The organism is Trinickia sp., from assembly GCF_051953955.1.
Lineage (GTDB): Bacteria > Pseudomonadota > Gammaproteobacteria > Burkholderiales > Burkholderiaceae > Trinickia.
The window spans coordinates 1-55,709 of record NZ_JBQCIF010000026.1 but is presented as its reverse complement, the minus strand read 5'-3'; the positions used below and the strand labels follow the sequence as shown (position 1 = coordinate 55,709).

The window sequence follows — 55,709 nt, the reverse complement described above, 5'->3', positions numbered from 1 at the left end:
AGGTGGGCGGCCTCGCTCAGTACGGGCTCGACTACGCGAGCCTCAAGGCCGTCAATCCGCGGCTCGTCTATTGCTCGATCACCGGGTTCGGTCAAACGGGACCGTATGCGTCGCGTGCCGGCTACGACTTCCTGATTCAAGGCATGGGCGGTTTGATGAGCTTGACGGGCCGCCCCGACGGCACGGAAGGCGGCGGCCCATTGAAAGTCGGCGTCGCGCTCACGGACATCATGACGGGGCTCTATGCGACGGTTGCCGTGCTGGCCGCGTTGAAGCGGCGCGAGCAATCGGGCGAAGGGCAGCATATCGATCTCGCACTGCTGGACGTGCAAATCGCGTGTCTCGCGAACCAGGCGGCGAATTACTTAGTGGGGGGCGTCGTGCCGCGGCGCATGGGCAATGCGCATCCGAACATCGTTCCGTACCAGGAGTTTCCGACGGCTGACGGGTACATGATCGTGGCCGTGGGCAACGACAGCCAGTTCGCGAGTTTGTGTAACACGCTCGGTAAGCCGGAGTGGTCGAGCGATGAACGCTTCGCGACCAATCCGCAGCGCGTGAAGCATCGGAGCGAGTTGATCGCACTCATTCACGGCATGACGGTGCGCCGCACGACCGACGAATGGGTGGCCGCGATGGAAGCGGCGGGGGTGCCGTGCGGCCCGATCAACACGCTCGATCGCGTGTTCGCCGATCCGCACGTGCAAGCTCGCGGCGCGCGCATCGAGATGCCGCATCCGTTGGCGAAGGAGGTGCCGCTCGTCGCGAATCCGATTCGGTTGTCCGAATCGCCCGTGCAATATCGGCATGCGCCGCCGACGTTGGGGCAGCATACCGAAGAGGTGCTGTCGGATTGGCTCGGAGCAACTGCTGAAGAGATCGATGCCTTGCGGGCGAAACGCGCGATATGAATGCGATGCAACGCACGCGGCTTGATGCCGCCGCCGCGGCCAATGCGGAGGACGCATCGGTTTGGCGCTGGTTTTCCGCGTTTCTCGAAGAGCGCCGCATTCGCTGGCGCTACATGTTCGGTCGATGGGTCGTGCACGTCGACCGGACGCACGTCGCGACGGAAGCGACGTTTTACGACGCCATCCGGGCGGCGAAAAACGAAGTCGAGCTCTGCGGCGCCGGAGCGTTCGATGAATGCACACATCGGCGGCGATCGCGTTCCGTGTCGTCCGAGCGCAGGCTCAAGACCCAACAGGGCCACCATCCGCACTAGTTGCCGTCCGCTTCCCTTTCAGGGCTGAGCGCATCCGCGTCTGCTGTTCCATTTCTCCCTCTCCCTTTTCGTCTCTTGTCGTTCGAGGCCACGATCGCTTGGCGGCGATCGCGCGCCCTGAGGCCGCTCGTCTCGCACACGATGAATGTGATTGACGCACGCGCGTAAACACTACCCTCGGTGCGCGCCGCAGGGCATTGACCGTCGTCGACGTTTGGTAGAATATGCATAAAAACATGAAATGTGTTTTTAGCGTATTTTTATGCGTCAATAATCGGCGCGATCGATCCGGAGGAGACGAAAGTGAAAAAGCGCATCATGGTTGCGGCGGCAGTCGCAGTGGGAACGTGTGCCGGTGTGGTACCGAGCGCGCAGGCCCAAAGCAGCGTGACGCTGTGGGGCTTGCTCGACGCCGGGGTGTCTTACGTCAGCAATATCGGAGGGAGTTCGGCCTTGCGGCTGGATGACGGTATCGCGTTACCGAACCTGCTGGGGTTCAAGGGAAGCGAGGACCTCGGCAACGGCACGCATGCGGTTTTCGAACTGGTGACGCAGTTCACGCTGCAGGGCAATCTCGTTGCGCAGACGACGAACGGCGGCGGGACGGGGGCGGGATTGTTCGCGCGTAATGCGTGGGTCGGCCTCGATAACGATCGATACGGGAAGCTTACGCTCGGCCGCCAGTACGACTTCATGGTCGACACGCTGTTTCGCGACGTCGGCGCGGACATGGCGATGTACGGCGGCGGCTTTTACCAATTCCGCGATGGTCCGTTCGCCAAGCTGGGCATTCCCGATTCGCCGCCCAACGAAGCGTTCGACTTCGATCGCATGAACGGCGATACGCCGCTGAACAACGCAGTCAAATACACGAGCCCGCTCTTCGAAGGTGTACGGTTCGGTGGCATGTATGCCTTTGGGGGCGCGGCAGGGGATTTCCGCCAGAACAGCGCGGAGAGTTTCGGCGCGAGCTATAGCGTGGGGCCGTTCGCGTTCGGCGCGGCCTATACGGACGTGCGTTACGCGGTCCTGCTCGGCGACAGCATCCGCAACTTCGGCTTCGGCGCGAAATACAAGGGCGACAAGATTTTGTTGACGGCGCTGTTCACTAATACGCGCAACACCCGAAACGGTGCCGCAGTCGACGCGGCGGAACTGGGTGCGCTGTATAGCTTCACGCCGGCATTCTCGACGAGTCTTGCCTACACCTACATGTGGGGCAACGCAGGCGTCGATCACAACCACGCCCATCAGCTCGGCGTCGTTGCCAAGTATTTCCTGTCGAAGCGCACGGCAGTCTACGCTCAGGCCGCTTATCAGTTGACCAACGCGGGTGCGAACGCTGTCATCAACGGGACGTTCGGTCCTTCGAGCGGACGCTCGCAGTTCGTCGGCCGGATCGGCATGCAAACGGTGTTCTAATTCGGAGGGAAGCGGCGAGGCGATCGATGGCGATCCCTCGCCGATCTGGCTGTAAATGCGGCACTGCGTGATTTCGGACCGTGCGGCGCTTGCTTATTGGATGGTGGCCAGTTGCCGTTCGAGGGCTCCGGCAACGCGGGCGAGCGTGCCTTCGATATGCTTGCGCAGCAGCCGCGTGGCCTTTTCCGCGTCTCGATCGATCGTCGCCTTCATCAGGGCCTCATGCTCGCTGTTCTTGTGGCGCTCCTGGGTTCGATGCATGGCGGAATAGCGGCGGTAGCGCTCAGCCCGATCGAAGAGCGAGCCCACCATGTTCGAGAGCAGGGCACTGGGCGTCGCCGATAGCAGTGCCATGTGATAGGCGCGATGTCGCTCGGACCAATCGTCGTCGAGCGCGACGGGACCCGAGCCGAGACGTTTTTCCGCGAGGCTCAGCCGATGAAAGGCCGTCAGCACGGCCACTTCCCATTCTTCGTCCCCGTGGACGATCGAATCACTGAGTGCCTCGAGCTCGAGCAACACGCGCAGCCGGGTGATGTCCTTGAAGTCATCGATGCTGATAGGGGCCACCCAGAACCCGCGATTTTCCGTCGCTTGGACGATGCCGTCTTGCGCGAGCCGGTTCAACGCTTCGCGGATCGGGGAACTGCTGAGCCCGTACGCTTTCGAGAGGCTCTCCACCTTGAGCCGGCTACCTGGGGCGAGCTCGCAGCGAATGATGGACGTCTTCATCCGGGCGAAGGCGACGTCGATCAGGGGTGCACCGTTCGATGCGGAGGTCGAGTCCATGGGCGTGAGTTGACTAGGATAGGTCGATGAGCGGAATTTTATGCGCAAAGTACGACCATGTGCAAGATTGAAATGTCTTGCGGCCAAAACGAGAAGAGCGCGAGGATCGCGGATCGCTCGCGCTCTGCGATTTCGTAGCCCTTCAAGCGCAGGTCGCGGCGGCCGGATTCTCGAGTGCCTTCCCTGTCCTCAGTGCCGCCGCCAGCTCGCGAATCATCTCGCATGCATCGGCCGCTTGGCGACAAGCGCCGTAGACGTAGTGGTCGGGCCGTGCAATCACGGCGCCACACTGCAGCCTCCGCATCCAACCGACGAGTACGCCATCGGCATCCTGAAAGCGGTGCGGCGGCGTTGTCGTGGTAAGCGGTTCGGTTCCGATCGCGACTAGCTCGGCCGGAACACCCTCGTCGCGCAACGCCTTGCACTGCGCAGCGATGCGCGCGACGACGGCAGGATCGGTGTCGTCCTCGACGACAATGCGGAACGCCATGCCGGTTCGTTCATCGAGAAGACATCTGCGGCCGTCCGGCGCGGTGACGAGCGGCTGGGGAAACAACAGGCCACGCGGGCCGTAGGCCGATGCCGAGAGCAGGCCCGCGCCGAGCCCCGGAATCAACGATTGCCTCACGGTGCCGCGCGGATTGGCCGCCATTTCTTCGAGCAGGCGTTCGTCTCGTTCGCGCGCGGCGACGGGATCGCGTTCGCATATCAGCTTGCCGAGCGCTTTGGTTACCAGCGTTGTCTGCTTCACGTGTGGAAGCCGTTCGGCTTGATAGGTATCGAGGAGCAGCGGGCTTGCGGCGCCGCGGTTGACGAGCGCGAGCTTCCAGACGAGATTGGCCGCATCGCGTATCCCTTGACACATCCCTTGAGCTAGGAACGGCGGCGTCATGTGAGCGGCATCGCCAAGGAAGAACACGCGGCCCGAGCGCCATTGACGCAGGACGAGTGCATGGAAGCGATAAGACGATGCGCGCCAGATGTCGTATTCGTTTTCGTTCAGCCAGCGCGAGATGAGCCGGCGAACGAACGCCGGCTCCATCGCTTGGGCGGGCGTTTCGTCGGCATTGATCATGAATTCCCAGCGTCGGACTTGGCCGGGCCCCACTACGAACGTGCAAGGGCGCGCCACTTCGCAGTACTGGACGTTCGTTGCCGGCAAGTTCGCGCCGCAGCCCTCTTTGAGTACGACGTCGACCACGAGCCATGGCTCGTCGAAGTCGAGGTCTTCCATGTCCAAGCGGAGCGCCGTGCGGATCGGGCTGGCTCCTCCGTCGCATGCGAGCACATAGTGCGATCGGTACGTTTGCGGCCCGTTCGACCCGCCGGGCGATGCGCCGACAGCGACCGAGGCCCCGTCGTTTCCGGATGACACGGCGTCGACTTGCGCGCCGAGCTTGACCGTGACGGACGGGAACCGAGCCAGGTTCTCGCGCAGCGCACTTTCGATCTGAGGCTGCATGAACACGTAGTTAGGTGCCCAGCCCAGTTGGAATGGAGGTTCGGCCGCCTCGATGCGTCGAATGACGCCCGAATCCGTCGTGAGATATTCGGACGGCCGATAGGGCATCACGTAAGGGGCGATTTTATCGGCGAGCCCGAGGTTTCCCAAGATTCGCATGATTTCCTGATCGAAGCCCATTGCGCGCGGCTTGTCGAAGACGGTCAGGGACTTTTCGAGCACGAGCGTGCGCAGGCCGGCTTCGCCAGCCAAATTGGCGGCGATGGCGCCCACCGGCCCCAAGCCGACGATGATCAAATCGAAATCCACGTCTCCTCCGTATCGAATCTGCGACGCAAGCGCACCCGCGGTGGCGCTTGCGAGGCACCGGCCGCGTGTGCCGGTGCGGGGGTTAATCGAAGTATGCCTTCGTGTAGGCCGTTTTGACGGTCGTGAAGAAATCGACTGCATAGGTGCCCTGCTCGCGCGGCCCGTAGCTCGACGCCTTCGTTCCGCCGAACGGTACGTGGTAGTCGACACCGGCCGTCGGCACGTTCACCATCGTCATGCCGCTCCTCACGTGCCGCTTGAAATGCGTCGCATATTTGAGCGAAGTCGTGCAGATGCCCGATGAGAGCCCGAAAGGACTGTCGTTCGCTACCGCGAGCGCTTCCTCGTAGTTGTCCACGGCCATGGCACAGGCGATCGGGCCGAAGATCTCTTCACGGGCGATGCGCATCTTCGGCGTCGCATCGACGAACAGCGCAGGCGATAAGAAGTGGCCGCGGGTGTCTCGCACGGCGCGCTGACCGCCGCAGGCGAGCTTGGCACCCTCGCTTTTGCCGATCGCCAGGTATCCTTCGTCATCCCGCAACTGAGACTCGTCCACCACCGGACCGATTTGCGTCCGCGGATCCAGGGCATGGCCGACACGCAAGTGCTCGAGCGCTTCCGTCAGGCGAGCGACGAAGCGGGGATAAATACCTTTTTGCACGATGAAGCGCGACGATGCGGTGCATCGTTGCCCCGTCGAAAAGTAAGCGCCCTGAACCGCGCAATCGATCGCTACGTCGAGATCAGCGTCGTCGAGTACGACGAGCGGGTTCTTGCCGCCCATCTCGAGCTGCATGCGCTTGAGCTGCTGCGCGCCGCGCTGCAATAGCGCATGTCCGGTTTCCACTGATCCCGTAAACGAGATCGCATGGACGTCGGGCGACGAGACGATCGCATGGCCGACGACGCTGCCGCGTCCCATGACTAGGTTGAATACGCCCGGCGGGATCCCGCTGCGCGAAATGATCTCGGCGAGTGCCCATGCCGACGCGGGCACGAGATCGGCCGGCTTGAATACGACGCAATTGCCGTAGGCCAGCGCAGGTGCGATTTTCCAAGCGGGAATGGCGATCGGAAAATTCCACGGCGTAATGATGCCGACGACGCCGATGGGTTCACGCGTGACTTCGACTTCGACGAACGGGCGGACGGACGGTAGTTTGTCCCCTGCGGTTCGTAAGACTTCTCCGGCGAAGAATTTGAATATCTGACCGGCGCGTGCGACTTCCGCGATGCCCTCGGCGAGGGTTTTTCCTTCCTCGCGGGAAAGGAGCGTGCCGAGCTCGATTTGCCGTGCGAGCAGCTCCGAACCAACGAAGTCCAGCGCGTTCGACCGTGCCTGAATGCCCCCGTGCGCCCATCCGGCGCGGGCGGCGAGCGCGGCCGCGATGGCAGCTCGCACGTCGTCGGCGTCGGCTTGAGCGTATTCCCCGACGATCTCGTCGAGGTCCGAAGGGTTGATATTGCTGCGCGATGCGGTGCTTTCACGCCACTGCCCGTCAATGAAATTGCACTTCATGGAAAGTATCCGTCCTCGCTCACGCGTCGAATGCCGTGCGCTGGGCGGCGATCCGCTCCCGCATCTCGGTCATCCAAGCCTCGCGCGACGAGAATCCCGGGCGGCGCCGGCACATGGCTTCCGTCCGCCTCAGGATTTCATCCACGGAAAGCTCGAGGTCGAGCGGCTCGCGGCACGGCTGAGCCGTGAAGAACGGACTATCGACGTATAGCTCGAGCGGATTGCCTTCGGGATCTTTGAAATAGATCGACCATGCGTTGCCATGGTCGACTTGTTCGATGCCTTGCACCCCGGCGCGTACGGCCCGCTGGTAGTAGGACCGTAGATCGTCGAGCGAGCCGAGCAGCAGCGACAACTGGTTGACCGGGTTGAACGGCAGGTCGACCGGCTTGCCGTCGAAGAGGACGAGCTGATGATGGATCTGCGGGTCCTGCGTCATGAAGTACAGACGATGGCCCGTCGAGGCGACGCCTTTGTCGCTGACGACGAAGCCAAGATACTTGCGGTAGTAGTCGACCATCAACTCGAGGTCGCTGCAAAAGATCCCGCAATGCGTGAACTGAATTTTCGGCAATGCCGCCATGGCTGTCTCCGGATGTTTCGTTTGCGCGTTTCTTCAGGGGTTCACGCGTTCATGCTTCGTCCGCAACGGGGTTCGTCAGCGTGCCGACGCCGGGGATCACGACGTCGAACGTATCTCCGGGCTTCAAAAAAATCGGCGGCTGGCGCTTGAAGCCGATCCCGCTCGGGGTGCCCGTCGCCAAGATATCGCCCGGCTGCCAGTCCAGCGCCTGCGATACGTAAGCGATCAAGGCCGGAATGTCGAACGCCAGTTCGGAAAGCTGACCGATTTGCATTCGTTCGCCGTTGAGCAATCCCTCGATCGACAATTCTCGATAGTCGCGGATTTCGTCGGCTGTGACGAGCCACGGGCCGAGCGCGCCCGTGCCGCGGAAATTTTTACCCATCCCGTATTGGTGGGTATGGAATTGCCAATCGCGCACGCTGGCGTCGTTGAAGCAGGTATAGCCGGCGACGTGCTGCATGGCATCTTCGGGCTGGATGTGCGAACCGCCTTTGCCGAGGACGACGGCGAGCTCCGCTTCGAAGTCGAAGTGATCCGACACGCGCGGCCGAATGATCGGAGCGCCATGCGCAACGAGCGTTTGCGCGAAGCGATGAAAGATGACCGGATATTGGCCAACCGTACGTCCGGCCTCGGCTGCATGCGCGACATAGTTGATTCCAACGCAGATGATTTTGCTCGGACGCGGAATGACCGGCTCGAGCTCGACGGCGGAGAGCGCCAAATCGGCCGCTGCCGTATCGGCGAGACGACGCGCCTCGTCGAGCGCGGCCGAATCAGATATGAGCGCTGCGAGATCGGCAACGGCCGGCAGCCGCTTCGCTAGATCGATGATGTCTTGATCCTTGATTGCGCCGAATCCCGATCGGCCTTGATGTCGGTACGAGACCAGTTTCATACGTTTGCTCCTTGCGGGCATAAAAGATGTTTTTGTGCATATTACACAGAGATGGATATAATGCAAGCGTCGGTGTGCGAGATATCGACCGGGCAGCAGGCAGCAGGCGGTATTAGATGTGGTCGATGTGAACCATTTTTCCGGAGCAGCGGATGTCGCTAGTCAATGTAAGAAAGGTCAAGTTGGACGTCGAAGAAGTCTGGCACGAAGGCGGTGAGCGGCTGTCCGACCCGCTTGTGGTCGGCGTGGCGACGGCGGTCGTCGCAAATCCTTACGCGGGACGGTACGAGCCGGATTTATTGCCGTTCATGAGCGAGCTGCGCCGGCTAGGGGCGGATCTATCGTTGCGCCTCGTGGCGCGGCTGGGCGGTGCGGCGAAAGTCCAAGCCTACGGGAAGGGTGCCATCGTCGGCGAAGACGGAGAGCTGGAACACGGTGCGCTCTGGCACGAGGCGGGCGGTTGGGCCATGCGAGAAGCGCTGGGCGCACCGAAGGCGATCGTACCGTCCGCGAAGACGATCGGCGGCGTAGGCACACGTCTGATGGTTCCGCTGGGCCACATTCAAGCAGCCTACGTGCGCAGTCATTTCGGAACGTGCGAAGTCACGGTGTGGGACGGTCCGCGCCGCAGCGAGATCGCCTTTGCGCTGGCCATGGCAACGGGCGGGCGCGTTCACGCGCGGCTGGGCGGACTGCAGGCTTCCGAAGTCACGGGACTCGATGGCCTGCGATGACGCCTTCAGGTAAACGATGATTCTATTTGTGCACAAAAATCAATATCGTGCACTAACCGATAAACAGGAGACAAACGATGACGACGAAGATGATGCGAGCGGCACGCATGCACAACGTAGGCGAGCCGATGGTCGTGGAGGATATCCCGGTTCCGTCGCCGCGCCCGACCGACGTGCTCGTGAAAGTGAAGGCATGCGGCATCGTGCCCAATCTCGGTAATGTCCTGAGCAATTGGCAGAAGTGGTTTCCTCATCTCCCGTTGCCGAAGCTGCCGGCCATCTTCGGTCTCGATGCGACCGGCGTCATCGAAGAGGTGGGTAGTCAGGTCCATGCCTTCGTGCCAGGCGATCGCGTCTACGTCAACCCGGCCCGCCATTGCGGCGGCTGCCGTGCCTGCCGTTCCGGCGATACGACGGCATGCCCGTACTACACGTTCAACGGCTACTTCGGTTTCAGCGAACGCTCGCAGTCGATCTTCGACGATTATCCGTACGGAGGCCTGTGCGAGTACATGACGGCTCCGCAATACAGCCTCGTCAAGATTCCGGATAACCTCAGTCACGAAACCGCGGCGCGCTTCGGCTATTTGGGCACGGCCTACCGGGCATTGAAGAAGGCGGAGGTCGGGCCGAGCAGCACGATCCTCGTGAGCGGCATCAGCGGGACGCTGGGCCTCGGTGTCGCCTTGTTCGGGCTGGCGATGGGAGCCAAAAAGATCCTCGGCACGGCGCGCAACCGCGATCTGCTCGCGCGCGTCAAAGCGCTGGCGCCGGAGCGGATCGAAGTGATGTCGCTCGATGACGGCTCGGTCAGCGAATGGGCCGCGCGCGTCACGCATGGTGCGGGTGTTGATGCGGTTATCGATGCATTGGGACCGGGTGCGCCGCAAGAGACGCTGCGCGAGACGTTGAAGACACTGCGGCGCGGCGGCCATCTCGTCAACATCGGCGCCGTGGCAGGGGAGGTCCCGGTCAATCTGCACTACATGATGGACAACGACCAGCGTTTCAGCGGCTCGGCTTGGTTTACGGCTGGCCAGGGGCAGGAGATGGCGGATATGGTGGAGTCGGGTGTGGTCGATTTGTCCGTCTTCGAGCACTGCACGTTCAAGCTCGAGGACATCAACGTCGCCCTGGGGGGCATTGAGAATCGCAACGGCGGCTTCAGCAACTACGTGATTTGCCCTTGAGCCTGATGCCGGCGCATGGCACGGCCGCTGTTCCATGCGCCTCGTTTCTTTCTCTTCCTGCATCGCACGCAATCATGCTTATTCGACGCGTAGTAACCGGTCATGACGGCAATGGCCGCTCTGTTTTGCTGTCCGACGGCCCGGCGCCGCATGCCGTTGCATTCGAATCGATCCCCGGGCATGCGTTCGCACGCGTATGGGCGACAGGGTGCTGCCCTGTCTTGCCGGCGGGCGGCACCGACCCAACCGAAGGGCAGACGAAACTCCTGCCCGCGCCTGGCGGAACGAGCTTTTTGATCGTCACCTTTCCGCCGGACAGCACGATGAACGCACCGGGCTTCGACTCCGTCGCCGCGGCCAGGGAGTGCGCGGGCCGCATGCCCGATCTCGCGTGCACGTTCGAGCCTGCGTGCCCGGGTATGCATACGACCGACACCGTCGATTACGCAATCGTGCTGTCGGGAGAGGTTTGGCTCGAGGTCGATGATGGAAGCGAGACCTTGCTGCGGCCGATGGACGTCGTCGTGCAACAGGGCACGCGGCACGCGTGGCGCAACAAGAGCGATGCGCCTGCCGTCGTGGCGTTCTTCATGATCGGGGCAAGTAGGCAGAGCGAGGCGGCGCGATGAGCGGAGTCGAACTGGAGTCCGCGTCGATGACCGAGCCGCTCGGCAGTCGCGCTGCTCGGCAGTTGTTTACCCACGCTCGCAGTCAGAATGCCTGGTTGGACCGTCCGGTACCCGACGCGTTGCTGCGCCGGCTATACGAGTTCGTCAAGTGGGGGCCGACGAGCATGAATTGCTCGCCGATGCGCGTGACGTTCGTGCGCTCGATGGATGCGCGTACGCGGCTGATATCAGCCGTATCGCCCGGCAACGTCGAGAAAGTTCGAGCCGCGCCGATCGTCGCGATCGTTGCGCACGACACTGCCTTTTACGAGTGGCTTCCCAAGTTGTTTCCACATCGTCCGAATGCAGGCGATCTTTTTCGCGATCGGCCCGCGCTTGCTGCGGAGACGTGCTTGCGCAACAGTTCTTTGCAGGGTGGCTACTTCATTCTCGCGGCCCGAATGCTGGGGCTCGACTGCGGGCCGCTATCGGGCTTCGATGCGGGCCTCGTCGATTCGCTGTTCTTCGACGGCACGACCGTGCGCGTGAATTTTCTTTGCTGCCTCGGCTATGGCGATCGGGCCGGACTGTTCCCGCGTAGTCCGCGGCTCGAATTCGACGAGGCTTGCAGGTTGATCTAGTGTCCTGCCCCGTAAGTTCTTTCATATCAAAGGAACGTGCGGGACAGGACACTAGGTGGCCGCACGACGCGTTGATCGTCGTGCGGCGCCGGGAGATACCCCCGGCTGTCGATTCATGCGCTCCCGTCAGCGCCGACGAAATCCCTGCGCTGGCCTGGCTGCCGGGGCACGCTCGTCCTTGTGCCGATAGTTGATGCGACCTTTCGTCAGGTCGTAAAGCGAGAGTTCGAGGCGCACTCGATCGCCGGCCAAGATGCGAATGTGATTCTTTTTCAGCCGCCCCGCCGCGTAAGCCGCGATGGTCGCCCCGTTCTCGAGCGTGACGCGATAACGGCTGTCGGGCAGCACTTCGTCGACGACGCCGTCCAGTTCCAGCAATTCTTCCTTTGCCAAATCGATGTCCCCAGGTGAGTGAGGCCACGCGGCGAGTTGCCGGGGAGGCAACGAACACGCGCAAAGGGCCCCGATATGCGTCGGCGGCGAAGAATCGTTCGATCCCCCACCCGCCGGCAATGCGTTCGAAGGGGCGGCATGCAGCCGGAACGCGCTGGCGGCACCCTGTCGAACGCGCACTGTGGAATCAGAGCGGCTTGATGTTGGCTGCTTGCAGACCCTTCGGGCCCTGCTTCGTTTCGAAGCTGACGCGTTGGCCTTCGACGAGCGTGCGGAAGCCGTCCGCGCGAATTTCGGAGAAATGCGCAAACAGGTCATCCTTGCCGTTGTCCGGCGAGATGAAGCCAAAACCCTTGCTGTCATTGAACCACTTGACGATACCGGTATCCATGAAAATCCTTTGAAGAAAATAGACGAACGAATATACGCACCACGAATCGGGCACGAAAAAAAGAATCAAGGAGGGAGAGGGCAACGAATACCGCAGTGTCGCGGTCAATGATGAACAGCAATCACGCTTCTTGAAGACTTCAACCTGTGACCATACGCGGTATCGGCGTGGCGGTCAAGCTATTTCGGTCGGGCGCTGCGGTCGGCATCCGTTGCGGAGCATGCGCTCGAACGAAGGAGACAGGGTTCCGACACGGGCCCGGCGGCTGGCGAAGGCGAGGAGCCACGCGGGCAAGCGACGACCGGCCGCGTTCCACGTCGAACATAAATCCTAGGCACGTTGGGTGACTAGCGTATGATGGTTCGCACGTCGAGACGAATACCCTCGCTGACGACAGGCCGTTTTTTCGCCGCACTCCATGCGGGCCTCTCCCACCGTCGATAGTTCGACTCCCTTTTCCCTGCGCCCGCCATACACATGAGGTATGCCCGCGGTTCCTCATTCTCAACGGCATCACTCTCATCGAAATCGCTAGGAGTCACAAATGAGCATGCACATCTATCACGGCTTCGAGATTTACCCTCTCGTCTATCCCCGTTCGCAAAGAAAGGAAGGCTCGGGCCACAACTATGAAGACGGTTTCGATGCGGCCGTGAAGATTTGTCTGCGCGGCACCGATGCGACGTCGACACACAGCGACACCTTCAAGCTGAACGAGGAGCGGCCGTTCGCCAGCGCCGGTGCCGCGCGGCTCGCATCGCTGAAGTACGGCGAAGCGATCATCGATCAGCGCGGCGGCAGAGAGTGGACGCCCGGGGCGGCTCAATAGCGCGAGACTTGATTTCCGTCGATACGCACGCGGTCGCCCGGCCGCAGATCGCCCGGCGTTTGCATGTCGAGCGAGCGCATGGTGCCGTCGCTCAACTGAACGTCCACGCGATAGCCGGCCGGCTGCCCCATGTTTTGGCCGATCTGATTGCCGGCCACCGCGCCGCCGAGCGCACCGATGACCGTGGCCGCATCGCGCCCGTGCCCGCGTCCGAATTGATTGCCGACCAGCCCTCCCACCACGGCGCCGACGAGCGTGCCCGCCACGCCGGACGGGCTCGTTGCGCCCCCGATCGGGCGGATGCCCGCGATCGTGCCGTATTGCACGCCGTAGGCGCCTTGTTGGGTATAGGCAGGGGGCGGTGGTGCATAGGCGGGCTGCGCTTCGCTCGGCTCAGCATATTGCGGTTGCGCATATTGCGGTTGCGCGTACTGAGGTTGCGCATACTGCGGCTGGGCGTAGGCCGGCTGAGCGTATTGCGGCGGCGAGCCGTAGGCGCCGTACGGGTTCGGCGCAACGCACCCCGAGACCGACAATGCGGCAGCGGCGATGAGCGGAACGAAAAGCGCGGTCTTGGTCAGCGTGGGGCGTTTCATCTCTTTCTCTATCTCGAATCTCGCGCTCGCGAAGCGCAAATAAATAGGTTGCGGATCGGAGTATAGGGAAAGCTCAATCGGGTGTAAGCGGGCGCGCGGTAACAGCGTGTAAAGTCTGTTGCTGCGCGGGAATCACCGGCCAGACGAGCGTTGCTGCTGGGCGGGACGGATGAGCGACCTCGCATCCCGTCCGGGAATCTGCTCAGTATCCGCTCAAAATCTGGAGTATCTGCTCATTTTGACGTAGTATCTGCTCACTTTTGAGCAGATAAGTGAGCAGATAAGTGAGCAGATTGACCCCGGACGCTGTCCTTGCAGCCATCAAAGGCCTAGCGGGAAGGGGCCAGCTCGATGTTTCCTCCACAGACGTCATCCTTGCTACACAGGGGGCTCCTTCCACGGTCCGCCGCCATTTGGAGGCGCTGTGTGCCAGTGGGCAGCTCACACGCAGCGGTCAAGCACGATCGACCCGCTACCCGCTGACGGGACGGACAGCGGTAGCTCGAGCGGATACGCTGGAGCAGCCTTTCACGAACCCCGGTCCGGTGTGGTCTTCGGCCGCCATCGAGCTTGGCCGCAAACTGGACATGCCCTTGGCGGCGCGTGACCCGGTGACGTACCGGCGTGACTTTGTCGAACAGTACGCGCCCAATGACACGTGGCTGATGCCGCGAGGCCTCGCCGAAGAACTCTATCGGGTTGGCCGGTTGCACGAGCAACAACCGGCGGGGACTTACGCGCGCAAAGTGCTGGAGCAACTACTCATCGACCTCTCATGGTCGTCCTCTCGATTGGAAGGCAACCGGTATACGCTACTTGCCACCGAGGACCTATTCAGGCGCGGGACTGCCGGCAGCGATGCGGACGCGGTCATGCTGCTCAACCACAAAACGGCCATCGAGTTTCTTGTCGATGCGGTCCCGTTGCAGGGGCTGTCGACAGCCCTCATCCGAAACCTGCATGCGGTGCTCATGCAGGACCTTCTCGCGGATACGGAAGCGCTCGGTGTGATCCGCAAGAAGGTGGTCAACATCAGCGATACGGTTTACGTGCCGACTCAAGTGCCGACCGTGCTCGAGGAGATGCTGGACACCATCCTGACCAAGGCGAAGCTCATCAAGAATCCGGTCGAGGCCGCGTTCTTTCTGTGGGTGAACCTAGCGTACTTGCAGCCATTTGAGGACGGCAACAAACGCACGAGTCGCTTGGCAGCCAACATTCCGCTGATGCTCTACAACGGCTCACCGTTGTCCTTCTTGGACGTCGATCCTCACGACTATGCTCAGGCAATGTTGGGCGTGTACGAATACCTGGACGTTTCGCGTGCGGTGGACCTCTTCGCTTGGACTTATCGGCGCTCGATCAAGAAGTACGCCGTCGTGATGGAATCCACGAGTGCCCCCGATCCTCTGAGACTGCGGTATCGGGAGCATTTGACCGAGGCCATTGGCTTGGTAGTTCGTGATCGGAAGTCAGTGCAAGCTGCCATGGCTGAGCTGGGGCTCGCCGAGGATCGGGCTCCGGGCTTCGAAGCCATGCTGCTCGACGAGCTGAAAAAGCTCGAGATATTCAACTGCGCGCGATACCGGTTGACGCTAACTACCACACAAGCTTGGATAGAGGCTAAGCGGCCACATTGAGCGCAGGCTTGACGTCCGCGTTGCGGCCACAGGCGAAGATCGAGACCGACGCAATGGCCGCTGGCACGGCGACGATCGCAAATAGCACCGGGAAGCTGATGTTGGCCGAGAGCAGCACGCCGCCGACGAGTGCGCCAACGACCGATCCCAGCCGGCCGATGCCGAGCGCCCAGCTGATTCCCGTTACACGGCTCGATGTCGGATAGTACCGAGCCACATATGCATTCGCGCCGATTTGCGATCCGCTGATGCAAAAGCCGACACCCATGACCGTTGCGGCGAGCAACGTCCCCGTCGCCATCCCGGTCGCAACGAGAAAGAGCGCGCCCAACCCATAGGACGTGGCCAGCACGGCCGTCGGGTTGGCCTTGTCCATCAAGCGGCCGATCACGAGTGCGCCGATGGTTCCGCCCACCTGATACATCACCGCCACTTCGGACGCGATCGCGAGCGGCATGCCGGAGCTATGGACGAGGGTGGGCAGCCAGTTCGTCAGCAGGTAGACGATCAGCAGGCTCATGAAGAAGACGATCCAGATCAACAGCGTGCCGGCGCGATATTCGGCCGTGAACAACTGCCGGACGGGCGAGCCGCCTTGAACCGCTTCGTCCAGCGTGAACCGGGTCGGTGCGGGCACGGCGAGCGGTGCAATTTTTTGCAGAATGCGGGCGATGTGCTCGCTCGCGGCTTGCTTGCGCAGTACGAGATAGCGCACCGATTCCGGCAGCAGGACGAGCATGATCGGAACGAGCAGCAGCGGCAGCACGCCGCCGAGTAGCAGGATGCTGCGCCACCCGTGCGACGGCAGCAACTGCGCCGCGGCAACGCCGCCGAAGCCCGAGCCCAGCGTGAAGCCGCAGAACATGACCGTCGTGAGGAACGACTTCTTGCGTTCGGGGCAGTACTCCGACGTCATCGCGATCGCGTTCGGCATCGCTCCGCCGAGGCCGAGGCCCGTGACGAAACGCAGCGCGATGAGCAGTGCGATGTTCGGTGCATAGGCGGTAACGAGACTCGCGGCGCCGAAGAAGGCGACCGTCGCAATCAGCGTCTTGCGCCGGCCGATGCGATCGGCGAGGGGGCCGAACAGAAGCGCGCCCACCATGAGCCCGATGAGGCCCGAACCGAATAGCGCGCCGAGCATCGCCGGTTGAAGATGCCATTCTCGGCTCAGCGCCGGGGCAATGAATCCTACGCAGGCCGTATCGAGCCCGTCCACGGCCACGACGGCGAAGCACAGCAGCAATACGCGCCACTGGAAGAAAGAAAAAGGCTGCTTATCGAGCCAGCCGCGAATCTCGAGCGTACTTTCGGGTGAATGCATGTCGTGTCTCCATGACCATGTTTTGCTTTTGTAAGTGTCATGAAGGTTGCCGGCTTGCCGATGGCGCGTCTACACGGGAGCGTGAATGCGGGTCATTCACGAACGTGATTTTGCTGCGGTCCCGCTCTCTGCCCGTGAATGAGCGACAGGGGCGGCGGAACGCGTAGGGAAAATCCTAGGTGAGCGTGCAACGCGCGGAGCGGCAAGCGGCTAGATCGAGAACGCCTCGAACACCAGTTGCCGAAGCCATTGACTGCCGGGCTCGCGATGATTGCGCGCATGCCATAGCACGTTGATCGTGATGTCGGGGATCTTCACGGGGCACGCGGCGCTGACGAGACCGAACGGCTCCAGCGTGCGAGCGGCATATGCTTCCGGGACCACGGCTACGAGGTCCGTCGTCTGCAGGATGTGACCGACCGCGACGAAGTGCGGCACGCGCAGGTGGACGTTGCGTTGATGACCGGCGCGGGCGATCGCGGCATCGACCATGCCGTGCCCCGTTCCCTCGGCCACGATCGAAACGTGCTCCGATTCCACGAATGCCTTCGTCGTCATGCCCGTTTTGGCGAGCGGATGACCTTTCCGGAATAGGCAGACGTACTTCTGACGAAACAGGCGCCGCTGAAAAAAGCCCGACTTCAAATCGGGCAGGAAACCGATCGCGAGATCCACGTTGCCGCGCTCCATTTCGTCGCGCAAGGCATCGGACTGATTGCGGACGGTGCTGATCGTCACGCCGGGCGCCTCCTTGGCCAGACGCTTCATGAGCGTAGGCAGGAAGTAGATCTCCCCGATGTCGGTCATCGCCACGGTGAATGCGCGCGTGCTCGTGCCGGGATCGAAGCCCGACTTCACGTTCAGCGCGTCGTGAAGCGTGCCGAGCGCATAGCCGACCGATTCGGCCAGCGCTTCGGCGAACGGCGTCGGCGTCATTCCCTTCGACGTGCGCAGAAACAGGTCATCGCCGAGTACTTTCCTGAGCCGGTTCAGCGCATTGCTGATCGCGGGCTGAGAAATGCCGAGCGTCGCGGCGACGGATGAGACCCGGCGCTGCCGAAGCAGCTCATTGAAGACGACAAGCAAGTTGAGGTCGATGTCCTTCAGTTCCATGCATGGTCTCCTTCGTTCGCTTTGAATCACATTATCACTGACAGTGATGTGACATATCAACGCATTTCTATTTATCAATAGCGCAGGCGAGTGCATCATGCGGCCATAAGTTGAATGCTTCGGAGACGCAGGCCCCATGGAAGTGTCAATTCTGCCGCTACAGAGAACGCTCGACGTGCGATCGGGCGACAACCTGCTGGAAGCGCTGCGCAATCATCAAATTCCGATCTCGTACAGTTGCATGGCGGGCCGATGCGGCACCTGCCGCTGCCGCGTCGTCTCCGGCAACGTGCTCGTGACCGGCGGGGCCGACACGAATCGTCCGGCGACCGATGGGCATTCGGTGTTGGCTTGTCAGGCGACGGTCGTCGAAGATTGCGTGATCGAGGTGCCCGAGGTGGACGAGATCGTCGTGCACCCATCGAAGATCATCAAGACGACGGTCATTGCGGTCGAAGATCTGACGCACGACATCAAGCGCGTGCGGCTCGCGCTGTCGAAGCCGTTCGCGTTTTCTCCGGGCCAGTATGCGTCGCTGCAATTCGCACCGGAGCTCGTTCGGCCGTATTCGATGGCGGTCGCCGCGGGCGGCGAGGAAGCGGAATTCCACATTCGCCTCGTGCCGGGTGGGCGCGTCACCTCCTACGTATCGACGCAACTGAAGGTCGGCGACAACGTGCGGTTGAGCGGCCCGTTGGGCACGGCTTATCTGCGAACGAAGACGTCCGATCCGATCATCTGCATTGCCGGCGGCACGGGCCTCGCCCCGATCCTCTCGATCCTGCGCGGCATGGCCGATCACGGATTGGACAATCCCGTCCATTTGTATTTCGGTGTCCGCTCGCCGCGTGACGTTTACGGAGTGGCCTGGCTCGATGAGCTCAAGGCAAAGCTGCCGAATATGACGGCGCACGTCGTCGTCATGGCGTCCGGCGAGCCCGGGCCTTACCGAACCGGGGTCGTGACCGACGCCGTCAAGCAAGACTGGGCGAGCCTGACCGGCTGGCGCGCCTACGTCGCCGGAGCGCCGGCGATGGTCGATGCCTCGACGATCCTGCTTCGGCAAAAAGGCATTCGCGCCGAGCACGTATACGCCGATGCCTTTTATGCGAGCGGCGTTTGATGCGCGCCACTCGCGACGCTTTCGAAGTCAACAAGCCAGGAGACGAATCATGAACGAGGCACCCGTTGCCTTCGTGCGGCCGAACTGGAAAGAGGACGGTTCGAGTCGCATTCCGTTTTGGACGTATACCGACGATGCGACCTACCGGCGCGAGCTCGACCGCTTCTTTTATGCGGATCACTGGTGCTACGTCGGCCTCGAGGCGGAAATCCCGAATCCCGGCGATTTCAAGCGCACCGTGGTTGGGGAGCGCTCGGTGATCGTCGCGCGCACTCAGGACGGCGACGTCGCCGTCGTCGAAAACGTCTGCGCGCATCGCGGCGTGCGCTTTTGCCGCGAGAAGTTCGGCAACCGCAAGGATTTCACCTGCCCGTACCACCAATGGAACTATGACCTCAAGGGAAACCTCGTGGGCGTTCCGTTTCGTCGCGGCGTCAAGGCCGACGGCAAGGTGAACGGCGGCATGCCGGCCGACTTCGATCCGAAGGAGCACGGCCTGACGAAGCTGAACGTGGCGCGGCGCAACGGTGTCATCTTCGCTTCGTTCGACCACGATTTGCCTTCCCTCGAGACCTATCTCGGCCCCACGATCCTTGCCTACTTCGACCGCGTGTTCGACGGCCGCAAGCTGAAGATTCTCGGCTACAACCGGCAGCGCATACCCGGCAACTGGAAGCTGATGCAGGAGAACATCAAGGACCCGTATCACCCGGGGCTGCTGCATACGTGGTTCGTCACGTTCGGCTTATGGCGTGCCGACAACAAGTCCGAGCTGAAGATGGACGATCAATTCCGTCATGCCGCGATGATTTCGACGCGCGGCACGGGCGGCAAGAGCGAAGTCACGAGCGGGGTGACGAGCTTCAAGGACCGTATGACGCTGAACGACGACCGCTTTCTCGACGTCGTGCACGAGCCGTGGTGGGGCGATCCGACCGCCGTGATGATGACGGTTTTCCCCAGCGTGATCATTCAGCAGCAGGTGAACTCGGTGTCGACGCGCCACATTCAGCCGAATGGGCACGGCTCGTTCGATTTCGTCTGGACGCATTTCGGCTTCGAGGACGATACCGACGAAATGACGCGCCGGCGCCTGCGCCAAGCGAATCTGTTCGGCCCGGCGGGTTTCGTTTCGGCCGACGACGGCGAAGTGATCGAGTTCTCGCAAGAAGGCTTCGAACAAAAGCCGTTCCATCGAACGATCGCGGAGCTGGGCGGGCGCGAGATTGGAAATACGGACCACATGGTGACGGAAACGCTGATACGCGGCATGTACGACTATTGGCGTCGCGTGATGGAGGTTTGACATGCTCGATTTCGAAACCTATCGACAACTGCTTGCGCTCTATGCCGAGTATGCCGCCGTCGTCGATGACAATGACTGGGACAAGTGGCCCGACTTCTTTACGGACGAATGCACGTACAAGATTCAGCCTCGCGAGAATTTCGATCGAGGCCTGCCGCTCGCGACGCTCGCATTCGAAAGCAAGGGCATGCTGAAGGACCGCGTCTACGGCATCACTGAAACGATTTTTCATGATCCGTACTATCAGCGCCATGTGATCGGCGTGCCGCGCATCGTGCGCGCGGAAGCGGGGCGCATCGAAACGGAGGTCAACTATGCCGTGTTTCGGACGAAGCCCGACGAACTGCCGACGGTGTTCAACGTCGGCCGGTACATCGACACGATTGTTCGCGCGCCGGGCGGCCTCAAGTTCGAATCGAAAGTCTGCGTCTTCGATAGCGAAATGATCGAAAACTCGATCATCTATCCGATCTAAGGTGAGTCATGGAAAAGCAGTGGATGAAAGTCATCGAGTTGACGGCCGTGCCGGCCGACGACGTGACGGCGGTGACGGCCGCGGGGCAGGAGTTGGCGATCTACGGCGTCGACGGCGAGGTGTTCGCGACCGACAACATTTGCACGCACGGCCACGCGCGGCTGTGCGACGGATTTCTCGACGGGCACGAGATCGAGTGCCCGCTGCATCAAGGGAAGTTCGACGTGCGGTCCGGCAAAGCGATGTGCGAGCCGCTGACGGCCGACATTCGCACGTATCCCGTGAAGATCGAGGACGGTTACGTCTTCGTCGAAGTATGAGCGCCATGATGAGAACAAGGAGACGCCCATGACTGCCACGACGCTGAGCGAGCAGCGCTCCGCCTACTATCGAGAACTCGGCGAGCAAGGGCTCTCGCCGCTTTGGGAATCGCTGCATAGCCTCGTTCCCAAGGCGCCGCGGCCGGCGGCCGTCCCGGCGATATGGAAGTACGCCGAGATCCGCGATCTCGTCATGGAGGCGGGATCGCTGATCAGTGCGGAGGAAGCGGTGCGGCGCGTGCTCGTGCTCGAAAATCCCGGGCTGCCGGGTAAGTCGAGCATCACGTCGACGCTCTATGCGGGCCTTCAGTTGATCTTGCCCGGCGAGCTCGCGCCGAGCCACAGGCATACGCAATCCGCGCTGCGCTTCATCGTCGAAGGACGCGGTGCCTGGACGGCCGTGGACGGCGAGCGAACCACGATGCGGCCCGGTGATTTCATCATCACGCCGTCGTGGACGTGGCACGACCACGGCAATCCCACGATCGAAGACGGTGGCGAGCCGGTGGTCTGGCTCGACGGCCTCGACATCCCCTTGATCGGTCATCTCGATGCAGGATTTGCCGAGAACTACCCCGAACTGACGCAGCCCGTGCTGCGGCCCGAGGGCGACAGCTTCGCTCGATTCGGGCACAACATGGCGCCGGTCCGGCATCGGGTGGCGAACCCGACTTCGCCGATATTCAGCTACCCGTACGATCGCAGCCGCGAGGCGCTCGATACGCTGTATCGCAACGGCGATCTCGACGAGTGCGACGGCGTGAAGCTGCGCTACGTCAATCCGATGACGGGAGGCTGGCCGATGCCGACCATCGCCACGTTCATGCAGTTCCTGCCGGCCGGATTCGACGGCAAGCCATACCGCAGTACTGATGCGACGGTCTACTGCGCCGTGGAAGGAAGCGGCGTCGCGCGAATCGCCGACAAGACGTTCGGTTTCGATGCGCACGACGTGTTCGTCGTGCCGTCGTGGCAGCCGGTCAGCCTCAGTGCGAGCAGCGACTGCGTGTTGTTCAGCTATTCCGACCGGCCTGTGTTGTCCGCATTGAATCTGTTGCGTGAGGCGCGTCTGTAATTCAATCGTTCGTTCAAAAGTTCAAAAGGAATATCGATCATGGCGTTTGTCATTCCTCCCGCCGCTCCGGTGGCCGTTGCCGTCGCGGGCAGCGACGATCAGGTCGCCGTGCGCCGCGTGTATTGCGTGGGCCGGAACTATGCAGCGCATGCGCGCGAGATGGGCTTCGATCCCGATCGCGAGCCGCCGTTCTTTTTCTGCAAGCCCACCGATGCGGTCGTGCCCGTAGCGGACGGCGAGACGCTCGAGTTGGCCTATCCGTCGCAAACGTCGAACTATCACTACGAGGCGGAGCTCGTGGCGGTGATCGGCGAAGCCGGCGCGGATATTTCCGTGGAGCATGCGCTCGAGCATGTCTACGGGTATGCAGTCGGGCTCGACATGACGCGTCGCGATCTGCAAATGAAAATGCGTGAAATGGGACGTCCATGGGAAATCGGCAAGGCGTTCGATCGCTCGGCGCCGATCGCTCCGATTCACCGTGTGAGCGACGTAGGGCATTTCGAGCAGGCGTCGATATGGCTGACAGTGAACGGCGAAACGAAGCAAAAGAGCGACGTCTCGCATTTGATCTGGTCGGTGGCGGAAACGATCTCCGATCTGTCGAAGTTTTTCCGGCTCGAACCGGGCGACGTGATTTACACGGGCACGCCTGAAGGCGTGGGCGCAGTCAAGTCCGGCGATCTCATGATTGCCGGCATCGAACGGCTGGGCGAACTGCGGGCACGGGTTGCCTGATCGAGACGGGCACGCCATGCAACTGCATAATTTCTTCAATAGCTCGACGTCGTACCGAACGCGCATCGCGTTGGCGCTGAAAGGCCTGCCTTTCGACTACGTGGGGGTGAACATTCGCACGGGCGCGCATCGCGATCCTGCCTATGTCGAACGAATCAATCCGTCGGCGGCGGTACCCGCGCTCGTCGACGGCGATTTCAGCCTCGGCCAATCGCTGGCGATCATCGACTGGCTCGATGCGCGATATCCGAACCCCAGGTTGATTCCGGAGGAGGGCGAGTTGCGCGCTCGCGTGCTGGAGCTGTCGTACCTGATTTCCTGCGATATGCATCCGGTCAACAACCTGCGTGTGCTTCGGTACCTCGAAACGGAATTGCGCGTCACGCCGGAGCAAAAAAGCGCGTGGTACAAGCACTGGGTGGCGGAAGGGATGGCCGGTGTCGAACGGCTGCTTGGCAAGTACGGCAGCGGGCCATGGTGCTTCGGCGATGCACCAACTCTTGCCGATTGCTGCCTCGTGCCGCAGATGGCGAACGCGCTGCGAATGGGATGCGACTTGGATGCCTATCCGCTGAGTCAGGCGGTGCTCCGGCATGCAAGTGCGCATTCCGCCTTCGCGGCGGCTCAACCGCACTTGCAGCCGGATTTTGTCTCGCCATAGAGGTAAAGATGCGAGCGTCAGGGGTGTTCGACGAAAATCTCCACTCCCCCTGGCGCGAGTTCCAGCGTCTCACCGACCCATCGTTCCCCAGACAGCGCGCTCGTCCTTTCCCGGCCATCCAAGGAGACGAGCTTGCGCTCCTTCGTCAGATTCAATACGAATCGTAGCCGCGTCGTCGCGGAGCGACGTACGGCCGTCTCCACGCCTTCGGGCAGATTCTGCATGCGATCGAGGCCGAGATCGGCAGCGATCCGAGAAAACAGCGCTTGGTTAGCCGCATCGTCCAACGTCGTACCGAGGTAATAAACGGAACCCGCGCCGTAGGCATTCTTCGTCACGGCAGCGCGGCCGGCAAAATATTCGCTCGAATAGGTCGCCAAGGTCTGCGCGTCAACAGGCGAGAGGATGTCGCACCATTGGCCGCATTCGAATGTGCTATCGCCGGCCAGCCCTTCGAACTCGACGCGCTGACGGTCCTTGCCGACCGGATCGTATTCGTCGACGAACACGCCGGCAAGGTCCGTCAGCAAGTTGGGCAGACGGCCCGGCAGGCAAACGTTGTTCATGTTCTTGACGCCCGAGCGCGTCGTCAGCAAGAGCGTGCCGCCTTGCTCGACATAGTCGTGCAGCTTGGTGGACATCTCGTCGTCGATCAGATAGAGCATCGGTGCGACGACGAGCTTGTATTTGGAAAAATCATCCCGCCAATTGACGACGTCGGCGCCGGCCCCGGTTTTCAGTAACGCGGAATGCAGCCGTTTGAAATTGCCGAAGTAATCGAATCCGTCCGATTGCGGCTGAATCTGCAGCGCGTTGAGCTGCTCGTGAGAGAAGAGCAGCGCCGCTTCGTGCTCGAGCGTCGTGCCTTCGAGCAGCGGAGCGAGACGGTTGATTTCGCGGCTGAATTGCACGAACTCGTCGAACCGGCGGCCCGGCACGCCGTGATGATCGAGCAGGCCATGCCAGAACTGCTCGGCGCCGATGCGGGCCGAGCGCCAGCGGAACTGGACGATCGCATCGGCGCCGCGCGACACGCTTTGCCATGCATATGCGCGGATCATTCCAGGGAAGGGCATGCGTGACATCGGATACCAGCATCCGGGCGTTCCGCTCAATTGCTCCATCACCCAGAAGTTCTTCCGCTTGACTCCACGGGTGAGGTCAAGCGTGAGTGCGCCGTGATACATCCTCGATTTCGAGTCGTCGATGAGGTCCGTCGCCGGATAGTAGTCGACCGACGCGAAATCCATGCTCTCGAACATATCGTAGTAATCGGCCGTGACGGGGTAGCCCCACAGATTGTGGGTCACGAATTTTCCCGGGCTGTTACGGCGAATGATGTCGGCTTGGAAACGGTTGAAATCGGCCACGGAATCCGAACAAAACCGGCGGAAGTCCAGCAGAAAGGACGGGTTGAGGTAGGGCGATCCGCCGAGCGGCGTGACGACTTGCATCCAATCGCTGTACTCTCCGCTCCAGACGACGGTACCCCATTCGCGATTGAGATCGTCCAGCGTTTCGTACTTGGCTTTCAGCCATGACCGGAAACCGCGCGTGCAGTGCTCGCAATGGCAATCGTTGGCGGCAAGCTCGTTGTCGGTTTGCCAGCCGATGACGTTCGGGTGTGCGCCATAGTGGCGAGTCAAGCGGTCGATGACCCGCTCGCCGTACAGGCGCAGCGACGGGCTGTTATAACAGCGATGCAACCTGACGCCCGGATAGTGCGCGTGTCCTTTGTTGTCCACGGGCAGCACGTCGGGGAAACGGTGCGTGAGCCAGACGGGCGGCGTCGCCGTGGGCGTGCCGAGGACCACGTCGATGCCGTGACCCGCGAACACCGCAATGGCCTGATCGAGCCAAGCGAAATCGAAATGGCCTTCGGTTGGCTCGAGCCTCGACCAGGCGAATTCGGCTAGGCGCACGATCGTGATGCCGGCCTCCTGCATTTGCCTAGCATCGTGTTCCCACAACGCACGGTCCCAGTGCTCCGGATAGTAGTCGACTCCGACCTTCATCAATTCGTCCTTTTTATGGAATGATGGGGCGAGCGCGCATCGCACCGCCGATGAAAGCGGGCGCGTCTCGCCGTGGGGTAATGTGCTGATTCGCCGGCTCAACCCTTCGTTGCGCCGAACGTCAGTCCGGCCACGAAGTGCTTTTGCATCGCGAAGAACAGCCCGACCGACGGCAGCGCGGCCAAGATCGACCCCGCCGAGACGAGGTTCCAAGCGGTGGTCCATTGACCTTTGAGCGCGGCGACGCCGACGGTGACGGGGGCGGCATCGTCGCCCTGCGTGAGACAGAGCGCCCAGAAGTAGTCGTTCCAGACGAACGTGAAGACGAGGATCGCAAGCGCGGCGAGTGCCGGTGCGATCAGCGGCAGGATGATTCGATAGAAGAGCTGCCATTCGTTCGCGCCTTCGATCCGCGCGGCTTCGACGAGCTCGTAGGGCAGCTCTTTGATGAAGTTGCGCAGAAACAGCGTGCAAAACCCGGTCTGAAACGAAACGTGGAATAGCACGAGCCCCCAGACCGTGTTGTAGAGATGCAGGTGCAACGTCAATTGCCGGACGGGGATCATCAGGACCTGGATCGGCACGAAGTTGCCCGCCACGAACGTGCCGAGAATGGCGTGGTTGCCCTTGAAAGGATAAGTGGCGAGCGCGAAGCCGGCCATCGCGGCCAGCGCGATCGATCCGACCACCGATGGGAACGTGATGAGGCAGCTGTTGAGAAAGTAGTGAAGCATCGGTGAACCGAACAGCACGGTCCGATAGTTCTCGAACAAGGCGAAATCCTTGGGCCAGCCCCAATAGTTTCCGTTCATCAATTCGCCGGACGGGCGCACCGACGTGACGAGCACCGCAATGAGCGGCAGCAGCCAGAGGAAGAGCGCAACGGGCAGCGATGCCTTGTAGAGCGTCCGCCCGGTGGGGCTCCATCGTTCGACGGGTGTGGGATACATGGCGGGTAGTCCTTCGTTACCGTTCCGTGTGAAGGAGGCGGCGCAACTGATAGACGATGAAAACGAGCATGATGAGGAACAGCACCACGGCGATCGCCGCCGAGTAGCCGTACCGGAAGTACTTGATGGCTTGGTCGTACATGAAATAGGCGAGCACCGTCGAACTATCGAAGGGACCGCCGCCCGTCATGACCGCGATTAGATCGAAGCTGCGCAGCGCCCCGATGATCGTCAGCACGACCGACAAAAAGGTGGCAGGCCGCAACTGTGGCAATACGACGTGCCACAACAGCGCCCAGCCGCTCGCGCCCTCGATGCGGCCCGCTTCGATGATTTCCGGATTGATGCTCGTGAGGTTCGTCAGATAGAGCAGCATGCAAAACGGAACTTGCGGCCAAAGCGCGGCGAAAATGACGCCGAACGTCGCATAGCGCTCGTCGCCGAGAACGGGAATCCCGTGGCCGACCAGCAGCTTCAAGAGCCCGAAGGCCGGATCATAAAACCAGCTGAACACGAGCCCGACGACGACGCCGGACAGCACGAACGGCGAGAAGAACAGCGACTTGACGAGCCGCATGCCGCGCACCTTTTGATTCAGATAAAGCGCGAATGCGAGGCCGATCGGCGGTGCGAGAAGGAAGAACACGAGCCAGAGCAGGTTGTTCCTCAGCGCCGTATAGAACGTGTCCGTGTGCAGCAGTTCCCGATAGTTCGCTAGCCCGACGAAAACCTTATCGCTCATGCCGTCCCAGCTGTACAAGCTGAGCACGATGCTGCTGACGATCGGGTAGATCACGTAGAGGCTGAACATCGTGCAGGCGGGCAGCAAGAACAGCATGGCGGCTCGCTTGCGCCGGCTCGCGAGCGGCGACGAGCGGGCGACGGTGGCCGAGCGATGCCGTATCCGCTGCGAGCGGACCGGCGAGCCGTTGTCCACGGACGATCCCGTTTCGGCGGAAGTCATGGTCGAACCTCGCGCGATTACGATACGTGATAGATGCGCTTACGCGTTTGCTCGAGGTGCTCGAGGATTTCGTCGAGCTTCGACGGATCGGTGATGAACCGCTGCATGCCCTTCATCCCTTCATCGGCCATTTCCTTCGTCATGTCGCGGTCATAGAATTGCGCGACGCCGCCCGTCGTATTCGACAGAATTTGAAAGCCCACCTTTGCGATCGGGTCTTCGGGCATCGGGGCCTGGTTGTTGGCCGGCAACGTGCCGATGCCTTTCGCGAGCTGCCCGTCGATATCGGGGCGGCCGATGAAGGCGAGGAATTTGCGCGCATCGACCTTGTTGCCGGCGCGAACGGGGATGTTCAAGCATTCGGCCGATCCGTCTTCCGCGGCGGGAATCTTGGCGTCGATCGTCGGGAAGCGGAAGAAACCGGTTTGCGCTTTCGTCGCCGGGGGCAGGCCTGGCGACAGGAACGTTCCCATCAGCATCATCGCCGCTTGGCCTTGAATGTAGAGCGGCTGAACCGAATCGAGGCTGTACGAGAGCGGATTGTCGATGAAGTATTTGTCGTCGATCAGCGTCTTCCATGCGCCATAGACTTTCTTCACACGAGCGTCGGTGTACGGCACCTCGCCGTTCATGAGCTGCATGTGGAATGCGTAGCCGTTGATGCGAAGGTCGAGGTAATCGAACCATGCGGCGAGCGTCCACGAATCGCGGCCGCCGACGGCAATCGGCGCGATGCCGGCTGCTTTGAGTTTGCGGCAGTCTTCGAGAAATTCATTCCACGTCGTCGGTTCGCGGGTGATGCCGGCTTTCGCGAACAAATCTTTTCGATAGAACAACCCCCACGCGAAATATTGCGTGGGCATCGCATATTGCTTGCCCTGATACGAGGACGGCGTCTTCAGCGAAGCGAACTGCGTGTTCCAGCCGTTCGCCTGCCAATCGGCGGACAAATCCTCGAGCAAGCCACGGCGAGCGTAATAAGCCATGCGCTCGCCTTCGTGCCAGTTGATGACGTCCGGCGCGACCGACGTAAGCCAACTGGGCAACTGCACCTTGTACGTTTCTTCCTCCACGAACGACACCTTCGCCGTGACGCCGGGCGTCGCCTTCTCGAACGACTGGATCAATTGCTCCCACACCGCGCGTTGCTCGGCGCCCTTGAAGGCAATGTTCAGTTGCAGCGTGCCGGCTTGCGCGGCCATCGAGAAAGAAAGGGCCGCGCCCACGGCCGCTAACAAAGGCAGTCGTTTCATGAATGTCTCCAGATGTCGTTGGGTTTATTGAAGTCTCGGCACTGCGCGGCCGTCGGCGGTGAAGAGATGGCACGAGCGAGACGAAAACGCGAGTTCGACGCGCTCTCCCGCCGCGTGAGCCGCATCGCCGGGCTGCTTGGCGACGAGCGTGGTGCCGCCAGTCTCGTTCAGATGGAGATAGCTATGCTCGCCTAGGCGTTCGACGAGGGCGACCTCGCGGTGCAATACGTGCATGTCCTCGCGGCCGGGGAAGGGCGATGCGGCGTGCGCGGCTGCGGCGCCCTCGAAGTGCTCGGGACGAATGCCGATCGAGACGGGCTGACCAACCGCCAGATGCGCACCGGAGAAGGGCACGGCGATCTTGTCATCGGAACTCGTCCATTTCACGCTCACGCCGCGCGCTGAGATCGATTCGACCGTGCCCGACATGAAATTCATTTTCGGGCTGCCGATGAATTCGGCGACGAACCGGCTGGCGGGACGGTGATAGAGATCCAATGGCGAGCCAACCTGCGCAATGCTGCCGTGCCGCTCGGCATCCGCTCCTGCGCGCAGCAACACGATCTTGTCGCCGAGCGTCATCGCTTCGATCTGATCGTGCGTCACGTAAACCGTGCTCGCCTGGGCGAATTGCCGATGCAGGCGAGCGATTTCGACGCGCGTTTGCCCTCGAAGCATGGCGTCCAGATTCGACAGCGGTTCATCGAACAGGAACACGCCGGGCTCGCGCACCATGGCTCTGCCGATCGCCACCCGCTGACGCTGCCCGCCCGATAGCGCGGCGGGTTTTCGATGAAGCAACGTGTCCAACTGAAGCACCTTGGCGGCCTTCTCGACCCGCTGCGCGATTTCATCCGTCGGCAAGCCGGCCAGCTTGAGGCCGAACCCCATGTTCTGCTGGACGCTCATGTGCGGAAACAACGCATAGCTCTGGAACACCATCGCCACCCCGCGCTTCGCGGGCGGCACGGCGTTGACGATTCGGCCGCCGATGTGCACCTCTCCCGACGTGGCGTCCTCGAGCCCGGCGATGATTCTGAGCAGGGTCGATTTCCCGCAGCCGGACGGGCCGAGAAAGACGCAGAATTCGTTTTCCGCGATATCCAGATCGATTCCGCGCAGTACGGGCGCGTGCTCTCCGTATGCCTTCGTCACGCCTTTCAGTGTGATGGCCGCCATGTCTCCGTCCATTTGGTTTAACGTTACATCAAGCGGTTTTAAAAAAAGGCCGACTGGCCGGACCGCGAGCAACGCTGCTTGCATTTGCGCTAGACTCTACGCCCGCAAGGCGGCGTGCGCAAGGGGTTTTCAAAAAGCGTTTCGAACCGCGGCAGGGCGAGCGGTGCGTGGCCGCGCGGATCGTATGACAGGCAACGGACACGATGTGGTCCATCGACGGGTGTGCTTTCGGATGAGCAGCAAACCATTCAATCCTGCCGCGACCATCAAGGACGTGGCGGCGCAGGCGGGCGTTTCGGTGATGACCGTCTCGAACGTGTTGCGCGGCCGTGGGCGCGTGAGCGAGGAGACGCGCAAGCGCGTGCTCGAGACGGCGGAGCGCCAGGGCTACCGGCCGAATCTGACGGCGCGCGCGTTGGTCGAGGGCAAGGCGCCTACGCTCGCGCTGATGCTCAGTTGCATCACGAACCCGTTCTATCCCGAGTTCGCATTGGCCGCGAACCTGCAGGCGCTGAAGTACGAGCGGCATTTGCTGGTTTGCAATACCGACCATGAGCCGGATGGGGGATCGGGATTTCTCGAGCAGGTCGCGGGTTCGCTGTCGGACGGCGTGCTCGTGGCGAACAACGGCAAGCTGCCGATGGATGAACTGCTCAGGCTGCAGGAGCGCGGCATTCCCGTGGTCATCAGCGTTTGGGAACTTCCCGATGAGCCGCCCGGCATTCCCTGCGTGACCTTCGATTCGAGAGCCGCGGGCAAGCTTGCCGGCGCACATCTGATCGAACTCGGGCATCGCCGCATCGGGGCGATCGTCGGCAGCCCTAAGCATGGCATTCATGGCGGGCGATACGCGGGCTTTCGCGAGGCGATGCGAGCGGCGAAGGTCAAGCAGTTGGCGGCTGACGAGCGCTTTACGGAGGACTCGTTCGAGTGCGGTTACGAGGCGGGGACGGATTTACTGACCGCACGCCCTGATTTGACCGCGATCTTCGTGTCGAACGATTTGCCGGCGCTCGGTGTATTGAATGCCGCGAGCGATCTCGGCTACTCGGTGCCCGATGACCTATCGATCGTCAGCATCACCGATATCATTCCGGCTCGGCAATCGCGCCCGGGGCTCACGACGGTGGCAATTCCCACTGCCGAAATGGCGGAGAAGGGCGTGAGTCTTTTGGTCGATTTGATGGCGGGGCGGGCGAGTGAATCGACGGTAGTTCATACCACGCCGCCGAAGCTCATCGTGAGGGGGTCGACGGGGCGGCCTAAAGCGTTGAGTTGAAGGGGACGGTACCAGCGGTGGAAGCAGGGCTGGCGGGAATAAGCGGAACAACGACCAAAAGGAAATAGCATGTCGTCGGTGTTGGGGCAAAGCGATGAGCCGATTTACTTTCCACTGAACCAGGGAGAGCGGGCGAGTCATTTAAAAGTAAACCAGCTATTGCCCAGAGCGGTATACGAGACTCGCGGAGATGTTGCACGAGTCGATGGAACGTCCCGACGACGCTGCGCATGGAGTACCACTTGATGCACGAGGCTGCGATCGACCGGGGGTATGAAGTGCCGGAAGCCGATGCTTGGATCGAGAAATTGCGTCTGCGCGGAATCGAGCACTTCCAGCGCGCGCATTGACGGCCACCGCCGATGAGTTGCGCGAGTTCGATGCGGCTCATGTCGTCCACGCAGAGCAAGTAATCCATCTCGGTCAGCGCTGCCGAGTGCACGGTGGATTTGCCTGCCGCCTGAGCGGCCTTGCGCTGCTTAGCGTGGTCCCGCGCGATCACGCGGCAACCCCAGCCGTCGGGCTCGGTGTCGGCAAACGCAAAGTGGAAAATCGAATCGTCCTTCGTGGGTGCCTTACGATACTGATACCCATCGACGAGTGCGAGGTCGGGCGATAACTCGAAACGATCGGCCGCCGCGAGCCATGTGGCGGCGTAGGCAAAGGCCGAAAATTCGCGGCCGCCGTCCTTGCTGTAGGCGAGGGCCCCGACTGGCCGTGCCGCTTCGCCCAGCACGACATTCGCGATTTGCTTGACGGCCGGTTTGCTCATAAAGCTCCCGAGTCGGACTTCACTCGTTTCCGATGGACGCGTTGCGGTAGTTGCTCGTTCATGAGGGCGAGCCCGATCTCGTCCGAAGCTGTATCGAGCAGGTGGGTGATCTTTTGCAACTCGCCCAAAACGAAGAACGCTTGCACGATCGTTCCGATCGAAATGCCGGTATCACCGTGCTCCATTCGGCGCACAGTGGCCTCGGAAATCCGGAGCCGTTCAGCCATCGACGCTTGCGTCAAATGGCGCCGCCGACGGGCCAACGCAATATCCGCTCCGAGCTTCCTGAGCGCGCGCGAAACCGGTGCCGGGAAGGCCGACTCGGGAGGCTTGCCAATCAAATTTGCGTGCTTACGGGGTTTTACCGTGCTCATTTGAGCGGTTATCGGAGAATGGGGCACCAGAATTGTCGCTGCTGCTCGCCCATGTGCCAAGATAGTCGCGGCGTTTACCGATCATATTTGAGCGATAAACGAATGATACCGATCAAATATGAGCGGTAACAGGACTCCACTGCTCAACCGAACAGAGGCGGCTCGGCATGCGGAGCTGTTCGGCGTCCAAAGCGCGAGCGAGATTTCCGCCCCCGAGTCCGGGTTCATCGGTCGAGACGCTACGCGACAGTCGTTTGAACGTGCGCATGCGTGGCCCGCAACGCCACGCCCTCGGCATCGAACAAATGAGCATGCCGCACGAAGAACCCCGCTTCGATCCGTTGACCGTCGGCCGCCGCCGATTCTCCCGACCCCTTGACCTGAATCGTTCTGCCGTCCGTGAGCCCGACATGCAACAACGTTTCGCCGCCGAGGTGCTCGACGACGATGACCTCACCCGCGACCCTGGCATCGCTCCCGCCACCCCCGCTTTCCGTCAAATGCTCGGGGCGAACGCCGAGCGTTAGCCTTCCCCCTACCTGAACGCCTTGAGCCTCGCAGGGAACGACCAGCGGCTCACCGCCCGGCAACGCGATCGTAACGCTGGACGAATCGGCCCCGAGCACGTCCACGTCGATGAAGTTCATCTTCGGCGAGCCGATGAACCCGGCCACGAATCGATTGCGCGGCCGGCGATAAAGCTCGAGCGGCGAACCGATCTGTTCCACGACGCCATGATTGAGGACCACGATCCGATCGGCCATCGTCATCGCTTCCGTTTGATCGTGCGTCACGTAGATCATCGTTGCATTCAGTTGCCGATGCAGCTTGATGAGCTCGAGACGCATCTGCACGCGCAGCGCCGCGTCGAGATTCGATAACGGCTCGTCGAACAGAAACACTTTCGGCTCGCGCACGATCGCCCGGCCGATCGCCACGCGTTGTCTTTGCCCGCCGGAGAGCGCCCGCGGACGGCGCTCGAGCAACTGATCGATCTGCAGGATCTGCGCTGCGCCGTTCACGCGGCGATCGATCTCGCTTTGCGGCAGCTTCAGCATGCGCAAGCCGAACGCGATGTTCTCGTAGACGGACATGTGCGGATAGAGCGCATACGACTGGAACACCATTGCGACGCCGCGCTCCGATGGCTCGACCTCTGTGACGTCCTCGCCGCCGATCAGCACACGCCCTGAATCGACGCGCTCGAGCCCGGCGATCGTGCGAAGCAGCGTGGACTTGCCACAGCCGGACGGACCGACGAACACGAGGAACTCGTGCTCGGCCACTTCGATGTCGACGCCCTTGAGCACTTCGGCGCCCGAGAACGTCTTGCGGATTTGCTGCAGCTGAACCGCGCTCATTTCGTGTCTCCAACGAACGTCGCATGTCGCATTGCACCTGTGCGCCAGCACGCGCGCACCCGAGCTTTTCTTCGAGATCCGCAGCGGCTTCATCCCGCAGCGCCGCAAGGACTCCTAATGAATTTCTTCTTGACAAGCATCGTGCGTCAAAATATACATTTGAAAAAACGAAATTACAAGTGAAACGAGGAAGTGAAATGCGCACTCCGGAAGGCCGCCGGCTGCGCCGCAATCGCATGACGCAGTCCCGTGTGCTCGCAGGCATTCGACGATCCGATGCCTGCCGCTGAGTCGATAACGAATAGCTTTGCATCGGATCGGGACGCGCCCGCGCGAGCGGGCCGCCCCGGTCGACAAGGAGACAATCGATGAAACCCCGGTTCTTGCAGCGCAAATCAGCGATGGTGTCGTTGGCCGCCGCGTCGTTTCTGCTGGCGGCGCATGCTTCGGCATGGACGTTGAAGGAGGCGGCCGCGCCTTATTCCGGCACGACGCTCCACGCCATCTTTCTCGATCGGCCCGGATATACCGCAGCCGAAAAACTGATTCCCCAGTTCGAGAAGGAAACGGGCATCACGATCAAGTGGGACGTCGTCCCGTATGAGAGCACCCGGCAGAAGGAGGTGCTCAACTTCGTGAGCGGCGGCGCGCAGGACATCGTGCTCGTCGACGTGGTATGGATCGGCGAGTTCGCGAGCAACAAGTGGCTCACGCCGATCAAGAAGTTCACCGACGATCCCAAGCTGGCCGATCCGAATCTGAACCTGAAGGGCTTCTTCCCGATTCTGCTCGATTCGTTCGGCACCTGGGACAAGGTGACCTATGGCCTGCCGTTCGACAATTATTCCGGGTTGATGTTCTACAACAAGTGCATGCTGAAGCAAGCCGGGTTCGACGAGCCGCCGAAGACCTGGGACGATTTGCTCAATGTCTACGCGCCGAAGCTCACGAACGCGAGCAAGAACCAGTACGCGTTCGCGCTGCAGTCGCGCCGCGGCGAGACGCAATCGGCCGACAGCTTCATGCGCATGCTTTGGCCCAACGGCGGCTCGCTGCTCGACGCCAAGTTCAAATCGAACTTGATGTCGCCGCAATCGCAAGCCGGGCTCGAGTACCGGCAGAAATTGATGAAGTACATGCCGCCCGGCATCGTCGATTTTGATCACGCCGAAGCCGTGAACGCGCTGGCTCAGGGACAGGTCGCGATGATCACCGAATGGTCGGCCTTCTATCCGACGCTGACCGATCCCTCGAAATCGAAGCTCGGTAACTGCCTGGCGATTGCCACCGAACCGCGCGGTCCTGCTGGACTCAAGCCTGCGCTAGGGGGCTTTTCGCTGGCGGTCAATGCGAAATCGAGCGCCAAGAAGCAAGCGGCCGCCTGGCTCTTCATTCAATGGATCACCTCGGAGCAGATGGCGAAGCCTTACCTCGAGGCAGGCGGCGTGCCGGCGCGCACGGCTGTCTATCAAGATCCGGCCGTGCAGGCGAAGTATCCGTTCGTGAAGCCGATGGTCGAATCGTGGCAAGGCGGCGTGCCCGACTATCGCCCGCGCTTCCCCGAGTGGCCGGCCATCTCCGAAATCATCGGCGAATGGGGCACGAAGATGATGCTCGGCAGCGTCTCGGTCAAGGACGGCGCGCAGACGATCGGCTCGAAGATGGAGGCGATTTTGCAGAAGGCCGGCTACTACGACGGCAAGAAACCGCTGCTCAAGTAAGGCGGCGATCAAAGCAACGATCGGCGTCGTTTCGCCGGGTATCGTGCGAATCGGAGTATCGCTATGTTCAACGGTACGGTGTCGCGGCCGGGGCAGGCGCAAGTCCCGCGCAAGGGCGTGCGGCTGCGGCTTTGGCCGCGGTCTCCCGCGTTCTGGTTTTTGTTTCCGGCCGTATTCGCACTGGCCGTGATCGGCATCTATCCGTTGCTGGTCGCCCTGTACAACTCGGTGCATCAATACCGGCTCGCGGACCCCGAGGCGGGCACGCCGTTCGTTGGACTAGACAATTACGTCGCGACGTTCACCGACGCGACGTTTTGGCAGGCGCTCGGGCGCACGATGCTGTTCTTGTGCTTGACGCTGCCGGTCGAGATCGCGTTGGGCTTGTTCGCCGCGTTGATGCTGCATCGGTCGGGCTTGACTTGGATGCGCGCCGCCGCGCGAGTGGGCCTCGTGGTGCCGATGGCAACGACGTACGCCGTGGTCGGGCTCATCGGGCGGCTCATCTTCAACCGGCAATTCGGCGTGGCGAACTATGTGCTCAGCTTCGTCGGCGTGCCGCCGCGCGATTGGCTCGGCGATCCGACGCTCGCTTATGTCTCGGTCATGATCATGGACATCTGGCAGTGGACGCCGTTTTGCGCGCTGATCCTGCTTGCCGGCTTGACGATGGTGCCGAAGGAGGCCGAAGAAGCCGCACGGCTCGAAACCCGAAAGCGCTTGACGATACTTTGGCACATCGAGCGGCCCTATCTGCTGCCGGGGCTGACGGCGATCCTGATCTTGCGCTCGGCGGACATGCTCAAGATGTTCGATGCCGTTTATACGATGACGCGCGGCGGTCCCGGGGCCGCCACGGAGTTCATCAGCGTCTACATCGAACGGATCGGCTTTCGCTTGTTCGATCAAGGCTTGGCCTCCGCGCAAGCGATGCTTTTGCTCGTGCTGACGATCGTCCTTTCCCGTCTTTACATCCGCTACATCTACAGGGAGATCGCATGAGCCTCTCTTTTTTAGGGCTTCTGACGATAGGCGCCGCCCCGCGCGCGAGCCGCGCAAGAGCCGGGCAGCGGCGTGCCACCGTCTGGCATGGCCTCGCGCTGCTCGTGATCTTCGTTTCGTCGGTTTTTCCGTTCTATTGGATGGTGACCACGAGCCTGAAGACGCAGGCCGATGCGCTCGCTTATCCGCCGCTGTGGCGCTTCACGCCGACGCTTTCGCACTATGTCGATGCGCTCTTCACGCACGACGTCGCGGGTAGCCTCGTCAATTCGCTGATCGTCGCGAGCAGCACGACCGTGCTCGCGATCCTGCTCGGCACGCCGGCGGCCTACGCGCTCGCGCGCTTCGAATTCCGCGGCAAACGTGATCTCTGGTTCTGGTTCATCTCCAATCGGATGGTCAGCCCGGTGGTGCTCGCGGTTCCGTTCTTCCTCATTGCGACGAAGCTCGATCTCATCGATACCCACATCGTTCTGATCCTGCTTTATCTCACGTTCTCGCTGCCGATCGTCGTTTGGATCTGCACCGATCAATTCCGCAACGTTCCCGTCGAGCTCGACGAAGCCGCGCGGCTCGACGGTGCATCGCCGTGGCGCGTGTTCTGGCGCATCAATCTGCCGCTCGCGATGCCGGGCATCGTCGTGTCGGCGATCTTCGCGTTCATTTTTTCATGGAACGATCTGCTCTACGCGCTCGTGCTCACGCGCGACAACGCGGCCACCTCGCCCGTGGCCGCGACGAATTACATGAGCGGCTATGAGCTGCCTTGGGGGGAGATCATGGCGACGGGCACGCTGATCGTGCTGCCGATGGTGATCTTCGCGCTGCTCGTCTCGGGCCGGCTCGTGCAGGGCTTGACGATGGGCGCCGTCAAATGACGCATTTGCTATAACTATCGGCTTTTCTTTTGTCGATACATGGCGGACAACATGGGCAAGACCACCCTACCTATGCCGAGCGTCGAGCAGGACGAAGGCATCGATCGCGAAGAAGAACTGCAAACGCGCGTCGCCTGGCACTACTACGTCGGCAACATGACGCAGCAGGAAATCGCGCAGCTTTTGGGCACCAACCGCGTGCGCGTCAATCGATTGCTGGCCGCAGGCCGCGAATCGGGGCTCGTCCGAATCACGATCGACAGCCGCATTGCACCGTGCGTCGCGCTCGAAGAGCAACTCGTCGAGCGCTTCGGCTTGCAGGCGGCCGTCGTCGTGCCGACCGGCGCCACCTACGAAGCGACGATGGCCGCGCTGGGCATCGGCGCGGCGAACTACCTGGCCGAGCACATCGCCTCCGGCCATACGATCGGCCTGGGTTGGGGAAGAACGATCCGCGCCGTTCTACGGGCCTTGCCGCAGCGCGCGTATGGACCGCTTTCCGCCGTGTCGCTGCAAGGCGGGCTCGCGCATTGCCCGAGCATCAACACCTTCGACATCGTGTCCGATTTCGCCGATCTGTGCCATGCGGACGGCTTCCTGTTCCCGGCGCCGATCTATGTCAGCAGCCAGAAGGTGCGCGACGTGATCCTGCGGGAAGATGCCGTGCGCGAGACCTACGAGCTCGCGCGAGGCGCCGATCTCGCGTTGTTGACCGCTGGCGACCTGACGGAATCGCTCGTGATTACCTACGGCGTCAAGGACCCGGAAGATCTGCGCACGCTGCGCAAAGCGGGGGCCGTCGGCGACGTGCTGGGTCATTTCGTCGATGAGAACGGCAAGCTCATCAACCATCCGTTGAACCGGCGCACGGTGGCGGTCGCGCTCGACGATCTGCACGGCATCGAATGCGTCGTGCTGGCCAGCGGCGGCACGCAAAAATTCTTCGTCACTCGAGCGGCGCTGCGCGGCGGTTACGTCTCGGTGCTCGTGACCGACGAGGATACCGCACGGCGCCTTTGCGAAGAACCTTAGGAGCAGTCACCCATCATGAGCTCACCAACGGCTGTACCCGATCGCTCCGAGCAATTCGCCGGGAAGCGCGTGCTGATTACCGGGGCCGGCAAAGGCATCGGCCGGGCCACGGCGCGGCTGATGGCGGCGCGAGGGGCGCGCGTGATTGCGCTGAGCCGCTCGCCTGACGATCTGCGTTCGCTCGAGCAGGAGATCGGATGCGAAGCCTACGCCGTCGATCTAGCCGACGCAGCGGCCGCACGTGCTACGGCGCTCGCCGCGCAGCCGATCGATCTGCTCGTGAACAATGCGGGTATTGCGCGCTTGCAGCCTTTCCTCGACACGGACGTCGAAGCGTTCGACGAGACGATGGCCGTGAACGTGCGGGCCGCGATGATCGTCGGCCAGGCCTGTGCGCACAGCATGATCGAGCGCGGCACGGGTGGTGCGATCGTCAACGTCTCGAGCATATCGGCGCACGTCGGCTTCGCACTGCACGGCGCGTACTGCGCCTCGAAGGCAGGGCTCGATGCGCTCACGCGCGTGATGGCCGTCGAGCTTGGCCCCCACGGCATACGCGTCAACTCGGTCAACCCTACGGTCACGTTGACGCCGATGGCCGAAAAAGCGTGGAGCGATCCGGAGAAATCATCGCAGATGCTTGCCCGCATTCCCATGAACCGATTCGTCCAGCCCGAGGAAGTGGCGCAGACGATCGCGTATTTGCTCGGCGACGAAGCGCGGATGATCAGTGGCGTGAGCCTCGCTGTCGACGGGGGCTTCCTCGCGCGATGAAACGGGTCCGTGACGGTTCTTTGCTGCTCCCTTTTCACTTCTCATTCCAAGCGAGCCGACTATGAGCACTTCGAGCAGGCCCACCGACATGACCGCTGTCGTTTGCCATGCGCCCAAGGACTACCGCGTCGAACGCGTCGAGCGACCGCGACCCGGCCCGAACGAACTGGTCATTCGCATTGCCGCGTGCGGCATCTGCGCAAGCGACTGCAAGTGCTACTCGGGCGCGAAAATGTTTTGGGGCGGGCCGAGCCCCTGGGTGAAGGCACCCGTCATTCCCGGGCATGAATTCTTCGGGTACGTGGAAGAACTCGGCGAGGGCGCCGCGCAGCACTTCGGCGTGGCGGTAGGGGAGCGCGTGATTGCCGAGCAGATCGTGCCTTGCGGCAAATGCCGCTATTGCAAGTCGGGGCAGTATTGGATGTGCGAGGTCCACAACATCTTCGGCTTCCAGCGTGAAGTTGCCGACGGCGGCATGGCCGAGTACATGCGCTTCCCGCCCACGGCGATCGTCCATAAGATTCCCGATGGGATATCGATCGAAGATGCCGCGATTATCGAGCCGCTTTCCTGCGCGATTCACACGGTCAACCGCGGCGATATTCAGCTCGACGACGTCGTCGTCATTGCCGGGGCGGGGCCGCTCGGGCTCATGATGACGCAGGTTGCACATCTGAAGACGCCGAAGAAACTCGTCGTCATCGATCTCGTCGACGAGCGCCTGGCGCTCGCGCGCGAATATGGCGCCGACGTGACGATCAACCCGAAGAAGGACGATGCACTCTCGATCGTTCGGTCGCTTACGGATCAATACGGCTGCGACGTCTACATCGAAACGACGGGCGTGCCGGCCGGCGTGCCGCAAGGGCTCGACCTCATTCGCAAGCTCGGGCGGTTCGTCGAATTCTCGGTATTCGGTGCCGAGACGTCGGTGGATTGGTCGATCATCGGCGATCGCAAGGAACTCGACGTGCGTGGTGCGCACCTGGGGCCTTACTGCTATCCGATCGCGATCGATCTGCTCGCTCGCGGGCTCGTGACATCGAAAGGCATCGTCACGCATGGCTTCGCGCTGGAGGAGTGGGAAGAGGCCATTAAGGTCGCCAATTCGCTCGATTCGATCAAGGTGCTGATGCGTCCTCGTTGAAGGCGTATCGTTGTTTGCATCCCCGATGCTGGATGACGGGCATTCCATTGCGTGTTCCACGTAGTGGAATGCCCGTCTTTGCATGTGTGCCGCGCTCACCATAATGATGCTCATGGCGACGCGGGACCGAACGTTTCCGCCGCGGATTGCCGATCCCCTAGCGGAATAACGATTGGAGACACCATGCAAGCAGTTACGAGTCCATCGCCCGAGGCGAACGCGGCCCATCATTCGTCCACCGCGGCGCTCTACCGCAAGGTGACCTGGAAACTGATGCCGCTGCTGTTCGTTTGCTACGTGCTCGCTTACATCGATCGCGCGAACATCGGCTTCGCCCATCTTCAATTCAGGCAGGACGTTGGATTGTCGGAAGCGGCATTCGGCTTCGGCGTCGGACTCTTCTATCTCGGTTACATGCTGCTCGAGGTGCCCAGCAATCTCTGGCTCCAGCGTATCGGCATCCGGCGCACGCTATTGCGGATCATGACGTGTTGGGGCGTCGTGTCCGTCGCGACCGCATTCGTTAGGACACCAATCGAATTCTATGCGGCGCGCGTGCTGCTGGGCGTTGCCGAAGCGGGCTTCTTCCCCGGGGTCATTCTCTATTTCACGTATTGGTTTCCGGCGTCCCGGCGAGCCCGCGTGACCTCGATCTTCATGAGCGCCATCTGTGTATCGGGGATCATCAGCGGACCGATGTCGGGCGTCATTCTGAACACGCTCACGGGTGCTTGGCACCTGAACGGTTGGCAATGGATGTTCATCTTGGAGGGGCTCCCCTCGGTCGGGGCCGGCGCGGTGGCGTACTTTTGTCTGACGGATCGGCCGGAACAAGCCGAATGGCTCAGTGACGACGAAAAGCGCATGTTGCTCGATACCCTGCGGCGCGAGGCGGAATCGAAGGAAGGGCGTGCGCCGAAATCGATCTGGATTGCGCTGCGCGAGCCGAAGTTCTACTTCCTGACGTTTGCCTACTTCAGCGTGCCGTGGGCCAGCATCGTCGTGCATATCTGGGCACCCAGCGTCATCAAGCATAGCGGCGTGACGGATTTTTGGCACATCGGTGCGCTGTCGGCGATTCCCTATGTCGTTGGTGCGGCGTCCATGTACCTGATGGGGCGAAGCTCGGATAGGCGGCTCGAGCGGCGCTGGCATTTCATGGTCAGTTCCACGCTGGCCGCGGGCGGCGTCGTACTGCTACCGGCTTTTGCACACGACGTCGGCGTGTTGATGGTCCTGCTCTCCATCGCGACCGCCGGTTACCTTGGCATGCTGTCGTTGTTCTGGACACTGCCGCCGGCCTATTTGAAACCGGCTGTCGCGGCGAGCGGCATCGGTTTGATCAGCAGCCTCGGCCAGTTCGGCGGGATCTTGGCGCCGACGGTCATCGGCCTGGCTTCGTCGCGGTTCGGCAGCAGTGCGATGGGGTTGTATGCCGTTGCGGTGGTGTCGATTCTAGGCGGCCTGGCTGTCGTCGCCGGGGTGCCGCGGCGCGCGATCAGCGAGCGGTAGAGCGCTAGGCGCCGTTCAGTCCGGATCGAGTGCGGCCATCGCTCTGACGATCGCGTCGCGCAATTGCAGCAGGGGCATGGCCAGCGTCCCCGAGATTTCCGATGTCGCATCGGTCGTGCGGACGCTGAAATTGAGGACCAGGGGTGGGTGGCCGGCGACCTCCAACGGCGTTGCGATTGCAACGACTTCCGGTTGCCAAGTGGCGATGCAGTACCCGAGCCGTCGCACTTGCTCGATGGCCTCCATGATCTGCGCCTTGATGGGCCGCCAATGGCGGCTGCCGCCATGTTCGAGCGAGGCGAGGCGAGCCGTGCGCTCGTCGTCGCCGAGCGTCGCGAGATGGGCTCGGCCAAGCGCGGTCAGCTCCATCGGTACGCGCTGGCCTGATACGACGGTTCTTAGGGAAGAGCGTTGGTTGAAGCGGAAGGACTCCAAGTAAACCATGTCGTCGCCATCCGCTGCCGCGAGGCCAACGTTGATCTGCCGCTTTTGCGCGACTTCCCGCATCAAGGGGACGGCGGCTTGCATGATCTTCGAACCGGTGCGCATCGCGTGCGCGACGCTCAGAACGGGAACGCCGAGCCGGTAGGCCTGGTGAACGGCATCGTGTTCGAGGAAGCCGCACTCGACGAGCGTGCGGGCCAATCGGCTGACGGTGGCTTTCGGCAGGCCCGTGCGCTCGACGAAATCGCCGTTGCCGAGCATGTCGGCGCCGGGGCCGAATGCGCGAAGCAGCAGCAGGCCGCGTTCGAGGGAGCGATTCAGAACGGCTTCCGGCGATCGTTTGGGTGCCTTCTCTGGAGATGTCATCGTGTCTTGCCGAGGTAACGGTATGCGTGGCGCGCGAGTGGTGCGATGCGCGTGGTCGAGCAGCGACGCTCGACCGCCGAAAACGGAGTACCGAATTGTCGATCAATCGAATGAAAGGTGAAAACCCATGAATGTCCTAATGAAGCGGGCTCGCGTTCGCCTTATCGTGCCCATGCTGCTTTCGCTCGGCATGAGCGCGGCCGCGAACGCTGCCGACGTGCACGTACTGGCTACCGGCGCTTTGCGCGGCGCATTTCGCAGCATCGTTCCGGCTTTCGAGCAATCGACCGGCGACAAGCTGATCATTTCCTGGGGGCCCTCATATGGGACGTCGCCCGACGACCTGCCGATGAGGCTCGAAAAACACGAGCCGATGGATGTGTGCTTCATGATCGGTGCTGCGCTGGACGACCATATCCGCCAAGGGTATTTCGTCGCCGACACGCGGGTGAACGTTGCGATTTCTCGGATCGGTCTGGCGGTCCGCCAAGGCCTGCCGAAACCGGATATCGGCTCGGTGGACGCCGTGCGAGCCGCGTTGGTGGGCGCGAAGTCGGTTGCGTTCTCCGAAGGCGCGAGCGGCAAGTATGTGACGGAGACGCTCTTTCCGAAACTCGGCATTGCCGAGTCAATGAAAGGAAAGATCGTTCAGATCAAGGGCAAGGAGTTGGTTGGCACCGCGCTGGAGCGCGGAGAGGCGGACGTCGGCTTGCAGCAGATCAGCGAGTTGCATGCGATCGACGGCATTCAGTACGTGGGACCGCTTCCCGACTCGCTGCAAAAGATCAGCGTCATCGCCGCCGCGGTGGGGCGCAATGCGGCCGAGCCCGCAGCGGCGAACGCGCTGATTCGCTATCTGCAAACACCGGCGGCCAAGCATCTGCTCGAAGCGTCCGGCCTCGATCCGGCGAACGACCCGAAACAAAAGTGAGTGCCTGCAGGCTGCAGCTGTTTCAGTCTGTGGAACACGGCCGGTTCGCTTCCTGAAAGCCAGCGTTATCCTGAATTCATGCCTGTCTCGGCGAGAGCCAAGCTGGCGTCGGCTTGAATTCGTTCGTTTCTCTATCGATTTTCTTCATTCATTCATCCGCCCATGAATACCTCCTTGATCGAAATCGCTGTTGATTCCGGCATCGCCGTGATCACGCTGAATCGCCCGCAAAAGCGCAATGCCATGACGGACGATATGCGCTCCGATCTCATCGCCGTGCTTGAAAACACATCGCAAGACAAGGCCGTGCAAGCAGTCGTACTGACGGGAAGCGGCAAGGGTTTTTGCGCCGGCGGCGACGTGAGCGGCATGGCCGAGCGCATGGACGCCCCGACGGGTGACATCGCGTTCAATGGCTGGTCCCGGCAACAACGCGTGCATCACACGGTCAGCCTGCTGCATTGCATGCCCAAGCCTACGATCGCTGCGGTGAACGGCGCCGCTGCGGGCCTTGGCGCGGACATGGCGCTCGCTTGCGATTTCGTCGTTGCGTCAGAGGAGGCCAGCTTCGCTTGGAGTTACATCAAGCGGGGCCTGATACCCGATGGCGGCGGCTTGTACTTCCTTCCGCGCCGCGTCGGGTTGCCGCGCGCAAAGGATCTCATCTTCAGCGGACGGCAAATCGAGGCGAACGAAGCGCTCGAGCTTGGCATTGCCGACCGCGTATGTGCTCCGCAGCGGCTGCTCGAAGAGGCCCGCGCCTGGGCGATGCAGCTTGGCAGCGGGTCCGCCGCCGCGCTCGCGCTCGGCAAGAGCATCTTGAATCAAAGTTTCGAAATGTCCGCGCAGCAGGTGTTTGCTCAGGGCAGCCAGGCCCAGGCCGTCTGCTACACGAGCTCGCAACATCGCGAGGCGGTACGCGCATTTTTGAGCAAAACGAAATGAGCATGAAGAAAGACAAGGAAGCGATTGCACGGTTGGTGCGCCCGAGCAGCGTCGCCGTGATCGGCGCATCGGCGGACCCCTTCAAAACGGCGGGCCGGCCCGTCGCGTATTTGAGGAAGCACGGATTCACCGGCACCATCTACCCCGTCAACCCGCGCTACGACGCGATCGATGGTCTAACGTGCTATCCGGATGTCGGCTCGCTGCCGGCGGCGCCCGACGTCGGCATTGTGCTGCTCGGCGCGGAGCGCGCGCATGCAGCCGTTCGCGAACTGGCCGATCGTGGCACGCGCGCGGCGATCGTCCTGGCGAGCGGATACGCGGAGACGGGAGAGCAAGGTGCGGCGAGGCAAGCGCAGTTGCTGGCGGCGGCCGGTTCGATGCGCTTGCTCGGGCCCAACACCATCGGTCTCGTCAATTTGACGGATCGCATCACGTTGTCGGCCAGTGGCGCGCTGGAAACGGATTCGTTCAGGGTGGGGAATATCGGCGTCGTATCGCAAAGCGGCGGCATTCTCGGCGCGTTGCTGTCGCGCGCAGCGGCGGGCGGCATCGGACTCTCGAAGCTCGTATCGACGAGCAACGAGGCCGATCTGGACATCGCGGACTTCATGGAGTTTCTCGTCGACGATGATGCGACCTCCGTCATCGCGCTATACGTGGAGGCCGTTCGGCATCCGGAACGATTCCTCGAGGCGGCATTGCGCGCCGCGGACACGGGCAAGCCGGTGGTCGCATTCAAGGTGGGCCGATCGGAATCGGGCGCGCGCTCGGCCGTTTCGCATACGGGTGCACTGGCGGGATCGGATCGCATGTACGACGCGCTGTTTCGGCATGCCGGGGTGATCCGCGTCGGCACGTTCGGCGATCTGCTCGATGTGTCGAACGCGCTATCCATCGGCCGCCGTCCCGAAGGCAATCGCGTTGCGATTCTGACGTCGACCGGTGGCGCCGGCACGCTCGTCGCCGATAGTTTGGGAATGACGGGCTTCGAAACGCCCCCCCCCGATGAAGCGACTGCAACGCGGTTGCGTGCCCTGCAAACGGGCGATCACGCCGTGCTCGAGCGCAACCCCATCGACGTTACGCTCGCCGGCCTGCAGCCGGACCTGCTGCGAGGAGCGATTCGGGCCCTGCTCGATAGCCCGAGCTACGACGCTGTCGCCTTCATCGTCGGCTCCTCCGGTCTCGCGATGCCGGACTTGATGGTGGGCGCGATTCGAGACTCCTTACCGGGAACGCGCAAGCCCGTCGTCGGTTACGTGAGCCCGCATGCGCCGGCGATCGCTTGCTTGCTCAATAGCCAAGGCATTCCGGCATTCACCAGCCCGGAGGCGGTGACGAGTGCGTTGGATGCCATGCTGCGATATGGCCGCGGCATGCGACGCAGCGACGCCGACGCATTCGAGCAGGCCGGCATTGATGTGAGCGAGTTCCCGAGGGGATCGCTCGACGAAGCCCAAGCGAAAGCGTTGTTCGCGCGCTTTGGCGTGCCCTCGGTGAATGAGGTGGCGGTAACCTCAGCAGCGCAAGCTCAAGAGGCCGCGCAGGCGTTCGGAGACAAGGTCGTTCTGAAGCTGCTGTCGAACGAGATCACGCACAAGAGCGACGTGGGCGGCGTCGCGATCGCGGTGCCGATCGGCGCGGTCGGTGCTCGCTTGAATCGGATGCGCGACGACGTCGAGACGGCGACGGGACGGCCGGCGTGCGCGTTTCTCGTTCAAGAGATGGTGAGCGACGGCGTCGAGCTGATTCTCGGGCTTCATCGCGATCCGCTTGGGACGGCGGTCCTGCTGGGGATGGGCGGCGTGACGGCCGAACTGATTCGGGATACGACGATGCGCCTGCTCGATCCGCGATATGGGTTGTCGATGAGCGATGCGACCGAGATGATCCGCGAGCTCAAGACGTTTCCGCTGCTGGACGGCTACCGGGGACGACCACGGACGGACATCGACGCGCTCGCATCGGCGATCGTGGCGTTTTCGCGAATGGCCGTGCAGCTCGGCACGGAACTGGTCGAGGCGGAAATCAACCCGCTTTTCGTATTGCCGCAAGGCCGTGGCGTGAGGGCGGCCGACGGCGTGGCGGTGATCCGCCGCCAGGCCTAGGCAATCACGCCGATCACGCACTTTCCCGCACCATGAGCTCGAACCCGAGGTCGATCATGGGCGAAGGCACGCTCTCTTGGCGCATGATCGAGAGCAGCAAGTGCGCAGCCATGCGCCCCATCTCCGCGCGGGGCGTGCGCACGGTCGTCAACCTCGGCACGCAGTCCGCCGCGCCTGCCAAGTCGTTGAAACCGACGATCGCGATATCCTCCGGCACGCGGACGTTCATGCGGCGCGCCTCGAACAGCGCCCCTTGCGCGAGGTCGTCGTTGCCGAGGAAGATGCCGTCGACGTCCGGGCGGCGCGTGATCAGTTGCCGAAAGAGCTCGCAGCCGAGCCCGATCGACGACGGCGCCGGGGTGAGAATCTCGAGGTCGGGCTCGTGCAGGCCCGCCCGCTGCAGCGCGCGCCGAAAGCCCTCGCCCCGCTGCAACATCCGCTGATCGAGCTGCGCCGCGATGAACGCATTGCGGCGGCAGCCGCGCGCAAGCAAGTGCTTGGCGACGGCATCGCCCGCATCATGCTGCGAGAAGCCGACGCAATAAAGATCGTCGGCCTTGGCAAGCTCCATCATGTGCACGCAGGGCACGCCGCTCGCATCGATGAGGCGACGCGCGGCCTCGGTTCGATCGAAGCCCGTCACGATCATGCCCATCGGCGGCGAGGCGAGGTAACGGCGAATGAGGTCTTCCTCCTCGTCGCGCAGATAGTGCGAGTTGCCGATCAGAATCTCGATGCCATGCGGGCGCAGCACCGTATGAATCGCCTCCACAGCGTCCGTGAATACGTTGTTCGTCAAAGACGGGACGAGCACGGCCACGGTGTCGCTCTGCGCACGGGCGAGCGCCCTAGCGGCGGAGTTCGTCACGTAGTTGAGCTCGCGCGCCGCCTCGCGCACCTTGTCGACATATTCCGCCCCGACCGTGCTCAGCCCGCGCAACGCGCGCGAAGCCGTGATGGTGCTGACACCGGCACGGCGGGCAACTTCCTCGAGGGTCGGGCGGCCGGTGCCGCGGGTTTTCCTGGGTGTCGGGCTGGTCATGATTCAACTAGGATAGCGCTGTCTCAATCGTCTCTCAAACGTAGGACATTGTAAGCGAACGAGGGACGGATGAGAGAGCAGGGCGGTCGCGGGCCGCCTTTCTCTTGATTTGAAGAGATAGCGCTATCTCAATGGAAAGGGAACTGAACCGATGAACGGGACAGCATCAGTCATCGTTGTCATGGGCGTCGCCGGCTGCGGGAAATCGAGCGTCGCGCACGCCGTGGCCGCGCGCCTAGGCGGACGCTTCATCGAGGGCGACGCGTTTCATTGCGCCGCCAGCGTCGACAAAATGCGGCGCGGGATCGGACTCGTCGATGCCGACCGCTGGGGCTGGCTCGACCGGCTGGCAGCCGAGTTGAAGGAAACGTGCGAGCGCGGTGAACCCGTCGTGCTCGCGTGCTCGGCGTTGAAGCGCCGGTACCGCGATCGGCTGCGCCTCGGCAGCCCGTCGGCGAAGTTCGTTTTTCTCGATTTGCCGCCGGACGAAGCGGCGAAACGCGTCGGCAGCCGCAGCGGACACTTCATGCCGGACTCGCTCGTTGCGAGCCAGTTCGCGGATCTGGAGGCCCCCGTCGCCGAGCCCTCGACGCTGACCGTGAACGCCATGCTCCCCGTCGATGCGATCGTCGCCCAGGCGATCGATTGGCATGCGGGCGTTTCGCTGGCGCTGGCCGAGCGGGAACATCGGCTGATCGCTAAAGATAGCGCTGTCTTAGGTGCCGGCGCCGGTGCCACGCGGTGCATTTCACGGATTCACGAAGCCAGTCCAAATTTCTGAGGAGACGACAATGACATCGACGGCAGGACAGCGCGTCGCAAAGCGACGCTGGGTCATAGGGGTATTGCTGGGCGTAGGCGTACTCATCAACTATTTCGACCGCATCAACTTATCGGTGGCGGCGCCGCAGTTGAAGGCGGCATTCAATCTTTCGCCGGCCGAAATGGGCCTGCTGTTCAGCGCGTTCTTTTGGCCTTATGCGCTGCTGCAGGTGCCGGCGGGAATCGTGCTCGACCGCTTCGGGGTCACGCGTCTCGGCCGCTGGGGCGCATTCCTATGGGCGGCTGCATCGGCGGTTACGGCTTTCGCGAGCGGCTTCGGCGGCATCTTTGCGGCGCGCGCGATGCTCGGCATCGCCGAAGCGCCCGGCTTTCCCGTCAGCGCCAAGGCAACCGGGTATTGGTTCCCCCGCAAGGAGCGCGCGCTCGCCACGGCGATCTTCGACGCGGCCGCGAAGTTCTCGAACGTGATCGGCGTTCCGCTCATCGCCGTCGTCGTGGTCGGAATGGGCTGGCGTTGGGGCTTCGGCGTGACGGCCGTGCTCAGCTTTGCTTACTTCGTCGCCTTCTTTTTCATCTATCGCGATCCGAGCCGCGACTCGAAGCTTTCGGAGGCCGAGCGCCGCTATATCGTCGAAGGCGGTGCGACACCGGAAGGCACGTCGGGCGCGAACGCTTTCGCGATGCTCGGCTATCTGCTGAAGAAGTCGAAAGTATGGGGGCTCACGATCGGCTTCGCCGCCTATGGTTATTCGTTTTATCTGTTCTTGACGTGGCTGCCCGGTTACCTCGTGCAGACGATGCACATGAGCATCTTGAAGTCAGCCGGTTTTGCCGCTATTCCGTGGGCGGTCGCGACGCTCGCCGATCTCGTGGTGGGCGGCTGGTTGATCGATCACTTGATCGCGCGCGGCCACGATGAAACGCGTGTGCGCAAGGGCGTGCTCGTTTGCGGCATGGTGCTGGGCCTCGCCGTGTTCGGCGCCACGCTGACGACGAATCCAATGTGGGCGATCGTCTGGATCTCGATCGCCTTGGGCGGCCTGGCTGCCGCCGCGCCCGTGGGTTGGTCGCTGCCGTCGCTCATCGCGCCGAAGGGCGGGGTGGGGACGATCGGCGGCATCATGAACTTCGTCAATAACCTGATGGGCGTGGCGGCGCCCGTCGTGACCGGCTTCATCGTCGGCGCGACGAACTCGTTCGCCAACGCGTTCTTGATCGCCGGTGTCATTCTCGTGATCGGGATCGTCTCGTTCGTGTTCGTGATGGGCCGCATCGAGCCGATCGCCGAACCGGAGGCGCAGGTGACGCAGGGCCGTGCGTCGGTGGTTTGACGAGACTAGACTAGACTGCGGAATGCTGGAATGCAGGATCGCGCCGCGCTGGTGGCGCGATCCGTTCTTGCCGTAATCAGTGAAGAATCAGTGCGTAATCAGTGCGTAATCAGTGCGAAAGCATCGGCACGATCGAGGCAACCAATAATGCGGCCATGCTCCAATTGAACGCTCTGAGCGCGCCCGGTCCTGCCAGAAAACGCCGCACGCCGAGGCCGAATGCAGCCCAGACCGTGATGCTCGGCAGATTGACGATGGCGAAGACCACGGCCAACAAGAGCGCGTTCAGCAGTACGTTGTCGTGCAGATGGAACGCCGTCGCGCCGGTCACGGCCATCATCCAGGCCTTGGGGTTGACCCACTGAAATGCGGCGGCTTGAAGGAACGTCAACGGCCGTTCGTTGGCGGCGCCGATCGAGAGCTTGCCCGATGCCGCGATCTTCCAGGCGAGATAGAGCAAATAAGCGGCGCTCACGATTTCCATCACCGAATATAAGCGCGGGAAGCGCGTGAAGATTTGGCCGAGCCCCAACGCAATCGTGATCATCATGACCATGCAGCCGCACGTAATGCCGAGCATGTGCGGCATCGTGCGGCGCAAGCCGAAGTTGACGCCGGACGCCAGCAGCATCGTGTTGTTCGGGCCCGGCGTGATCGACATGACCAACGCGAACGTCATGGCAGCGGAAAGCGCTGCGTAAGGCAGAGAAAGCGGCATGGATTCGAGGCCCCAGACGGAATGGATGCGTCGACACAGTCTACGTGCGACCAACGGCACAGTACCGGTACAGATCAATAGATAATCAGCGGTACGGAATGGGCGGCACGGCGAGAACGGACGAATTCGAATCGATCGGGCGCACGCGACGTAAGCGAAATAAAAGCTATTCGATCAAACGGCGCGAGATTCCCCATTTTACGAGCCAAATGAATTGCTTGGGCTCATCATTTGCTTTTCGCACGGAAACGTTTCCTCTCTTTGCATGGTCAGAAGGAACGATGCCATTGCAAGGAGCAAGCATGGAGAGGCCCATGAGACTGGAAGGCAAGATTGCGCTCGTGACGGGCGCGGGACAAGGGATCGGCCGGGCGGTGGCCGTGCGTCTGGCGCAAGAGGGCGCGAAGATCGTCATCAACGATCTTCACGACGACAGCCGCGCCGAGCAGACGCTGGCCGACGTGCGAGCCGCCGGCAGCGACGGGTGCGTCGTGGCGGGCGACATCAGCGTGACGGACGCGAGCCGCCAGTTGGTCGAGGAAGGCATCCGGAAAATGGGCCGAATCGACGTGCTCGTCAACAACGCGGGCGTCGAGCACAACGCCGGATTCCTCGACGTAACCGAAGCGGACTACGACCGCGTGCTCGACATCAATTTGAAAGGCACATTCTTCGTCACGCAGGCATTCGTCAGCCACTTGCGCGATACGCAGCGTGGCGGCCGCATCGTCAATATCAGCTCGGTACACGAGGAATTGCCGTTTCCTCATTTCACGAGCTATTGCGCGAGCAAGGGCGGCATGAAAATGATGATGCGCAATCTAGCGATCGAGCTCGCGCCGCTCGGCATTACCGTCAATAACGTCGCGCCCGGTGCGATCGGCACGTCGATCAACGATCGTTTGCTGCACAATGCGGCCGAGCTTACCGCGCTACTCGGCAACATCCCGCTCAAACGCCTGGGCAAGCCGCTCGACGTCGCCAATGCGGTGCTGTTCCTTGCGTCGGACGAAGCGGACTATGTCACGGGTTCGACGCTCTATGTCGATGGCGGCTTACTTTGGAACTACGCTGAACAATGAGCATGACGATCGCTGCGGACAAAATGCTGGCAGCCGGCGGCGCTGCGCCGGACGTGGGGCACGTCGCCCCGGCCGATGTGCTGACGCCGGCCGATCGCTATCAAGAACTGTTCGTTGCCGTGCAACTGGGGCGCGTGTTCGACGACAGCAAGTCGTTCGTCGATTGCGTGCCGCTCGCGGCGCCCGATGAGATCCTGCGGCGCTATCGCGCCGATCATGCGATGCCGGGCTTCGATCTGAAGGCGTTCGTCAAAGCGCATTTCGCACACGAGCCGGTGCCGGCCGAACATTACGTGGCAAACCCGCGCGAAACGCTTGCCGCCCACATCGATGGTTTATGGGAAGTGCTGAGCCGCGAACCGGCCGAACATCCCGCGATGAGTTCGCTGTTGCCCCTGCCGCACAACTACGTCGTGCCGGGCGGCCGTTTCAGCGAGATGTATTACTGGGACTCGTATTTCACGATGCTCGGTCTCGCGCAAAGCGGCCGGCACGACCTGCTGCGCAGCATGGCCGATAACTTTTCGTTCTTGATCGACCATTACGGGCACATTCCGAACGGTAACCGGACCTACTACTTGAGCCGCTCGCAGCCGCCGGTGTTCGCGCTGATGGTCGATTTGTTCGAGACGCACGGCATCAAGCGGGCGATCCGGTATTTGCCGCAATTGAAGCGCGAGCATGCGTACTGGATGGAAGGCGCGGAAGGCCTCGCGCCGGGCGATGCGGCACGGCATGTCGTGCGGTTGCCCGACGCAAGCGTGCTGAACCGCTACTGGGATGAGCGCGACACGCCGCGCGACGAGGGATACATCGAGGACGTCGGCACGGCGTCGAGCAGCGCGCGCCCGGCCGGCGAGATCTATCGCGACCTGCGTGCGGGGGCGGAGTCGGGCTGGGACTTCAGCTCGCGCTGGCTGAGCGATCCCAACGATTTGTCCACGATCCGCACGACGGCGATTTTGCCCATCGATCTGAACAGCTTCCTGTACAAGCTCGAGACGCAGATCGAGAAGCTTGCGCGCGCGCAAGGCGATACGCCGACGGCCGAGACGTTCGGGGCTCACGCGGCCGCCCGGCGCGGCGCCATCGATCGCTATCTGTGGCGCGAAGAGGATGGGGCGTTCGTCGACTACGATTGGCAACTCGGCGAACACCGCAGCGGATTGAGCGCGGCGCTCGCGGTGCCGTTGTATGTGGGGCTCGCGACGCATGAGCAGGCGCATCGAGTGGCCCGCGCGATAGAGGCTCGATTGCTGAGCGCCGGCGGCGTGAGAACGACGGAGCAGGCAAGCCCGCAGCAATGGGATCGATCCAACGGATGGGCGCCACTGCAATGGATGGCCTCGCGCGGCTTGATTCGTTATGGCGAACGTGCCCTAGGGTACGACATCGCGCGTCGGTGGCTCGCCACGGTTTCGGCCGTGTACGAGCGAGAGTGCAAGCTCGTCGAAAAATACGCGCTGCATCACGACGTCGATGCGACGCGAGGCGGGGGCGGTGGCGAGTATCCGCTGCAAGACGGCTTCGGCTGGACCAACGGGGTCGTGCGCAAGCTGCTCGAGGATCACCCCGATCATCACGCGCATCATAGCCGCGCGGGCGAGCCTCGGCGGCGGACGGCGTCCTACGAGAAATAGAAGCAGAGCGAAGAGCGGCGAGTCCCGCCGGCATCGCGCACCGGCGCTGCGTGATCTTTGGTGACACGCTCTCGCGCAGCAGTGACGCTATTGAGGGCACAGCAAACCGTCGCGCACAACCCGATGATCACGACGATGACTGCATGGGCCGTCCGCGAAATGCAATTTCGCCGCAATTAGGCGTGCGCGCTCTCGGTGGCGCTTTCCAACTCGGCAAGGAACCGCCTGCGCCACCAGTGGACGTCGTAACTGCGTATCGTGGCCATCAGCGCGGCGTGTTTTGCCACACGCTCTTCGATCGGCATCGTAAGCGCTCGGTGGATCGCTTCCGCCATCTCGTTCGTGTCATAGGGATTCACGAGCACGGCCTCCTTGAGCTGTTCAGCCGCGCCCGCGAAACGCGACAGCACGAGCACGCCGGGGTCAGCCGGATCTTGCGCCGCCAGGAATTCCTTGGCGACGAGGTTCATGCCGTCACGCAACGGAGTAACGAGCGCGACGCGGCTCGCGCGGTAGAGCCCGGGCAGACGCTTGCGCGCGACGCTGCGATGAATGTAGCGCACGGGCATCCAGTCGAGCTCGCCGAAGTCGCTGTTGATCGCGCCGCAGAGGCTATCCATTTCGCGGCGCAGATCGTCGTACGCGTCGAGATCCTCTCGGCTCGGTGCCGCGATCTGAATCAGCGTCGCGCGGTTGAGGTTTTCCTCGTGGCATTCGAGCAGGCGGCGGAACGCCTGCAGGCGTTGCGGCAGCCCCTTCGAATAATCGAGCCGGTCGATGCCGACGAGCAGTTGTCGTCGCGAGTATTCCTCGCGCATTCGGTCGAACATATCCATCGCTTCCCGGCTGCGTTCAAGCTTGGCGAATTCGTCGAGATCGATGCCGATTGGAAACGCGCCAAAACGGACGGATCGACCGAACGCATGAAATTTGCCGTCCGGCAGTTGCGTTCCGTTAGTTTCCACTTCGAGGTAACGCGTGAAATGCGTGACGTCGGTTTCCGTCTGAAAGCCGACGAGATCGTAAGCGAATAGCGACCGGACCAGCCAAGCATGTTCGGGAATCGCAGCTAGCACGAGCGGAGGCGGCAGCGGAATGTGAAGAAAGAAGCCGATGCGGTTGTCGCAACCCAAGGCCCGCAATTCAGTCGCCAGCGGAATGAGGTGATAGTCGTGAATCCAAATGACGTCGTCGGGTTCGAGCAGCGCATGCAGCGCCTGAGCGAATTTCCGATTGACTCGGCGATAGCCTTCTACGTACCGCTCGTCGAACTGTGCAAGATCGAGCCGATAGTGGAAAACGGGCCATAGGACGTTGTTGGCGTAGCCGAGGTAGTAGGTTTCATATTCGGCGCGGCTCAGATCGACCGTGGCGAGCCGAACGTTGCCGACGGTCTCGATTTTGACGCCTTCCTCCGTTCCGGGGGACTGCGTCTCTTCCTGCAGACGACCGCTCCAGCCGAACCAGATACCGCCCGTTTCCCGCATGCTCTCCCGGACTGCGACTGCGAGCCCCCCGGCGGCGGCTCGATGAGGATTGGCAACCCGATTGGAAACGACGACTAGTCGGCTCATCAGGTCTCCTTTGAAATGGACATTTTGAATTGGACGCATTGAGCCGAGTACGCCGAGGCCCCCTGACTACTTCGATCGTGCATCGGTCCATCCTTCGGCTCGCCGCTGCACCTCCTTCTTCTCGTATCCGGGCGGTGGCCGAATAGACTAGCACATGGTCCCAAAACGGAAATTACGGCCACCTTTCGCCTGCGCGCATTGTGGCGTGCTATCCGCTGGCGCCTAGGATGTTTTTCTAGCCCGTCCTAGGCCTTTGCGCCTCACATCTGCTCTTTCAGGCCCAATCGAATCAGCCACCAATTCACGGGATAGCTCGTCGCAAACCCTGCCAGCATGGCAAATTGCATCGCAAACCAAAACTCGGGGCTCGCCACATCGGCAATTCCGCCATAGGCAGGCTTGAACCATAAGAATTGGATGATGGCCATCAGACCATACATGCCGATCTGCCATGCGGTTATCGACGCGATATCGGCTTTGACGGCGGCAACGATTCCCTGCCATGCCGAGAGGTCGCGCATCGGTTTGATCGTGAAGTACTGAAACACGATGCCGAGCAGGAATGCCGCAACGAAATCCGGAATCCAAACCGCGAACATTTTTTCACTGAACGCCGTGTGCCATCCGAACCAGACCGCCAGCGGCACTCTACGCACTGCTCGGCGCGTTGACGGGCGTTGCCGCGACCGCATGGATACGCGCCTTGCACTGGGCCGAAGATGCGTTCGACCGCGTGCGCAACCGCTATGTGCGGCACGCTTCGGGGATGCTGCTCGTCGGGGTGCTGATGTACGTCTTATGGCGTAGCGCTGGGCACTATTACGTGGAGGGCGTGGGATATGCCTCGATTCAGGCAACGCTATACGGGCAACTTCAAGGCGGGGCATTCCTGCTGCTGCTCGCCGCGAGCAAACTGTTCGCGACGTCGGTGAGCCTCGGGTCCGGCTCTTCGGGAGGGGTGTTTTCGCCGTCGCTGTTCATTGGGGCCATGCTCGGCGCAGCGATTGCGTCACTGATCTCTGCTGCCGTGCCGGGCGCTCCCGTCAGCGCGCCCGCGTTTGCGATGGTCGGCATGGGCGCCATGGTGGGTGGCGGAACGGGCGCCGCGATGACGGCCGTCGCGATGATCTTCGAAATGACTCGAGACTACGACATCGTG

54 protein-coding genes and 1 pseudogene (1 of these 55 running past the window's edge) are annotated in these 55,709 nt (G+C 62.2%); 32 read left to right on the top strand and 23 right to left on the bottom strand.

All coding sequences use genetic code 11. The features are described from left to right. The 3 genes from ACTHNZ_RS05020 to ACTHNZ_RS05010 all read left to right on the top strand — a co-directional run. Positions 1-911: the 3' portion of a CaiB/BaiF CoA transferase family protein gene (locus ACTHNZ_RS05020; RefSeq protein ID WP_440541395.1), read on the top strand. It extends 328 nt beyond the left edge of the window; only the last 911 of its 1,239 coding nucleotides appear in the window; the start codon falls outside the window, past its left edge; its stop codon occupies positions 909-911. Beyond that, complete coding sequence (locus ACTHNZ_RS05015; protein ID WP_440541394.1) at positions 908-1,225, top strand: hypothetical protein; 318 nt, start codon at positions 908-910, stop codon at positions 1,223-1,225. Before ACTHNZ_RS05020 ends, ACTHNZ_RS05015 begins: the two co-directional genes overlap by 4 nt. 303 nt (positions 1,226-1,528) lie before the next feature. Beyond that, on the top strand, positions 1,529-2,647 hold the full coding sequence (locus ACTHNZ_RS05010) for a porin (protein ID WP_440541393.1): 1,119 nt from the start codon (positions 1,529-1,531) through the stop codon (positions 2,645-2,647). A 93-nt stretch (positions 2,648-2,740) separates the two neighbouring features. Here ACTHNZ_RS05010 and ACTHNZ_RS05005 read toward each other — a convergent pair whose 3' ends face one another. From ACTHNZ_RS05005 to ACTHNZ_RS04985, 5 genes are all read right to left on the bottom strand, one after another. Further along, on the bottom strand, positions 2,741-3,436 hold the full coding sequence (locus ACTHNZ_RS05005) for a GntR family transcriptional regulator (RefSeq protein WP_440541392.1): 696 nt from the start codon (positions 3,434-3,436) through the stop codon (positions 2,741-2,743). A gap of 142 nt (positions 3,437-3,578) precedes the next feature. Continuing rightward, a complete protein-coding gene (locus tag ACTHNZ_RS05000; RefSeq protein WP_440541391.1) occupies positions 3,579-5,207 on the bottom strand; it encodes a bifunctional 3-(3-hydroxy-phenyl)propionate/3-hydroxycinnamic acid hydroxylase in 1,629 nt (542 codons plus the stop codon). Between the two features lie 82 nt (positions 5,208-5,289). Continuing rightward, positions 5,290-6,729 (bottom strand): aldehyde dehydrogenase family protein, encoded by a 1,440-nt coding sequence (locus tag ACTHNZ_RS04995; RefSeq protein WP_440541390.1) that lies wholly within the window; start codon positions 6,727-6,729, stop codon positions 5,290-5,292. A gap of 19 nt (positions 6,730-6,748) precedes the next feature. Then, entirely contained in the window at positions 6,749-7,312 is a 564-nt protein-coding gene (locus ACTHNZ_RS04990) for a VOC family protein (protein WP_440541389.1), read from the bottom strand. Between the two features lie 49 nt (positions 7,313-7,361). Then, on the bottom strand, positions 7,362-8,213 hold the full coding sequence (locus ACTHNZ_RS04985) for a fumarylacetoacetate hydrolase family protein (protein ID WP_440541388.1): 852 nt from the start codon (positions 8,211-8,213) through the stop codon (positions 7,362-7,364). Positions 8,214-8,365: 152 nt separating this feature from the next. Here ACTHNZ_RS04985 and ACTHNZ_RS04980 point away from each other — a divergent pair, with 152 nt between their 5' ends. The 4 genes from ACTHNZ_RS04980 to ACTHNZ_RS04965 all read left to right on the top strand — a co-directional run bounded on the left by ACTHNZ_RS04980 (position 8,366) and on the right by ACTHNZ_RS04965 (position 11,386). Then, positions 8,366-8,947: an amino acid synthesis family protein gene (locus ACTHNZ_RS04980; RefSeq protein WP_440541387.1), complete on the top strand. Its 582-nt coding sequence runs from the start codon at positions 8,366-8,368 to the stop codon at positions 8,945-8,947. A gap of 77 nt (positions 8,948-9,024) precedes the next feature. Then, positions 9,025-10,137: an alcohol dehydrogenase catalytic domain-containing protein gene (locus ACTHNZ_RS04975; protein WP_440541386.1), complete on the top strand. Its 1,113-nt coding sequence runs from the start codon at positions 9,025-9,027 to the stop codon at positions 10,135-10,137. Positions 10,138-10,211: 74 nt separating this feature from the next. Next, positions 10,212-10,766, top strand: coding sequence for a cupin domain-containing protein (locus ACTHNZ_RS04970; RefSeq protein ID WP_440541385.1), 555 nt, complete (start codon positions 10,212-10,214; stop codon positions 10,764-10,766). Positions 10,767-10,792: 26 nt separating this feature from the next. After that, on the top strand, positions 10,793-11,386 hold the full coding sequence (locus tag ACTHNZ_RS04965; protein ID WP_440541491.1) for a malonic semialdehyde reductase: 594 nt from the start codon (positions 10,793-10,795) through the stop codon (positions 11,384-11,386). A 126-nt stretch (positions 11,387-11,512) separates the two neighbouring features. Here ACTHNZ_RS04965 and infA read toward each other — a convergent pair whose 3' ends face one another. Further along, the gene (gene infA / locus ACTHNZ_RS04960) at positions 11,513-11,779 is read right to left on the bottom strand and encodes a translation initiation factor IF-1 (protein ID WP_440541384.1); all 267 of its coding nucleotides are present in this window, start codon (positions 11,777-11,779) and stop codon (positions 11,513-11,515) included. Between the two features lie 187 nt (positions 11,780-11,966). Then, on the bottom strand, positions 11,967-12,170 hold the full coding sequence (locus tag ACTHNZ_RS04955) for a cold-shock protein (protein ID WP_430365455.1): 204 nt from the start codon (positions 12,168-12,170) through the stop codon (positions 11,967-11,969). 544 nt (positions 12,171-12,714) lie between these two features. Here ACTHNZ_RS04955 and ACTHNZ_RS04950 point away from each other — a divergent pair. Beyond that, positions 12,715-12,999, top strand: a complete 285-nt coding sequence (locus tag ACTHNZ_RS04950; protein ID WP_440541383.1) for a hypothetical protein — start codon at positions 12,715-12,717, stop codon at positions 12,997-12,999. Here ACTHNZ_RS04950 and ACTHNZ_RS04945 read toward each other — a convergent pair. Continuing rightward, complete coding sequence (locus ACTHNZ_RS04945; RefSeq protein ID WP_440541382.1) at positions 12,993-13,595, bottom strand: glycine zipper 2TM domain-containing protein; 603 nt, start codon at positions 13,593-13,595, stop codon at positions 12,993-12,995. The two genes, ACTHNZ_RS04950 and ACTHNZ_RS04945, sit on opposite strands and share 7 nt — an antisense overlap. Before the next feature lie 284 nt (positions 13,596-13,879). On the opposite strand from ACTHNZ_RS04945, the gene ACTHNZ_RS04940 reads away from it, so the two are divergent. Continuing rightward, entirely contained in the window at positions 13,880-15,235 is a 1,356-nt protein-coding gene (locus ACTHNZ_RS04940; RefSeq protein WP_440541381.1) for a Fic family protein, read from the top strand. Here the strand turns inward: ACTHNZ_RS04940 and ACTHNZ_RS04935 are convergent. Beyond that, entirely contained in the window at positions 15,219-16,559 is a 1,341-nt protein-coding gene (locus ACTHNZ_RS04935; RefSeq protein ID WP_440541380.1) for an MFS transporter, read from the bottom strand. The genes ACTHNZ_RS04940 and ACTHNZ_RS04935 overlap by 17 nt on opposite strands. Positions 16,560-16,769: 210 nt before the next feature. Beyond that, the gene (locus tag ACTHNZ_RS04930) at positions 16,770-17,672 is read right to left on the bottom strand and encodes a LysR family transcriptional regulator (RefSeq protein WP_440541379.1); all 903 of its coding nucleotides are present in this window, start codon (positions 17,670-17,672) and stop codon (positions 16,770-16,772) included. A gap of 136 nt (positions 17,673-17,808) precedes the next feature. Between ACTHNZ_RS04930 and ACTHNZ_RS04925 the strand changes: the two genes are divergently transcribed. Genes ACTHNZ_RS04925 through maiA form a run of 7 tightly spaced genes read left to right on the top strand, consistent with a single transcriptional unit; the run spans position 17,809 to position 23,370 of the window. Beyond that, on the top strand, positions 17,809-18,795 hold the full coding sequence (locus ACTHNZ_RS04925) for a 2Fe-2S iron-sulfur cluster-binding protein (RefSeq protein WP_440541378.1): 987 nt from the start codon (positions 17,809-17,811) through the stop codon (positions 18,793-18,795). A 49-nt stretch (positions 18,796-18,844) separates the two neighbouring features. Continuing rightward, complete coding sequence (locus ACTHNZ_RS04920) at positions 18,845-20,101, top strand: aromatic ring-hydroxylating dioxygenase subunit alpha (protein WP_440541377.1); 1,257 nt, start codon at positions 18,845-18,847, stop codon at positions 20,099-20,101. A 1-nt stretch (position 20,102) separates the two neighbouring features. Further along, positions 20,103-20,576, top strand: coding sequence for an aromatic-ring-hydroxylating dioxygenase subunit beta (locus tag ACTHNZ_RS04915; protein ID WP_440541376.1), 474 nt, complete (start codon positions 20,103-20,105; stop codon positions 20,574-20,576). Between the two features lie 8 nt (positions 20,577-20,584). Beyond that, on the top strand, positions 20,585-20,896 hold the full coding sequence (locus tag ACTHNZ_RS04910; protein WP_440541375.1) for a non-heme iron oxygenase ferredoxin subunit: 312 nt from the start codon (positions 20,585-20,587) through the stop codon (positions 20,894-20,896). 28 nt (positions 20,897-20,924) lie between these two features. Next, positions 20,925-21,971, top strand: a complete 1,047-nt coding sequence (gtdA, locus tag ACTHNZ_RS04905; RefSeq protein ID WP_440541374.1) for a gentisate 1,2-dioxygenase — start codon at positions 20,925-20,927, stop codon at positions 21,969-21,971. Positions 21,972-22,010: 39 nt separating this feature from the next. After that, on the top strand, positions 22,011-22,709 hold the full coding sequence (locus tag ACTHNZ_RS04900) for a fumarylacetoacetate hydrolase family protein (RefSeq protein WP_440541373.1): 699 nt from the start codon (positions 22,011-22,013) through the stop codon (positions 22,707-22,709). Between the two features lie 16 nt (positions 22,710-22,725). Continuing rightward, positions 22,726-23,370 (top strand): maleylacetoacetate isomerase, encoded by a 645-nt coding sequence (gene maiA, locus ACTHNZ_RS04895; RefSeq protein ID WP_440541372.1) that lies wholly within the window; start codon positions 22,726-22,728, stop codon positions 23,368-23,370. 17 nt (positions 23,371-23,387) lie between these two features. Here maiA and ACTHNZ_RS04890 read toward each other — a convergent pair whose 3' ends face one another. From ACTHNZ_RS04890 to ACTHNZ_RS04870, 5 genes are all read right to left on the bottom strand, one after another. Next, a complete protein-coding gene (locus ACTHNZ_RS04890) occupies positions 23,388-25,385 on the bottom strand; it encodes a beta-galactosidase (RefSeq protein ID WP_440541371.1) in 1,998 nt (665 codons plus the stop codon). Positions 25,386-25,483: 98 nt separating this feature from the next. Further along, complete coding sequence (locus ACTHNZ_RS04885; protein ID WP_440541370.1) at positions 25,484-26,335, bottom strand: carbohydrate ABC transporter permease; 852 nt, start codon at positions 26,333-26,335, stop codon at positions 25,484-25,486. Between the two features lie 16 nt (positions 26,336-26,351). After that, on the bottom strand, positions 26,352-27,173 hold the full coding sequence (locus ACTHNZ_RS04880; protein WP_440541490.1) for a carbohydrate ABC transporter permease: 822 nt from the start codon (positions 27,171-27,173) through the stop codon (positions 26,352-26,354). A 143-nt stretch (positions 27,174-27,316) separates the two neighbouring features. Beyond that, complete coding sequence (locus tag ACTHNZ_RS04875; protein WP_440541369.1) at positions 27,317-28,552, bottom strand: ABC transporter substrate-binding protein; 1,236 nt, start codon at positions 28,550-28,552, stop codon at positions 27,317-27,319. Positions 28,553-28,576: 24 nt separating this feature from the next. Next, entirely contained in the window at positions 28,577-29,731 is a 1,155-nt protein-coding gene (locus tag ACTHNZ_RS04870) for an ABC transporter ATP-binding protein (RefSeq protein ID WP_440541368.1), read from the bottom strand. A 232-nt stretch (positions 29,732-29,963) separates the two neighbouring features. Here ACTHNZ_RS04870 and ACTHNZ_RS04865 point away from each other — a divergent pair, with 232 nt between their 5' ends. Continuing rightward, the gene (locus tag ACTHNZ_RS04865) at positions 29,964-31,010 is read left to right on the top strand and encodes a LacI family DNA-binding transcriptional regulator (RefSeq protein WP_440541367.1); all 1,047 of its coding nucleotides are present in this window, start codon (positions 29,964-29,966) and stop codon (positions 31,008-31,010) included. On the opposite strand, the gene ACTHNZ_RS04860 is transcribed toward ACTHNZ_RS04865, so the two are convergent. From ACTHNZ_RS04860 to ACTHNZ_RS04850, 3 genes are all read right to left on the bottom strand, one after another. Further along, on the bottom strand, positions 30,994-31,782 hold the full coding sequence (locus ACTHNZ_RS04860) for a HipA N-terminal domain-containing protein (protein WP_440541366.1): 789 nt from the start codon (positions 31,780-31,782) through the stop codon (positions 30,994-30,996). The two genes, ACTHNZ_RS04865 and ACTHNZ_RS04860, sit on opposite strands and share 17 nt — an antisense overlap. Continuing rightward, a complete protein-coding gene (locus tag ACTHNZ_RS04855; protein WP_440541489.1) occupies positions 31,779-32,156 on the bottom strand; it encodes a helix-turn-helix domain-containing protein in 378 nt (125 codons plus the stop codon). Before ACTHNZ_RS04855 ends, ACTHNZ_RS04860 begins: the two co-directional genes overlap by 4 nt. A 239-nt stretch (positions 32,157-32,395) precedes the next feature. Continuing rightward, a complete protein-coding gene (locus ACTHNZ_RS04850; RefSeq protein ID WP_440541365.1) occupies positions 32,396-33,517 on the bottom strand; it encodes an ABC transporter ATP-binding protein in 1,122 nt (373 codons plus the stop codon). A 368-nt stretch (positions 33,518-33,885) separates the two neighbouring features. On the opposite strand from ACTHNZ_RS04850, the gene ACTHNZ_RS04845 reads away from it, so the two are divergent. From ACTHNZ_RS04845 to ACTHNZ_RS04815, 7 genes are all read left to right on the top strand, one after another. Continuing rightward, on the top strand, positions 33,886-35,238 hold the full coding sequence (locus tag ACTHNZ_RS04845; protein WP_440541364.1) for an ABC transporter substrate-binding protein: 1,353 nt from the start codon (positions 33,886-33,888) through the stop codon (positions 35,236-35,238). A 63-nt stretch (positions 35,239-35,301) separates the two neighbouring features. Beyond that, positions 35,302-36,240: a carbohydrate ABC transporter permease gene (locus ACTHNZ_RS04840; protein WP_440541363.1), complete on the top strand. Its 939-nt coding sequence runs from the start codon at positions 35,302-35,304 to the stop codon at positions 36,238-36,240. Next, complete coding sequence (locus ACTHNZ_RS04835; protein ID WP_440541362.1) at positions 36,237-37,118, top strand: carbohydrate ABC transporter permease; 882 nt, start codon at positions 36,237-36,239, stop codon at positions 37,116-37,118. The genes ACTHNZ_RS04840 and ACTHNZ_RS04835 overlap by 4 nt, the downstream gene beginning before the upstream one ends. A 51-nt stretch (positions 37,119-37,169) precedes the next feature. Then, a complete protein-coding gene (locus tag ACTHNZ_RS04830) occupies positions 37,170-38,150 on the top strand; it encodes a sugar-binding transcriptional regulator (protein ID WP_440541361.1) in 981 nt (326 codons plus the stop codon). A gap of 15 nt (positions 38,151-38,165) precedes the next feature. Continuing rightward, positions 38,166-38,924, top strand: a complete 759-nt coding sequence (locus tag ACTHNZ_RS04825; protein WP_440541360.1) for an SDR family oxidoreductase — start codon at positions 38,166-38,168, stop codon at positions 38,922-38,924. A 61-nt stretch (positions 38,925-38,985) separates the two neighbouring features. Further along, positions 38,986-40,071, top strand: a complete 1,086-nt coding sequence (locus tag ACTHNZ_RS04820; RefSeq protein ID WP_440541359.1) for an alcohol dehydrogenase catalytic domain-containing protein — start codon at positions 38,986-38,988, stop codon at positions 40,069-40,071. A 183-nt stretch (positions 40,072-40,254) separates the two neighbouring features. Then, positions 40,255-41,583 carry an MFS transporter gene (locus ACTHNZ_RS04815; RefSeq protein WP_440541358.1) on the top strand — a complete coding sequence of 443 codons (1,329 nt, stop codon included), beginning with the start codon at positions 40,255-40,257 and terminating at the stop codon, positions 41,581-41,583. Between the two features lie 15 nt (positions 41,584-41,598). Here ACTHNZ_RS04815 and ACTHNZ_RS04810 read toward each other — a convergent pair whose 3' ends face one another. Continuing rightward, positions 41,599-42,393 carry an IclR family transcriptional regulator gene (locus tag ACTHNZ_RS04810; RefSeq protein ID WP_440541357.1) on the bottom strand — a complete coding sequence of 265 codons (795 nt, stop codon included), beginning with the start codon at positions 42,391-42,393 and terminating at the stop codon, positions 41,599-41,601. Between the two features lie 127 nt (positions 42,394-42,520). Here ACTHNZ_RS04810 and ACTHNZ_RS04805 point away from each other — a divergent pair, with 127 nt between their 5' ends. From ACTHNZ_RS04805 to ACTHNZ_RS04795, 3 genes are all read left to right on the top strand, one after another. Next, the gene (locus ACTHNZ_RS04805; protein ID WP_440541356.1) at positions 42,521-43,324 is read left to right on the top strand and encodes a molybdate ABC transporter substrate-binding protein; all 804 of its coding nucleotides are present in this window, start codon (positions 42,521-42,523) and stop codon (positions 43,322-43,324) included. Between the two features lie 162 nt (positions 43,325-43,486). Further along, positions 43,487-44,269, top strand: a complete 783-nt coding sequence (locus ACTHNZ_RS04800; protein WP_440541355.1) for an enoyl-CoA hydratase/isomerase family protein — start codon at positions 43,487-43,489, stop codon at positions 44,267-44,269. Beyond that, entirely contained in the window at positions 44,266-46,380 is a 2,115-nt protein-coding gene (locus tag ACTHNZ_RS04795) for an acetate--CoA ligase family protein (protein WP_440541354.1), read from the top strand. Before ACTHNZ_RS04800 ends, ACTHNZ_RS04795 begins: the two co-directional genes overlap by 4 nt. Before the next feature lie 13 nt (positions 46,381-46,393). Here the strand turns inward: ACTHNZ_RS04795 and ACTHNZ_RS04790 are convergent, their stop codons facing one another. Continuing rightward, a complete protein-coding gene (locus tag ACTHNZ_RS04790) occupies positions 46,394-47,422 on the bottom strand; it encodes a LacI family DNA-binding transcriptional regulator (RefSeq protein WP_440541353.1) in 1,029 nt (342 codons plus the stop codon). A gap of 151 nt (positions 47,423-47,573) precedes the next feature. Here ACTHNZ_RS04790 and ACTHNZ_RS04785 point away from each other — a divergent pair, with 151 nt between their 5' ends. After that, on the top strand, positions 47,574-48,203 hold the full coding sequence (locus ACTHNZ_RS04785) for a gluconokinase (protein ID WP_440541352.1): 630 nt from the start codon (positions 47,574-47,576) through the stop codon (positions 48,201-48,203). A gap of 10 nt (positions 48,204-48,213) precedes the next feature. After that, positions 48,214-49,536, top strand: coding sequence for an MFS transporter (locus ACTHNZ_RS04780; RefSeq protein ID WP_440541351.1), 1,323 nt, complete (start codon positions 48,214-48,216; stop codon positions 49,534-49,536). A gap of 109 nt (positions 49,537-49,645) precedes the next feature. Here ACTHNZ_RS04780 and ACTHNZ_RS04775 read toward each other — a convergent pair whose 3' ends face one another. After that, on the bottom strand, positions 49,646-50,254 hold the full coding sequence (locus ACTHNZ_RS04775) for a LysE family translocator (protein ID WP_440541350.1): 609 nt from the start codon (positions 50,252-50,254) through the stop codon (positions 49,646-49,648). 314 nt (positions 50,255-50,568) lie between these two features. On the opposite strand from ACTHNZ_RS04775, the gene ACTHNZ_RS04770 reads away from it, so the two are divergent. Further along, entirely contained in the window at positions 50,569-51,336 is a 768-nt protein-coding gene (locus ACTHNZ_RS04770) for an SDR family NAD(P)-dependent oxidoreductase (RefSeq protein ID WP_440541349.1), read from the top strand. Beyond that, positions 51,333-52,976 carry an alpha,alpha-trehalase TreF gene (gene treF, locus ACTHNZ_RS04765; protein ID WP_440541348.1) on the top strand — a complete coding sequence of 548 codons (1,644 nt, stop codon included), beginning with the start codon at positions 51,333-51,335 and terminating at the stop codon, positions 52,974-52,976. Before ACTHNZ_RS04770 ends, treF begins: the two co-directional genes overlap by 4 nt. A 176-nt stretch (positions 52,977-53,152) precedes the next feature. On the opposite strand, the gene otsA is transcribed toward treF, so the two are convergent. Together otsA and ACTHNZ_RS04755 are read right to left on the bottom strand one after the other, a co-directional pair. Next, positions 53,153-54,550 (bottom strand): alpha,alpha-trehalose-phosphate synthase (UDP-forming), encoded by a 1,398-nt coding sequence (otsA, locus tag ACTHNZ_RS04760; RefSeq protein WP_440541347.1) that lies wholly within the window; start codon positions 54,548-54,550, stop codon positions 53,153-53,155. 260 nt (positions 54,551-54,810) lie between these two features. Further along, positions 54,811-55,191: pseudogene (locus ACTHNZ_RS04755) on the bottom strand (DUF4396 domain-containing protein); the annotation flags it as partial. A gap of 62 nt (positions 55,192-55,253) precedes the next feature. On the opposite strand from ACTHNZ_RS04755, the gene ACTHNZ_RS04750 reads away from it, so the two are divergent. Further along, positions 55,254-55,709 (top strand): chloride channel protein (locus ACTHNZ_RS04750; RefSeq protein WP_440541346.1); only part of this gene is annotated, 456 nt, incomplete at its 3' end.

Coding starts and splice junctions, on each gene's coding strand:
- ACTHNZ_RS04950 (WP_440541383.1), top strand. CDS start 12,715: ATGAGCATGCACATCTATCACGGCTTCGAGATTTACCCTCTCGTCTAT.
- ACTHNZ_RS04985 (WP_440541388.1), bottom strand. CDS start 8,213: ATGAAACTGGTCTCGTACCGACATCAAGGCCGATCGGGATTCGGCGCA.
- ACTHNZ_RS04800 (WP_440541355.1), top strand. CDS start 43,487: ATGAATACCTCCTTGATCGAAATCGCTGTTGATTCCGGCATCGCCGTG.
- ACTHNZ_RS04965 (WP_440541491.1), top strand. CDS start 10,793: ATGACCGAGCCGCTCGGCAGTCGCGCTGCTCGGCAGTTGTTTACCCAC.
- ACTHNZ_RS04805 (WP_440541356.1), top strand. CDS start 42,521: ATGAATGTCCTAATGAAGCGGGCTCGCGTTCGCCTTATCGTGCCCATG.
- ACTHNZ_RS04925 (WP_440541378.1), top strand. CDS start 17,809: ATGGAAGTGTCAATTCTGCCGCTACAGAGAACGCTCGACGTGCGATCG.
- ACTHNZ_RS04890 (WP_440541371.1), bottom strand. CDS start 25,385: ATGAAGGTCGGAGTCGACTACTATCCGGAGCACTGGGACCGTGCGTTG.
- ACTHNZ_RS04860 (WP_440541366.1), bottom strand. CDS start 31,782: ATGAGCAAACCGGCCGTCAAGCAAATCGCGAATGTCGTGCTGGGCGAA.
- ACTHNZ_RS04795 (WP_440541354.1), top strand. CDS start 44,266: ATGAGCATGAAGAAAGACAAGGAAGCGATTGCACGGTTGGTGCGCCCG.
- ACTHNZ_RS04995 (WP_440541390.1), bottom strand. CDS start 6,729: ATGAAGTGCAATTTCATTGACGGGCAGTGGCGTGAAAGCACCGCATCG.
- ACTHNZ_RS04825 (WP_440541360.1), top strand. CDS start 38,166: ATGAGCTCACCAACGGCTGTACCCGATCGCTCCGAGCAATTCGCCGGG.
- ACTHNZ_RS05015 (WP_440541394.1), top strand. CDS start 908: ATGAATGCGATGCAACGCACGCGGCTTGATGCCGCCGCCGCGGCCAAT.
- ACTHNZ_RS04990 (WP_440541389.1), bottom strand. CDS start 7,312: ATGGCGGCATTGCCGAAAATTCAGTTCACGCATTGCGGGATCTTTTGC.
- ACTHNZ_RS05005 (WP_440541392.1), bottom strand. CDS start 3,436: ATGGACTCGACCTCCGCATCGAACGGTGCACCCCTGATCGACGTCGCC.
- ACTHNZ_RS04980 (WP_440541387.1), top strand. CDS start 8,366: ATGTCGCTAGTCAATGTAAGAAAGGTCAAGTTGGACGTCGAAGAAGTC.
- ACTHNZ_RS04975 (WP_440541386.1), top strand. CDS start 9,025: ATGACGACGAAGATGATGCGAGCGGCACGCATGCACAACGTAGGCGAG.
- ACTHNZ_RS04865 (WP_440541367.1), top strand. CDS start 29,964: ATGAGCAGCAAACCATTCAATCCTGCCGCGACCATCAAGGACGTGGCG.
- gtdA (WP_440541374.1), top strand. CDS start 20,925: ATGACTGCCACGACGCTGAGCGAGCAGCGCTCCGCCTACTATCGAGAA.
- ACTHNZ_RS04815 (WP_440541358.1), top strand. CDS start 40,255: ATGCAAGCAGTTACGAGTCCATCGCCCGAGGCGAACGCGGCCCATCAT.
- ACTHNZ_RS04910 (WP_440541375.1), top strand. CDS start 20,585: ATGGAAAAGCAGTGGATGAAAGTCATCGAGTTGACGGCCGTGCCGGCC.
- ACTHNZ_RS04930 (WP_440541379.1), bottom strand. CDS start 17,672: ATGGAACTGAAGGACATCGACCTCAACTTGCTTGTCGTCTTCAATGAG.
- ACTHNZ_RS04845 (WP_440541364.1), top strand. CDS start 33,886: ATGAAACCCCGGTTCTTGCAGCGCAAATCAGCGATGGTGTCGTTGGCC.
- treF (WP_440541348.1), top strand. CDS start 51,333: ATGAGCATGACGATCGCTGCGGACAAAATGCTGGCAGCCGGCGGCGCT.
- ACTHNZ_RS04810 (WP_440541357.1), bottom strand. CDS start 42,393: ATGACATCTCCAGAGAAGGCACCCAAACGATCGCCGGAAGCCGTTCTG.
- ACTHNZ_RS04830 (WP_440541361.1), top strand. CDS start 37,170: ATGGGCAAGACCACCCTACCTATGCCGAGCGTCGAGCAGGACGAAGGC.
- ACTHNZ_RS04850 (WP_440541365.1), bottom strand. CDS start 33,517: ATGAGCGCGGTTCAGCTGCAGCAAATCCGCAAGACGTTCTCGGGCGCC.
- otsA (WP_440541347.1), bottom strand. CDS start 54,550: ATGAGCCGACTAGTCGTCGTTTCCAATCGGGTTGCCAATCCTCATCGA.
- ACTHNZ_RS04775 (WP_440541350.1), bottom strand. CDS start 50,254: ATGCCGCTTTCTCTGCCTTACGCAGCGCTTTCCGCTGCCATGACGTTC.
- ACTHNZ_RS04870 (WP_440541368.1), bottom strand. CDS start 29,731: ATGGCGGCCATCACACTGAAAGGCGTGACGAAGGCATACGGAGAGCAC.
- maiA (WP_440541372.1), top strand. CDS start 22,726: ATGCAACTGCATAATTTCTTCAATAGCTCGACGTCGTACCGAACGCGC.
- ACTHNZ_RS04880 (WP_440541490.1), bottom strand. CDS start 27,173: ATGCTGTTCTTGCTGCCCGCCTGCACGATGTTCAGCCTCTACGTGATC.
- ACTHNZ_RS04820 (WP_440541359.1), top strand. CDS start 38,986: ATGAGCACTTCGAGCAGGCCCACCGACATGACCGCTGTCGTTTGCCAT.
- ACTHNZ_RS04885 (WP_440541370.1), bottom strand. CDS start 26,335: ATGTATCCCACACCCGTCGAACGATGGAGCCCCACCGGGCGGACGCTC.
- ACTHNZ_RS04780 (WP_440541351.1), top strand. CDS start 48,214: ATGACATCGACGGCAGGACAGCGCGTCGCAAAGCGACGCTGGGTCATA.
- ACTHNZ_RS04920 (WP_440541377.1), top strand. CDS start 18,845: ATGAACGAGGCACCCGTTGCCTTCGTGCGGCCGAACTGGAAAGAGGAC.
- ACTHNZ_RS04945 (WP_440541382.1), bottom strand. CDS start 13,595: ATGAAACGCCCCACGCTGACCAAGACCGCGCTTTTCGTTCCGCTCATC.
- ACTHNZ_RS04915 (WP_440541376.1), top strand. CDS start 20,103: ATGCTCGATTTCGAAACCTATCGACAACTGCTTGCGCTCTATGCCGAG.
- ACTHNZ_RS04835 (WP_440541362.1), top strand. CDS start 36,237: ATGAGCCTCTCTTTTTTAGGGCTTCTGACGATAGGCGCCGCCCCGCGC.
- ACTHNZ_RS04955 (WP_430365455.1), bottom strand. CDS start 12,170: ATGGATACCGGTATCGTCAAGTGGTTCAATGACAGCAAGGGTTTTGGC.
- ACTHNZ_RS04900 (WP_440541373.1), top strand. CDS start 22,011: ATGGCGTTTGTCATTCCTCCCGCCGCTCCGGTGGCCGTTGCCGTCGCG.
- ACTHNZ_RS04840 (WP_440541363.1), top strand. CDS start 35,302: ATGTTCAACGGTACGGTGTCGCGGCCGGGGCAGGCGCAAGTCCCGCGC.
- ACTHNZ_RS04875 (WP_440541369.1), bottom strand. CDS start 28,552: ATGAAACGACTGCCTTTGTTAGCGGCCGTGGGCGCGGCCCTTTCTTTC.
- ACTHNZ_RS04855 (WP_440541489.1), bottom strand. CDS start 32,156: ATGAGCACGGTAAAACCCCGTAAGCACGCAAATTTGATTGGCAAGCCT.
- ACTHNZ_RS04935 (WP_440541380.1), bottom strand. CDS start 16,559: ATGCATTCACCCGAAAGTACGCTCGAGATTCGCGGCTGGCTCGATAAG.
- ACTHNZ_RS04785 (WP_440541352.1), top strand. CDS start 47,574: ATGAACGGGACAGCATCAGTCATCGTTGTCATGGGCGTCGCCGGCTGC.
- ACTHNZ_RS04790 (WP_440541353.1), bottom strand. CDS start 47,422: ATGACCAGCCCGACACCCAGGAAAACCCGCGGCACCGGCCGCCCGACC.
- ACTHNZ_RS04770 (WP_440541349.1), top strand. CDS start 50,569: ATGAGACTGGAAGGCAAGATTGCGCTCGTGACGGGCGCGGGACAAGGG.
- ACTHNZ_RS04970 (WP_440541385.1), top strand. CDS start 10,212: ATGCTTATTCGACGCGTAGTAACCGGTCATGACGGCAATGGCCGCTCT.